The organism is Tsukamurella sp. II2bb, from assembly GCF_057815145.1.
The window spans coordinates 1-57,671 of the sequence record NZ_JBYPZI010000008.1; the positions used below are offsets into that span (position 1 = coordinate 1).

The window sequence follows — 57,671 nt, forward strand, 5'->3', positions numbered from 1 at the left end:
GCCGAGGTGCTCAAGAACTACGGTTACTCCACGGCCGCCTGGGGCAAGTGGCACAACACGCCTGCCGAGGAGACCACCGCTGCCGGTCCGTTCGAGAACTGGCCCACCGGCTACGGTTTCGAGTACTTCTACGGCTTCCTCGCGGGCGAGGCCTCGCAGTACGAGCCCAACCTGGTGCGCAACACCACCACGGTGCTGCCCCCGAAGACGCCGGAGGAGGGCTACCACCTCAGCGAGGACATCGCCGACGACGCGATGGGCTGGCTGCGGAACCACAAGGCGAACAGCCCGGACAAGCCCTTCTTCATGTACTGGGCCACCGGCGCCATCCACGGGCCGCACCACATCATGAAGGAGTGGGCGGACAAGTACAAGGGCAAGTTCGACGACGGCTGGGACGTCTACCGCGAGCGCGCGTTCGAGGCCGCGAAGGCCGCCGGCTGGATCCCCGAGTCCGCGGAACTGACCCCGCGCCCGGAGAGCCTGGCCGCCTGGGACGACATCCCCGAGCACCAGCGGCCCTTCCAGCGCCGCCTGATGGAGGTGTGCGCCGGCTTCGGCGAGCACGCGGACGTGCAGGCCGGCCGCCTGATCGACGAGGTCGAGCGCCTCGGCTACCTCGACAACACCATCGTCGTCTACATCTGGGGCGACAACGGCTCGTCGGGCGAGGGCCAGAACGGCACCATCTCCGAGCTGCTGGCGCAGAACGCGATCCCCACCACGGTGGACCAGCACATCGCCGCGCTGGAGGAGCTGGGCGGTCTCGACGTCCTGGGCTCGTCGGCGACCGACAACCAGTACCACGCAGCCTGGGCGTGGGCCGGCTCGTCGCCGTACCAGGGTATGAAGCTGTTGGCCTCGCACCTGGGCGGCACCCGCAACCCGATGTTCATCCAGTGGCCCGCGAAGATCTCCCACGACCCGGTGCCGCGCACCCACTTCACGCACGTCAACGACGTGGTGCCGACCATCTACGAGATGGTCGGGATCACGCCGCCGGACTCCGTCAACGGGATCCAACAGGATCGGATCGACGGCACCAGCTTCGCCTACTCGATCGACGATGCCTCGGCGGAGGAGCGGCACAAGGTCCAGTACTTCGAGGTGATGGGCAGCCGGTCGATCTACGAGGACGGCTGGATGGCGTCGGCGCTCGGCCCGCGGCTGCCGTGGGTGCCGGGTGCGCCCCCCGGCCTCGCCACCTGGACCCCGGACGCCGACGTCTGGGAGCTGTACAACCTGAACGAGGACTGGAGCCAGGCCCACAACCTGGCGGATCAGTACCCGGAGAAGGTCGCGCAGCTCAAGGAGGTCTTCGCGATCGAGGCGGCGAAGAACGACGTGCTCCCGGTGGGCGGCGGGCTCTGGGTCGCGGCGTACCACCCGGAGCTGCGGCTCGGCCCGAAGTACACCGAGTGGAACCTGTCCGGCGACACCGTGCGCATCCCCGAGTTCTGCGCGCCCGCGCTGGGCAACAAGCCGAACGTGGTCCGCATGCAGCTCACGCTGCCCGAGAAGGCCAACGGCGTGCTCTACAAGCTCGGCGGCTCGGGCGGCGGCCTGACCGCCTACTTCGAGGACGGCGTGCTGCACTACGAGTACAACCTGTTCCTGGTGCAGCGCACGAAGATCGCCTCCCCGGAGCCGATCCCCGCCGGTGAGGTGACCCTCGAGGTCGAGACCGCCTACGTGGGCGAGCCGCGCCCCGGCGGCCCGCTGTCGGTCTCGCTGCGGATCGACGGCACCGAGGTGGCGTCCGGCGAGGTGCCGGTCACCGCCGCGCTGCTGTTCTCGGCGAACGACTGCCTCGACATCGGCCGGGCGTACGGCGGCGCGGTCTCGCGGGCGTACCACGACAAGATGCCGTTCGCGTTCAACGGCACCATCGGCGACGTGAACATCGCCTACAAGGTGCCGGCGCAGGCCTAGCGTCCGGCCGGGGGCCCGGGGTTGCGGTTCGTCCGCACCCCGGGCCCTCGCCGTCGACGGGGCCCGCTCGGGACGGGGCCCGCTCGGGGGAGCCGAGCGACGCCGCTCGGGCGCTCCGATCAGTGATACCTCTCGCACCACTGGTCACCGGCCCGCGCGGCAACCGGAGTCGGGGGCGGCACCGTCATACCCTGACGGACGTGAAGAAGCTCGCCCCCCGCGCCGCCACCGCCCTCGTCGCGGTGTTGCTGGCACTGGCCGGCACCGCCTGCGCGCCCACCGGCGCCGACGGCCCCGGTTCCACGGCGCAGAAGTTCGCCGCCGCCCTCGGCGGCCGCGACCTGAGCGGCGCCGCGCACCTCACCACCGCGCCCGGCCAGGCCGAGCCCGCGCTGGCGGGCGCGTTCACCGGACTCCAGGCGACCGGGGTGCAGGTCAAGATCGGTCAGGTGCGCACGACGGGGGACACCTCGGCCGTCGACTACGAGTACCGCTGGGAGCTGCCCAAGGACGCCACCGGCGCCGACCGCGAGTGGAGCTACACGGGAACGTTCTCGGTGCTCAAGAGCTCCGGCAGCTGGCGGATCCGCTGGGTCCCCACCGCGCTCAACCCCCGGTTGGGGTTGAACCAGCAGATGGTGCTGCGTTCCCTGCCGGCGCCGCGCGCACCGGTGAACTCGGCGTCGGGCGGCACCCTGCTCGCGGACGGCATCATCACCCGCATCCAGTTGGACGCGGCGAAGGTCACCGCGCCGACCACGGTGCTGCAGGTCGCCACCCAGGTGGCGCAGGCCCTCGCGCCCGTCGTGCCGAACCTGGACCCGGTGAAGATCACGGAGCAGGCGACCAGCATGACCGGCCCGTACGTCGTGGCCACGCTGAACAAGACCGACCTCGACCGGGTGTCGGGCTCCATCGGCGCGCTGCCCGGCGTCCGCCTGAGCGAGCAGTCCGACCTGATCCCCACCGATCCCACCTTCGCGCCGACCCTGCTGTCGGCGATCAAGAAGGAGGTCAGCGGCTCGCTGGACGGCCGCAACGGGTGGGAGGTGATCGCGCAGGCCGATACCGGTGCGCGGGTCACGACGCTGTGGTCCACCGCGCCCCGGACGGCGCCCGCGGTATCGGTGAGCATCTCGCCGAACGCGCAGGCCGCGGCGCAGGCCGCCGTGAACACGCGGCGCGACCGGCAGTCGATGATGGTCGTCATCCAGCCCTCCACCGGCAACGTGCTGGCGGTCGCACAGAATCCCGAGGCGGACAAGCTGGGCTCGCTGGCCACCTCCGGCCTGTACCCGCCGGGGTCGACCGGCAAGATCGTCACCGCGACCGCGGCGATCACCGCGGGTATCGCCGCGCCGGAGACGATCGTGCCCTGCCCCGGCACGCTGACCATCGGCCAGCGCGAGGTGCCGAACTACAACCGCTTCTCGCTGGGCGACGTCACCATGCAGCGCGCCTTCGCCCGCTCCTGCAACACCAGCTTCGCCTTCCTCGGCGCCAAGCTGAAGCCCGAGGCGCTGCCCACGGCTGCCGCGGAGCTCGGGATCGGCCCCGACTACACCATCGCGGGCCTGCCGGTCGCCTCCGGCCGGTACCCGCTGCCCAAGGCCATGGTCAACCAGGTCGAGGACAGCTTCGGCCAGGGCGAGGTCCTCGTCAGCCCGTTCGCCATGGCCCTCGCCGTCGCCTCCGTCGCGCACGGCGGTGCGGTCACGCCGCAACTGCTTCTCGGCAAGCCCACCACGGTGGACGGGGATCGTCCCCCGCTCGACCCGAAGGCCGTCGACGGGGTGCGCGCGATGATGCGCGAGGTGGTCACCTCCGGTACGGCCGAGCTGATCCGCGGCGCGGGTGATGTCCTCGGCAAGACCGGTGAGGCGGAGGTCGACGGTGGCTCGCACGCCTGGTTCGTCGGCTACCGCGGGGACCTCGCCTTCGCGACCCTCGTGGTCCTCGGCGGCAGCTCCGACAACGCCGTCGCCGTGACCAAGGAGTTCTTCGACCGCTTCGACGCGCCGGTCGCGGCGGCACCGAACTGACGCCCGCTGACGGACGGATCCGTCTGGCATCGGATCAAGAGTTCAAGATTGCACCCAACCTCGGTAAAGTGATGGTGTGGATTACGTCAACGCCGACGATGCCGATCTCGAGAGTGCGCCGATCGATCCGTCGTGGATCACGGACGGTGACCCGCTGGCCCGCTCCCGCAAGTGGCTGGTCAGCGGGGACGGCACGGCCGAGTACTACATCTGGGACTGCACCGGCGGAACCTTCCTGTGGACCTTCGACGCCGATGAGACGGTGACCATCGTCGAGGGCGAGGTGCGCGTCACCGCGCCGGATGCGGAACCGGTCTGGCTGCGCCGCGGAGACTCCGCGCACTTCCGCGCCGGGACCCGGGCCGAGTGGCACGTGCCCGAATACGTGCGCAAACACGCGACCCTGCGGAGCCCCCTGCCCGGGCCCGCGGCGCGGGGGATCAGGACCGTCCGCGCGATCAAGCGGGCAGCGAACCGATCTCGGCGCGAGGCGCTGCCCACCCGCCGATAGGCTGAGGCAATGACTCGCGCTGCGCTGACTCCCGGCACCGTCTCACCCCGTCTGGCCGTCCCGGCGAAGATCGTGCGGCCCGAATACGTCGACAAGGCGTCGGCGAAGGAGGGCAACGAGCCGTGGGTGCAGACACCGGAGACGATCGAGAAGATGCGGCTCGCCTCGCGGATCGCCGCCGACGCGCTGCAGGCGGCCGGCGCCGAGGTGCGGCCGGGCGTGACCACCGACCATCTCGACCGGGTGGCGCACGAGTACATGATCGACCACGGGGCGTACCCGTCCACGCTCGGCTACCGCGGCTTCCCCAAGAGCTGCTGCACGTCCCTCAATGAGGTGATCTGCCACGGCATCCCGGACTCGACGGTGATCGAGGACGGCGACATCGTCAACATCGACGTGACCGCTTACATCGACGGCGTGCACGGCGACACCAACGCCACCTTCCTCGCCGGCGACGTCTCCGAGGAGCACCGCCTGCTGGTGGAGCGCACGAAGACGGCCACGGAGCGCGCCATCAAGGCGGTCAAGCCCGGCCGTGAGCTCAACGTGGTCGGCCGCGTCATCGAGTCCTACGCGAACCGGTTCGGCTACACCGTGGTCCGCGATTTCACCGGCCACGGCATCGGCGAGACCTTCCACAACGGCCTCGTGGTGCTGCACTACGACGAGCCGAACGTCGAGACCGTGCTCGAGCCCGGCATGGTCTTCACGATCGAGCCGATGATCAATCTCGGCGGCCTCGACTACGAGATCTGGCCCGACGGCTGGACCGTGGCGACCACGGACAAGAAGTGGACCGCGCAGTTCGAGCACACCCTCGTCGTCACCGACGACGGTGCCGAGATCCTCACCCTGCCGAGCACCCCCGCCGAATAGGTGCGCGGCGCACTGCTGGTCGCCGGCGCCACCTCCGACGCCGGTAAGTCCACCGTCACGGCGGGACTGTGCCGCCTGCTGACTCGGCGGGGTATCAGGACCGCGCCGTTCAAGGCGCAGAACATGTCCAACAACTCCGTCGCCACCGTCGAAGCCGACGGCACCAGCGGGGAGATCGGGCGCGCCCAGGCGACTCAGGCGCTGGCGTGCGGCCTGGCACCGTCGACCCGGTTCAATCCCGTCCTGCTCAAGCCCGGCAGCGACCGCCGCAGCCAGCTGGTCCTGCACGGCAGGCCGGTGGGCGATGTGGGCGCGCGGGACTACGTCACTCGTCGGCAGTGGCTGCTCGACGAGGTCACCGCCACGCTGCGGGGCCTGCGCGAGGACTTCGACGTGGTGCTCTGCGAGGGCGCCGGCAGCCCCGCCGAGATCAACCTGCGCGCCACCGACATCGCCAACATGGGTCTCGCGCGCGCCGCGGACCTGCCGACCCTGATCGTCGGCGACATCGACCGCGGGGGTGTGCTCGCGCACCTCGCGGGCACCGTCGCGGTGATGCCGCCGGACGACCAGCGGCTGGTGTACGGCTTCCTGGTCAACCGATTCCGCGGCGACGTCTCCCTGCTCACGCCCGGTCTCGAGCAGCTCGAGGAGATCACGGGGCGGCCCACGCTCGGTGTGCTGCCGTACCTGACGGACCTCTGGCTCGACGCCGAGGACTCCCTCGCCGCCCTCGGCGACGACCTCGTCGGCCGCGGGTCGAGCGCCCCGGATCCGATCACCGTCGCCGCCATCGCCCTCCCGCGCGTCTCCAACACCACCGACGTCGAGGCCCTCGCCTGCGAACCGGGCCTGACGGTGCGCTGGACCGTCCGGCCCGCCGACGTCGCCGCCGCGGACCTCGTGGTGCTGCCCGGCACGAAGAGCACCGTCGGCGACCTCGCCTGGCTCCGCGACCGCGGTCTCGCCGACGCGCTCGTCCGGCGCGCGCGGGCCGGTGGTGCGATCGCCGGGATCTGCGGCGGGTACCAGATGCTTGGCCGCAGCATCGCCGACCCGGACGGTGTCGAGGCGGCGGCCGGGACGCGGGTGGACGGCCTGGGGATCCTCGACGTCGATATCGCGTTCGCGCGCACCAAGTGCGTCCGGAACGTCGCCGGAACCGGACTGGGCGTGGACGCGACGGGCTACGAGATCCACCACGGCACCGTCGTGCGCACCGCGGAGGAGCCGGCGCTGACCGGACCGGATGGGCCGGAGGGGGCCCTGCGGGGGCGGGTGCTCGGCACGCACTGGCACGGCCTGTTCGGGGCCGACGGCTTCCGCCGGGCGTACCTGCGGCGCCTGTTTCCCGGGCGGGAGCTCGGGCCCGGCGTGAGCTACGACGGTGCCCGGCTCGCCCAGCTCGACGCGGTCGCCGACGCGATCGAGGAGCACTGCGACGTGGACGCGATCCTGCGTCCTTTGCACTCACCGGCCGCGTATTCCGCGATCCTGCCGACCATTCGGATCATCAGTGACTACCGTTGACGACCATGCCGATCGATTCAGCTGACATGGTGCAGGTGCCTGTGGGCTCGTGGACCTTCGACGTCTCGGTCGGAGGGCCCGAACACGGCGTCCCGGTACTCCTGCTGCACGGGTTCCCGCAGACCGAGGAGTGCTTCGCCCTCGTCCGCGAGCGCCTGCACGAAGCCGGCCTGCGCACGATCGCGCCGCGGCAGCGCGGATACAGCGCCGGGGCCCGCCCCGTGGGCGCCGACCAGTACACGATGAAGCACCTCGCCGAGGACGCCGCGCGCATCCTCGACGGACTCGAGGTGCCGTACGCGCACGTCGTCGGGCACGGGCTCGGCGCCACGGTGGCATGGCACTTCGCCGCCGTGTATCCGCTGCGGGCCATGAGCCTGACCGCGGTCTCCTTCGGGCACCCGTCGGCCTTCGGTGCGGCGATGGCGACCGACCAGGACCAGCGCCAGCGGTCCCGCTACCTCGAACTGTTCCTGCAGGCGGGGGCGGCGGAGAAGGCGCTGCTCGCGAACGACGCGCGGACGCTGCTCGCCACCGCGCCCGGCGGCGGCATCGAGGCGATCGCGAACGAGCCCACGCTGACGGGGGCGCTGAACTGGTACCGGGCCAACCTGGTACCCGGCGGGGAGGGGCTGGACTGTCCCGTCATCGAGGTCCCCACCACGCTCGTCTGGGGCGCCCGGGACGCCATCGCCGGCGTCGCCCAGGCCAAGGGCACCGCGCACTACCTCCGCGCCGATTACCGGCTCAGCGAGGTGCCCGACGGGGACCACTGGCTCCCGCTGCGCGCCCCCGCGGCGCTGGCCTCCGAGATCGCGCTGCGCACACTCCGGAACTGACCGCGCTCCTGCGCGGCCGTTCCGGAGTGGTTCGGACTACTTGTCGCTGCCGCAGGTACAGCTGTCGCCGCACGAGCAGTTCTCGCACGTGCAGTTTGGGTTGGAGCAGCCGGGGGCGTAAGAATCATGCTGAATCATGCATGTGACTGTACCCCGCGGTCCCGTGATCACGCGTCCTTCGCGAGGCCCAGCAGCGCGTTCTCGACCAGCTCGGGCAGTGCCGGGTGGATCCAGTACTGCCCGCGCGCGAACTCCTGCGCGGGGATGGAGAAGGACATCGCGGTGATCGCGGACTGGATCAGCGCCGACGCCTGGTGCCCCACGATGTGCGCGCCCACGAGCAGCCCCGTCGACCGGTCCGCGACGAGCTTGCAGACGCCCTCCGCGTCCGCCATCGCCCAGCCGTAGGCGATGTCGGCGTAGCGCTGCTCCGCCACGGCCACGTCGATGCCGCGCGAGCGAGCCTCCGCCTCGGTCAGCCCGACGGAGGCGACCTGCGGCCGGGAGAAGACCGCGCCCGGCACGAAGCGATGATCCGAGGTCGCCGCCGGGGTGTCCCAGCCGGACAGCAGGTTCGCCGCGACGACCCGCGCCTCGTGGTTCGCCACGTGCCGCAGCGGGAACCGGGTGCTCACGTCGCCGAGGGCCCACACGCCCCGGACGGGTGTGCGCTGGTGCTCGTCGACGGGGACGCGCCCAGCATCGTCGAGCTCGATTCCGATGGCCGAAAGCGCGAGCGTGTCGCCGTTCGGGATCCGCCCGGTCGCGACGAGCAGGACGTCGCCCGCCACCGTCGAACCGTCCGTGAGGTCCACCTCGACACCGTCGCCGACGGCGCGCGTGGCCGTGACCTCGGTGCCCAGGCGCACGTCCCACCGTCGCGCGACCTCCGCGGTGAAGACCTCGGAGATCGTCTCGTCCTGCGCGCGGAGCAGGCGCTCGCCCCGCGCCACGACGGTGACCTCGGACCCGAGACCGGCGAAGACGTGCCCGAACTCGGCCGCGATGTACCCGCCGCCGACGATGATCACGCGCCCCGGCAGGGCGTCGAGCCGCATGATCGTGTCGTTGGTGTGGAAGGGGGCCGCGCCGTCGGCGGTGAAGACCGGCGGGATCGCGGGGCGCGAGCCGGCCGCGAGCACGATCTCGCGTCCGGCGACGACCGTCCCGTCGGCGAGTTCCAGGCGGTGCGCGCCGTCCCCCGCGTCCGGCAGGAACCGCGCCTGCTGCTGGAAGACGGTGATGTTCGGGCAGTCCTCGACCCGGTACCGCAGGCCGCCCGCGGCGTACCGGTCGATGCGGCCGAAGACCCGGTCGCGGATGTCGGCCCACCGGGTCCCGGTGATCTCCGCGTCCACGCCGACGGCGCCGCCGTCGCGGGCCTCGTCGGCGACGTCGGCGGGGTAGACGAACATCTTGGTCGGGATGCAGCCCACGTTCAGGCAGGTGCCGCCGAAGGCACCGTCGAACTGCCCCTTGTCGACGATCGCGATGCTGCGATCGTCGAACCGCTCGTCGGGGATGGTGTTGCCCGCGCCGGACCCGACGATGACGATGTCGAAGACGCGCTCGGCCATGTCAGGCCTCGATCTCGCGGGCCAGCCAGGCCCCCAGCTCGGCGTACGCGGTCTCGCGGGCGTCCTTCTCGGACAGGAAGACGTCGTGCTTGGCGTTCTCGATCGGGACCACCGAGAGCCGGCCGCCCAGCGCGCCGGACCACTTGGCGATCTGTCGGGTGTCGAGCACGACGTCCGCGCGGCCGGCCTCCTCGCTCCAGCCCTTGGGCGCGAAGCTCCGCGTCGAGCGGAGCACGAGCGACGGGACGCCGACGTCCAGTCCGCGGTGCAGCAGGCTGTGGGCGACGCGCACGGCCCGCAGCCAGCCGAACCGGACGGGGAAGCCCTCGATCGGCTTGATCGTCACGTCGAAGTCGAACTCGCCGTGCTCGTCGACGTGGATGGTCTGGCCGTAGACGCCGACCGCCTCGACGGGCACGATGCGGGTGCCCGCGGCCTTGCCGATGAGCTTGACGACGGGCGTCGCGATCTCCCGGAGCACCGCGGAGCCCTGCAGGTCGAACCACGGGCTGTCGAGGACCAGGCCCACGATCGGCGCCGTCCGGCCGGCCTTGCGCCGGCGGTCCAGCCACAGCGGGGTGATCAGGCCGCCCGTGGAGTGCGCCGCCACCACGACGCCCAGGCCTGGGTGCTCCTGTTCGATCGCCTGCACCGCCATATCCAGCTCGGTGTCGTAGACGGTGAAATCGGTGGCGTAGTGCGCCGACTGGCCCTCCCGCAGCGAGCGGCCGCACTTGCGCAGGTCCAGCGCGTAGAAGGCGTAGCCGCGCTCGGCGAAGAACTCCGCGAGGGCGGTCTGGAAGAAGTAGTCCGAGAAGCCGTGCACCCACAGCACCGCGTGGTGGGGCGCGTCGGCCGGCCCCGCTGTGTTCTTCGGGAGGTGCTTGACCAGGGTGGCCACGACATCGCCGCCCGGCTCGCCGTCCGGGTCGGGGCCCAGCTCGAAGGTGTGCGCGACGAAGTCGTCGCCGAGGACATCGGGGGAGTAGGTCAGCTCTATGGTCGCCACGGGTTCACTGTAATGAGGCCGTCGGCGGCTGCGCCCCGGCGATCCGGTTCGTCGCCCTCCGGGCCGCCCGGGCGTACGTCGAGGTGTGCCGCGCGACACCGGCAGGCCCCGGAGTAAGGTTCTGGCGCAGAAGGGGGCCGCCGGGCGCGGCCCCGCGCCCCACGTCGAGGAGTGAACTACCAGATGGCCCGTAACGTGATCAGCACGGACGTCGCGCTCGTCGGCGCGGGAATCATGAGCGCCACGCTCGGCACCCTGCTCCGCAAGCTGGAGCCCAGCTGGTCGATCAACGTCTTCGAGGCGCTCGACGCTGCGGCCGCCGAGTCCTCCGATCCGTGGAACAACGCGGGTACCGGGCACTCGGCGCTGTGTGAGTTGAACTACACCCCGCAGGCGGCCGACGGCTCGGTGGACATCACCAAGGCCATCACGATCAACGAGCAGTTCCAGGTCTCGCGCCAGTTCTGGGCGTACGCGGTGGACGCGGGCGTGCTCGATCAGCCCTCCGACTTCATCAACCCCATCCCGCACGCCAGCTTCGTGCACGGCGCCGACAACGTCGAGTACCTGCGCAAGCGCTACGACGCGCTGGCGCAGCAGACGCTGTTCGAGGGCATGGAGTTCTTCACCGACCCCGCCACCTTCACCGAGCGGCTGCCGATCATGGCCGCGGGCCGCAACTTCGGCGATCCGGTCGCCGTGAACTGGTACGAGGGCGGCACCGACGTCGACTTCGGCTCGCTGACCAAGAAGCTCATCAACTTCGTGGGTAAGGGCGGCGCCGTCCATTTCGGCACCAAGGTGACGAACCTCAAGCGCACCGCGAACGGCTGGCGCCTGACGGTCAAGAACCTGCGCACCCACGAGGTCTCCTACGTGGACGCGCGCTTCGTCTTCGTCGGCGCGGGCGGCGGCGCGCTGCCGCTGCTGCAGAAGTCGGGCATCAAGGAGGCCAAGGGCTTCGGCGGCTTCCCCGTCTCGGGCCAGTTCTTCCGCTGCTCCAACCCCGAACTCATCGACCACCACGCCGCCAAGGTCTACGGCAAGGCCGCCGTCGGCGCTCCGCCGATGTCGGTGCCGCACCTGGACACCCGCGTCATCGAGGGCAGCAAGGGCCTGCTCTTCGGCCCGTACGCCGGCTTCTCGCCGAAGTTCCTCAAGGCCGGCCAGTACACGGACCTGCCGCTGTCGGTGAAGCCGAACAACCTGCTCCCGATGCTCGCCGTCGGCGCCAAGGAGATGGGCCTGACGAAGTACCTCATCGGCGAGCTGCTGCAGTCGCCCGCCGACCGCGTCAAGACCCTGTCCGAGTTCGTGCCCCGTGCCGACGGCCACGATTGGGAGCTCATCACCGCGGGCCAGCGCGTCCAGGTGATCCGCAAGGGTCCCGGCGGCGGCAACCTCGAGTTCGGCACCGCGGTCATCGCGGCCGACGACGAGTCGATCGCCGGCCTGCTCGGCGCCTCGCCCGGCGCGTCCACGGCCGTGCCCGCCATGCTCGACGTGCTCGGCAAGTGCTTCCCCAAGCACATGCAGGCGTGGAAGCCGCTGCTGCAGGAGATGATCCCCTCCTACGGCACCACCCTCAACGACAACAAGCAGCTCTTCGACCAGGTCTGGGACTGGACCAACCGCACGCTGCGGCTGTCCCCGGGCGTCGAGGCCGACACCCAGGCCTAGCGCCGTGCGCCGCGCCACCGGTGACGAGCTCGACGCGAGAACGCTCTACGCGCTGCTGAAGCTGCGCGCCGAGGTCTTCATCGCCGAGCAGCAGAGCCCCTGGCTCGACGTCGACGGCCGCGACCTCGACCGCACGACGGTCCACCTCTGGCTGCCCGACGGTGACCGTGCCGCCGCCACCGTGCGAGTCACCGCCGAGGGCGACGGGCTGGCCCGGATCGGCCGGGTGTGCGCGGCACCGTCGCACCGCGGACGGGGCCTGATCGGCGTGCTGATGACGGCGGCGCTCGCCGAACTCGGCGGCCGCGCCTGCCTGCTCGAGGCGCAGTCGCACCTGGAGGACATGTACGCGAAATACGGATTCGTCCGCGACGGGGACGAGTTCATCGAGGACGGCATCCCGCACGTCCCCATGAGGAGGCCCGCCGGTGTCTGACCGCTACCCGTTCAGCGCCGTCGTCGGGCACGACGAGCTGCGGCTCGCCCTGACCCTGTGCGCCATCGCGCCGGCGGTCGGCGGCGTCCTGGTGCGCGGTGAGAAGGGCACGGCGAAGTCGACCGCCGCGCGGGCGCTGGCCCCGCTGCTGCCACCCCGCGCCGACGGTGCGGCCGCGCGCCTGGTCGAACTGCCCATCGGTGCCACCGAGGACCGGGTCGTCGGCTCGCTCGACCTGCACCGGGCGCTCGGCGAGGGCGCCGTGGACTTCACGCCCGGCCTGCTGGCCGACGCCGACGGGGGCATCCTCTACGTCGACGAGGTCAACCTGCTCTCCGACCACCTCGTCGACGTGCTGCTCGACGCCGCGGCGATGGGCCGGGTCACGGTCGAACGCGACGGGATCTCGCGTGCGTACCCGGCGCGGTTCGTGCTGGTCGGCACCATGAACCCGGAGGAGGGGGAGCTGCGGCCGCAGCTGCTCGACCGGTTCGGGCTCGCCGTCGACGTGCGGGCCAGCCGCGATGTGGACGACCGCGTCGAGGTGATGCGCCGCCGGCTCGCCTTCGAGGCCGACCCCGCCGGCTTCGCCGCCGAGTACGCCGGCGCCGACGCCGAGCAGGCCCGGCGCATCGCCGCGGCGCGCGACCGGCTGCCCGCCGTGGCGCTGCCCGACGCGGAGCTGCGCCGCATCGCCGCCGTCTGCGCGGCCTTCGACGTCGACGGCATGCGCGCCGACCTGGTGATCGCCCGCGCCGCCCGCGCGCACGCCGCCTGGCGCGGCGCCGCCGAGGTGACCGAGGACGACGTCCGCGTCGCCGCGGCGCTGGCGCTGCCGCACCGCAAGCGCCGCGATCCCTTCGACGAGCCGGGGCTCGACGAATCCGAGCTCGAGCGCGCACTGGACGAGGCCCGCCAGGACGGCGAGCCCGAGCCTGAGCCGGACCCTGACCCGGACGGTCCCGGCGGCGGCGAGGCCGCCGACCCGCCACCGTCTCCGCAGGACGATTCCGGCGCTCCCGAACCCGAGCCGCAGGGCGCGCCGCTGCCGACCGCGCGGCACCGCACTGTCGGCAGGCTCAGCGTTCCCGGCACCGGGACCGGGGGAGCGACGGGGCGGCGGTCCAAGACCCGCTCCGACCGCGGCAGCGTGGTCCGCGCCGCGCCGGCGGGAACGGGCGCGGGCCTGCACCTGGCCGCCACCCTGCGCGCCGCGGCGCCGGCCCAGGCCGGACGCGGCCGGGTCGACGGTCCGTTGCGCCTGGCACCGTCGGACCTGCGGGCCCCGATCCGCGAGGCCACCGAGGGCAACCTCGTGGTCTTCGTCGTCGACCTGTCCGGTTCGATGGCCGCACGGGAGCGGATCGCCCTGGTCGGCGAGGCGGCGGTCTCGCTGCTGCGCGACGCCTATCAGCGCCGCGACAAGGTCGCGGTGATCGGCTTCCGCGGTGCCGAGGCCACGCTGCTCGTCCCGCCGACGAGGTCCGTCGACGTGGCGGTCGCGCGGCTCGCGCGGGCCCGGACCGGCGGCCGGACCCCGCTGGCCGAGGGCCTGATCGAGGCGCGGAAGCTGCTGCGCCGGGAGGAGCTGCGGCCCGACGCCCGCCGGCCGCTGGTCGTGGTGCTCACCGACGGCCGGGCCACCGCGGGCCGCGACCCGCTGCCCCGCGCCCTCGCCGCGGCGGCCGGCCTGCACGCCGACGGCCGCGCGTGCGTGGTGGTCGACTGCGAGACCTCGATGGTCCGGCTGGGGCTCGCGGCGAAGGTCGCCGCCGCCCTCGGGGCGCCGATGATCCCGCTCGGCGGCTTGACGGCGGCCGACCTGGCCCGGGTGGCCTGAGAATCTCGACCCCGAGGAGGACGTGATGCCGCAAGGCAAGGTGCAGACGGTGCCGCAGGACGGGCTCACCACCCGGCAGCGCCGCAATCAGCCCGTGCTGGCCGTGCACACCGGCGCGGGCAAGGGGAAGTCGACGGCCGCCTTCGGCATGGCCATGCGGGCCTGGAACCAGGGCTTTCCCATCGGCGTCTTCCAGTTCGTCAAGAGCGCGAAGTGGAAGGTCGGCGAGGAGGCGACGATGCTCGCGCTGAACGAGCTGCACGAGCGCACCGGCGCGGGCGGGCCCGTCGAGTGGCACAAGATGGGGCAGGGCTGGTCCTGGCTGCGCAGGTCCGAGGACGCCGAGCAGGATCACGCCGAGGCCGCCCGCGACGGCTGGCGGGAGATCGCGCGACGGCTCAGCGTCGAGCAGCACCGGTTCTACGTGCTCGACGAGTTCACCTACCCGCTCAAGTGGGGCTGGATCGACGTCGATGAGGTGGTCGAGGTGCTCCGCGCGCGCCCCGGCAACCAGCACGTCGTGATCACCGGCCGCGACGCCCCGCAGGCCCTCATCGACGCCGCGGACCTGGTCACCGAGATGACCAAGATCAAGCACCCGATGGATGCCGGTCGGAAGGGGCAGAGGGGGATCGAGTGGTGAGGCACGGCTGCGGGGGTCCCGGGAGGCGCGGTGGTCGTGGGGAGTGGGGCGTGGAGTGGTGAGGGCGTGGTAGCGCCCGCCGTCGTCGTCGCGGCACCGTCGTCGGGGAGTGGGAAGACGACGATCGCGACGGGGCTGATGGGCGCGCTCGCGCGGACCGGGACGGTGGCGCCGTTCAAGGTGGGCCCCGACTACATCGACCCCGGCTACCACGCCCTCGCGACCGGCCGGCCCGGCCGCAATCTCGACGCGGTGCTCTGCGGCGAGCAGCGGATCGCCCCGCTGTACCGGTACGGCGCGCGGGACGCGGACATCGGGGTCATCGAGGGCGTGATGGGCCTGTTCGACGGGCGCATTCTCGACGGTCCCGCCGGCGTCGCGACCGAGGGCATCGGCTCCACCGCCGACGTCGCCGGCATCCTCGGCGCCCCGGTGCTGCTGGTGATTGACGTGCGCGGGCACTCGCAGTCGCTGGCCGCGCTGCTGGCCGGGTTCGCGACGTACCGGCCGGGGATCGCCATCGCGGGCGTCATCCTCAACCGGGTGTCCAGCGCGCGTCACGAGAGGGTGCTGCGGGATGCGTGCGCCCACGCCGGCCTGGAGGCGGTGGGCGCGGTCCCCGGCGATGCGGCGCTCGAGGTGCCCGCTCGGCACCTCGGCCTGATCCCCGCCGCCGAGCGCGGCGACGACGCCGTGGCCGCCGTGGCCGCGATGACGGAGCTGGTGGCCCGGCACGTGGACGTCGAGCGGGTGCGTGCCCTCGCGCGCCCCGTGGCGGGCGGTGCGGTCTGGTCACCGTCGGAGGAGGTGGACCGGGTGGCGGGCGCGCCGACGGTGGCCCTGGCCGGCGGCCCGGCGTTCAGCTTCGGCTACGCGGAGCACGAGGAACTGCTGGCCGCCGCGGGCGCGACGGTGCGCAGGTTCGATCCGCTCACCGACCCCCTGCCCGACGGCGCCTCGGCCGCGGTGCTCCCCGGTGGATTCCCGGAGGTCTACGCCGAGAAGCTGTCCGGGAACGTCGAGTTGCGGCGGCAGGTGCGCGAACTCGTCGACGGCGGGGGCGTGGTGCAGGCGGAGTGCGCCGGGCTGCTCTACCTCGCCGAGTCGCTCGACGGGGCGCCGATGTGCGGGGTGGTGCCCGGTGCCGCCGAGTTCACGCCGCGCCTGACGCTCGGCTACCGCGACGCCGTGGCGCTCGAGTCGAGTGCCCTCTTCGAGGCGGGCGAGCGGGTGACCGGCCACGAGTTCCACCGCACCCGGCTGGCGCCGACGGGCCGCCCCGCGTGGGGCTGGCGCGATCCCGACGGCGCGCCCGTCACCGACGGCTACGTCGCCGACGGCGTGCACGCGTCGTACCTGCACACCCATCCCGTCGGCGTGCCCGGGGCGGTGCACCGGCTGGTCAGCCGCGCGGCACGGTGACGGTCTCGCCCGGCGGCAGCACGACGCGCCGCCCGGCGACGGTGATCGTCTCCGGCTCCGCGTCGTCGGGGGACGCGCCGTCGAGCCGGAAGACGCAGTCGGCGTGCCCGAGGTCCGCGGCCACGGCGCGGCCGCGCCACTGGATCGTGAACCGCAGCCGCTCCCAGCCCCGCGGCAGGTCGGGAGTGAAGTGCAGGCCGTCGGCGCTCGCCAGGAAGCCGCCGAAGCCGACGACCGCGATCTGCCAGGTGCCGCCGGCCGACGCGATGTGCATCCCGTCCTCGGTGTTGCCCTGGTTGTCGTCGAGGTCGACGAACGCGGACCGCCCGAAGTAGCGTTCCGCCATCGTCGGATCGCCCACCTGCAGGCCGACGATCGCGTGGATCGAGGGGCTCAGCGAGGACTTGTGGAGCGTGCGCTTCTCGTAGTACTCGAAGTTCTCCCGGCGGGTGGCGAGCGAGTAGTCGTCGGGCAGCTGGAACATCAGCTGCACCACGTCGGGCTGCTTGAGCAGCGTGGTGTCCTCGCAGTTGAAGTGGTTGTAGCCGGCGGGGTAGCGGGGCATGTCGTTGGCGTCCCACTCCGTGACCGGTACCTCCGTGCGCTCGAAGTAGCCGTCGAACTGCTCGATCAGGCCGCAGTCCGGGTCGTTGGGGGAGACGATGCGGCGCGCTGCGTCCGCCCATGCGTCGCGGTCCGCGCGGCCGATTCCGAGCGCCCTCTCGAGTTCGGCGAGGCGCTCGGGATGCTCGGCGGCCAGTTCGTCGTACACCGCGACGGCGTACTCCCAGTGCCACCGGACCATCCGGTTGGTGAAGGCGTTGTTGTCGACGTGCGAGTGGAACTCGTCGGGCCCCATCACCTGCTTGAGTACCAGCCGGTCGCCCTCGTCCTCGCAGCGGTCCAGCCAGAACCGGGCGGTGTCGAAGAGGATCTCGGCGCCCTCCGAGAAGAGTTGCTCGGTGTCACCCGTGACCTCGCGGTAGCGGCCGATCGCGTAGGCGACGTCGGCGGTGACGTGCAGCTCCTCGTCGCGGGTGTAGAAGCGGTTCTGCCCGTCCGGCGTGGCGATCGGGCACTCCTCGAGCCCGGTGTCGGCGGACTCCCAGGGGTACCGGGCGCCGATGTTGCCGCCGTCCTTCGCGACCTGCCGCGCGCCGCCCAGCGTGTGGTACCGGTAGCCGAGCAGCGCGCGGGCCGTTTTCGGCTGGGTGAACAGGAAGAAGGGCAGCATCATGATCTCGGTGTCCCAGAAGACGTGCCCGCGGTAACCCTCGCCCGAGAGGGATTTCGCGCCGATGTTCACCGTGGGGTCGTCGGGGTTCGCCGCGATCAGCAGGTGGTACACCGAGAAGCGCAGGGCGAGGGCGGCCCGGTCGTCGCCGAGTACCCGGCAATCGGAGCGTTCCCACAGCTCGGCCCACGCGGCGGCCGAATCGCCTTCCGCGGTGTCGAATCCGGCGCGGACGGCGGTCGCGAGGGCGCGCTCGCGCGGCTCGCCCGCCGCCCGGTAGTCGCGGGAGGTGGCGATGCCGACGGTCTTGTCGATGCCCACCGCGGTCCCGGCGTCGGCGGTGAAGGTGAACTCCTCGGTGACCCGTTCCGCACTCGCGCGCCGCCGGCGTTCGGGCTCCCCGGTCGGCGCGACGGACATCGCGTAGGCGATCTCGACGTTCGAGTCGATCGTCCCGGTGACCAGCCACGCGGCGTCGCCGGTGAAGCCGCGGTCGCGGGCCCGCAGGTGCGTCGAGCGGGACCACTTCTCCCACTTGCGGTCGTACCCGAACGTGGTGCCGTCGGCGTACACCGGCAGCATCTCCATGTTCCGGCGGTGCGCATCGATCCCCGTGCCGATGGTGACCGTCGCGGGACCGTCGAGCGGGGTCACGGTGAGGCGCAGGTGGCACGCGTCGCGGTCGGCCATCGACGCGAACCGGCGCTCGGTGAGCCGGACGCGCGCGCCGGTGTCGAGGGCGAAGACGGTGACCCGGTCGAGCGCGCCGGTCCGCAGGTCCAGGGTGCGACGGTGCTCGACGACGGTCGCGGAGTCGGGGTCCAGGCGGCGTCCGTCGACGAAGACCTCCGTGTCGAGCCAGTCCGGCGCGTTGACCAGGTCGATCACCTGGGAGTCGTGGGCGTCGTAGACGCCGGCGAGGTAGGTGCCCGAGACCGCGCCGATATGCCCCTCGGCGAGGCTGCCGCGGGTGCCGAGGCGGCCGTTGCCGACGGTGAAGACGGTCTCGAAGTAGTTGGCGCGGGCGGGGTCCCACTCCGTCTCGGTGATGCTCCACGGTCCGGGGGAGGCCGTGCCGACGGGGGTGAGGACGGGGGCGACGGTGTTGGTCATCGTGGTCACTCGCTTCCGGCGGTGGCGTACACGGCGGCGATCTGGGCCTTGGTCTCGGCCAGCGGGAGGTAGACATCGATCCTCCGCCCGGCGCACCGCTGCGCGCCCATGGCGTTGCCGTAGCGCGCGGCCTCCACGTAGTCGCCGCCGCTCTCGAGGTAGCCGAAACCCATTCCGGCGGCGAAGGAGTCGCCGCAGCCGGTGGTGTCGACCACGTCGGCGACGGGGATCCGGGGCACCGTCTCCGAGCGCAGCGAGTCCGTCTCGTCGAGCCAGTAGACGCGGCAGCCCTCCTCGTCGAGGGTCACGCACACCGCCTTGACGCCCCGGCGCAGGCAGTGCTCGGCGAACACCGGCAGCTCCTCCATCGACAGCTCGCGGCCCAGCAGATCCGGGTCGGCCCCCGGTGGCGGGAACCAACTGCAGCCCGCCTCTTCGAGATTCATCTTGAGGATGTCGATGTTGGGCAGCCACGCGTCGCGGTCGATCCACATCCGGGGCACGCGGTGTCCGGCGGCCGTGAGGGAGACGGTGGGGCCGTGGCCGTCGAGCAGGATCACGCCGTCGCTGTGCTCGCGGATGTACGCCAGGGTCGGCTGCGCCACTTCGTAATCGGTCACCGGCACGCACACGAAGGCGTCCGAGTCGAGGGCGAATTCCACGTCCTTCGGCGAGATCGGGTGCATGAACCCGACCTGCCGCTCGTCGCGGCGGTTCTGGTCGCGGAAGGTCAGCTCGATCACGTCGCCGCGGTCGGAATCGTCGCGCAGGCCGGTGTAGTCGATGTTGTCGAAGCGCGACAGGATCTCCCTGATGGGAGCCATGTCCTGCTTGCGCACGTGCACGATCGGCCGCACCACGTCGTCGGGGCCGAGGAGCGAGGCGAGGGCCGCGACGGTGTAGAGGACGCAGCCGTACTTGTCGATGACCTCGCCGCGGTGGGTGACCACGTGGTCGCGGGGGATGGGGCCGAGCACCGCGACCTTGCGCGGGCGACGGGGCTCGCCGGCTCCGGCGGAGGTGTTGTCGGGCAGGGGGTGGCCGGGAAGGGACATGGGAACTCCGGAAGGGTGGGAGGTGATGGAGGGCGACGGTGCGCCGGGCCTTCAGTCCGGCGCACCGTCGCCGGGTCAGGCCTGGGCCTTGGGGTGGACGATGCCGTTGGCGGCGTCCATGTCCTCGAGGGACATCCCCTTCGTCTCCTTGACGAACCTGAGGACGAAGATCCCGGACAGGACCGCGAAGGTCGCGTACATCGCGTAGGCGAAGGTCAGCGAGAGGTCGGCGAGTTCGGGGAAGGAGACGGTGATGATCCAGTTCGCGGTCCATTGGCCGGCCGCGGCCAGGGACAGCGCCGCGCCGCGGATACGGTTCGGGAACATCTCGCCGAGGAGCACCCAGACCACCGGGCCCCAGCTCATTCCGAAGAACACGACGAACAGGTTCGCGGCGACGAGGGCGATCGGCCCCCAGGCACCGTCGAGGTGCGGAACCATCTCCCCGTGCGCGTTCGGGGCCAGGGTGGCGGTGCTGAAGCACAGGGCCATCGTGGCCAGGGTGACGGCCATGCCCGCGGAGCCGACCAGCAGGAGCGGCTTACGGCCGACCTTGTCGACCAGCAGGATCGCGACGATCGTGGTCGCGATGTTCACCACGGACGTGAAGACGCTGATCTGGAACGACTGCGACTCCTCGAAGCCCACCGCCTGCCACAGCATGTTGGAGTAGTAGAAGATGACGTTGATGCCCACGAACTGCTGGAACGCGGAGAGCAGCAGGCCGGCCCAGACGATGGGGTAGATGCGGCCGGCCGGGCTCTTGAGGTCCTTCCAGGACGGCTTGCTGTCGCCCTCCAGGCTCTCCTGGATGCGGGTTATCGTGATCTCCAGGTTCTTCTCCCCGAAGAGCAGGGTGAGGACCTTCCGCGCTTCGGAGATCCGCTGGGACGCGACGAGGTAGCGGGGCGACTCGGGGATCGTCATGGCGAGCACGCCGTAGACGACCGCGGGCACCGCCATGGAGAGGAACATCCAGCGCCAGGCGTCCATGCCGAGCCAGAGCTCCTTGTTCGCGCCGCCCGCGAGGTCCGCGAGGACGTAGTCGATGAGCAACGAGAGGAAGATGCCGAGCACGATGGCGAGCTGCTGGAGCGATCCCAGGCGGCCGCGGATGCGGGCCGGTGACGTCTCCGCGATGTAGGCGGGGGCGATCACGGACGCGATGCCCACGCCGAGGCCGCCTATGATACGGCCGATCACCAGCGTGACGATCTCGGGCGCGAGGCCCGTGACCAGCGCGCTGACGAAGAACAGGACCGCGGCGATCTGCATGACGCGGAGCCGGCCGATCCGGTCGGCGATGCGGCCCGCCGTCATGGCGCCCGCCGCCGCGCCGAGGAGGGCCGAGGCGACCGCGAACCCGAGGACGGCGCCCTTGACCTCGAAGTCCTCTTCGATGGCCTTGACCGCGCCGTTGATGACGGCACTGTCGTAGCCGAACAGCAGGCCGCCCATCGCGGCGACCGCCGCGATCAAGATGATGCGCTTACTGGATGACTGCTCGTCATCGCCGAACACCGACGGGGCGTTCGAGACTCCGCCACTTTCCATGTCGACCCTTCCTGGATGGTTCAGACCGGGCGACGGGAGGATGCCCGGGGTTGTGAGCTGCCTCACATTGAACCGAGGCCGGGCGGGCACTCTCGAAGGATTCGTATGAACTCGCGTAAATCTCTGGCGGTTTCGTTCAACTCTTGAACACGCTGGGCCTGTCGACGTCGGCGAGCGCCAGGGCGATCGCGCCGAGGACGTGGGTGCGCGCCCCCAGCTTCGCGGGCACGATCCGCACGGACTCGGCGGCGGACGGCACGCCGCACCGGTCCACCACCTGCCGGATCGCGGGGATCAGGATCGCCGAGGCCTGGGCCAGCTCGCCGCCGACCACGATCAGCTCGGGATTGAAGACGCTGCACAGATCGGCGAGCGAGCGGCCGACCTGCCGGCCCACGTCCTCGAGCACCCGGTGGTAGGCGCGGTGGCCGAGCCGCGCCCGGTCCACGATCTCGGCGATGGTGAGCTCACCGCCCGCGGTGTCGGCCAGCAGGGCCGCGACCCGTCGCGCCGACACCAGCGTCTCGAGGCAGCCGCGGTTGCCGCACCGGCACACCGCTCCGAACTCGTCGACCGTGGTGTGGCCGATCTCCCCGGCCGTGCCCGAGATGCCGGAGTAGGGGAGCCCGCCGACGATGAGGCCGGCTCCCACGCCCTCCGACAGCTTCAGGTACACCAGGTCGGACATCCCCGTGCCCGCGCCCCAGCGGCGTTCGGCGAGCGCGCCCAGGTTGGCGTCGTTGTCCACCGAGACCTCCACGGGGAGATCGAGCGCCTCGGTCGCCAGTGCGCCGGCATCGACGCCGACCCACCCGGGCAGGATCGACGGTGACCCGACCTTGCGGCTGCGCCGCTCGATCGGCGCGGGCAGGCCGAGCGCGGCTCCGACCACGTCCGACCGGTCGATGCCCGCGACGGAGAGCGCGCTCGCCGTCAGGCGCGCGGCGGCGTCCATGCCCTCCTCGGCCGTGGCGGAGCCGGTGAGGGCGACCCGTTGCTCGGCGAGGATCTCGTGCGCCAGATCGCTCACGGCGACCGTGATGTGCCGGTGGCCGTAGTCGATCCCCACGACGTAGCCGGTCTTGCGGGTGAGCCGGACGGTCCGCCTCCGCCCGCGGTCCGCCGTCACCACCACATCGCCCGCGGCGTCCAGTTCGTGGACGATGTTCGACACCGTCGCCGTGGCGAGGCCGGTCTCGCGGGCCAGGTCGGCCTGCGTGAGGGCGCCGTGCACGCGGAGCGTGGCGATGACGCGGGCGCGGTTCTGGTCGCGGAGGGCCCGCGGCGAGCCCGGTCGCGCCGATGGTGTGGTCATCTCGGCGATCATGCCACCGGAGCGCCGCCGCCACGGACGGTCGCGCTATGCCGGATGTGTACTGATGCGTGTCCGACCTGTACCGTCACGCATGGTCCTGACCGAAGAGCCGCAGGTCACGACGGTCGTGTGAGGAATTCGTCTCACCCTGAGCCCGGCCCTCGCGCGGGCTGAGAGGTTCCTGTACAAAAGCTTCATGCACTCCTCGATCAAGCTCCTTTCCGTGACCTTCGCCGCCGCTGCCGTGGTCGCCACCGCCGGCTGCGCCGCGGGCTCGTACGCCGCGCCCGGCTCGCCCTCCTCCTCCGCCAAGGCCAGCGCCTCGGCCAAGCCCTCCGCCGCCGCCGCGAGCGCCTCCGCCAAGGCCGCGGCCCCGAAGCCCACCCCGGTCAAGGCCGGCACCCCGGCCGCGATCCTCGCGTCGACCGCGTGGGAGACCACCGGTGCCACCGATGCCAAGGGCGCCACGGTCGCGCTGACCGACAAGAACGTCAAGAACTACGTCGGCTGGGCCTACTTCAAGAAGGACGGCACCTTCACCCTCTACAACCTGGACGACTCGGCCAAGGGCCACGGCGTCTGGACCGTCTCGCCCAACGGCAAGACCCGCACCATCACCGCGCTCAACGCCGACGGCAGCGTGCAGTACAAGCGCACCGTCGACATCGTGACGCTGACGGAGAAGGAGTTCACGTACCGCGTGTACCCCGAGGCCTCGAACAAGGCCGTCTACTTCGACATCGTCCACACCCCCACCAAGCACGCCGAGCCGAGCGCGTAAGGACGAAGGCCGCTCACTAAGCTGAGCGGAATGAACAACCACGGCGCCCCGCACGATCCCTACCTCGTCGGTCTGGATCTGCGAGGGCGCCGTGTCGTCGTCGTGGGGGCCGGCACCGTCGTCCAGCGGCGCCTGCCGGTGCTGCTCGCCGCCGGGGCCGACGTGCACGTCGTCGCGCCCGAGGCGACCCCCGCCGTGGAGGCGACGCCCGGCATCGTCTGGCACCGTCGCGAGTACGCCACCGGCGACCTGCGGGGGGCCTGGTACGCCCTGGCCGCCACGAACGACCCGGCGGTGAACGCCGCCGTCGTCGCCGAGGCGGAGACGGCGCGCACCTTCTGCGTGCGCGCCGATCTCGCCCGCGAGGGAACAGCCGTGACCCCCGCGACGGTGGCCACGGACGGACTCCAGGTGGGTGTCCTCGCGTCCGGCGATCACCGACGGTCCGCGGCCGTGCGGGACGCGCTCCGCGCCGTTCTGACGGGCGACGAGGCCGCCCGGCCCGCCCGCAAGCCCGAGGGCGTGGCACTCGTCGGCGGGGGACCGGGGGATCCCGACCTGATCACCGTGCGCGGCCGGGCGCTGCTCGGCCTCGCCGACGTGGTCGTCGCGGACCGTCTGGCCCCGCCCCGGCTGCTGGCCGAGCTCGCGCCGCACGTCGAGGTGATCGACGCCGCGAAGGTGCCCTACGGCCGGGCGATGGCGCAGCAGGCCATCAACCAGGTGCTCATCGACCGGGCGCGGGAGGGCAAGTTCGTCGTCCGGCTCAAGGGCGGCGACCCGTACGTTTTCGGCCGCGGTTTCGAGGAGCTCGAGGCGCTGGCCGCCGAGGGCATTCCCGTGACGGTGGTGCCGGGCATCACGTCGTCGATCGCCGCGCCGGCGGCTGCGGGCATCCCCGTGACCCACCGCGGCGTCACGCACGAGTTCGTCGTGGTCTCGGGGCACGTCGCGCCCGGCCATCCGGACAGCCTCGTCGATTGGGACGCGCTCGGGCGGCTGCGCGGCACCGTCGTGGTGCTCATGGCCGTGGAGCGCCTCGCGGCGATCGCCGACGCGCTGATCGCGGGCGGCCGGCCGGCCGAGACCCCCGCCGCGGTCGTGGAGAACGCGACGACGGGCGGCCAGCGGACGGTCCGCGGCACGCTCGCCTCGATCGCGGCCGACGCGGCGGCCGCGGGGGTCGTGCCGCCGGCGGTGCTCGTGGTGGGTGCGACAGCCGGTTTCACCGCCGCGCTCGGCGTCTGATCCGCACCCGGGGTGTGGTTTTCGCGCGTGTCGGCCGAATGTGACGTCGCGCTGCGGCGGTCGCCGCGGGACGCGAGGATCACCGCTCTACGCTGCACGAATCGTCCGTTTCGGGAGTTCTTCGTGGGGGCCGGTGTCGCCACATCCGTAACTTCCGCCACAATTGTTACCGTTCACGACTTCCGGATCCGGTGGGGTAGTCGGTAGCCTCGGGCATCATGACCTCAACGATGGCCCCCAGCGGCCCGGCGCAGACCTACCGCGTCAAGGGCAGCGCCGTCGGCATCCCGATCCTCGTGCTGTGCGGGATGATCTTCCTCTCGGTGCTCGACGGCACCGTCGTCTTCGTGGCCATGCCCGAGATCCAGGACGCGCTCGGCCTGTCGGACGCCACCAAGGTGTGGGTCTTCGGCGCGTACGCGCTCACCTTCGGCGGCTTCCTCCTGCTGGGCGGGCGGCTCGGCGACACCTTCGGCCGGAAGAAGATGTTCCTGCTCGGGGTCGTCGGCTTCACCGTCGCCTCCGCGGCCGCGGGTTTCGCGACCAACGAGGCGTTGCTGCTCGCCGCGCGCGTCGGCCAGGGCTTCTTCGCCGCGATCGCCGGACCCACCGCGCTGGCGCTGATCGCGACCACCTTCGCGCCGGGTAGGGCCCGCAACCAGGCTTTCGCCGTCTTCGGTGCGATGGCGGGCCTCGGCTCCATCGCCGGACTGGTGGCCGGTGGCCTGCTCGCCACGATCGACTGGCGGCTCATCTTCTGGATCAACGTCCCCGTCGGCATCGCCTGCGCGATCGGCGGGTGGTTCACCCTCGACGAGGCCATGGCCGAGCGGCGGCACGCCCTCGACGTCAAGGGCGCCGCCCTCGCGGTCGCCGGCTGCGTCACCGGCGTCTACGCGCTCACCGCGGGCCCGGAGGCGCACTGGCAGAGCGCATCGGTCTACGCCGCGGCCGTGGTCAGTGCGATCTGTCTCGGGCTGTTCCTCTGGGTGGAGCGGACCGCGAAGAACCCGATCCTGCCGTTCTCGCTGTTCAACAACCGCAATCGGGTCGCGGCGATGCTCGCGATCCTGGTCTGCGGCGCCCTGATCCCGACGCTCGGCTTCTACGTCGCGCTGACCTTCCAGCTGGTCCTCGGCTACACGCCCTTCCAGTCGGGCCTGGCGCTGCTGCCCTTCGCCGTCGGCTTCGGCATCTCCGTCGCCGTCAGCGCGTCGCTGGTGCGCCGGTTCCAGGCGCGCTGGCTCGTCGCGGTCGGCGGTGTGATCGTCTTCCTGCCGTGCGTCTACGTCCCCACCCTGGTGGGGCAGGACCCGGCCACGATCTCCTACTTCCCCCAGATCGCGATCCCGGTGTTCTTCATCGGCATCGGCGTCGGCATGGCCGTCGTGCCGCTGCCGCTCGGCGCGGTGGCCGGGGTCCGGCCGTCGGAGATCGGCCCGCTGACCGCCCTGATCGAGGTCGCGCAGAACCTCGGCGGCATCATCGGGCTCGCATCGGTCCAGGTCGTGGTCACCTCGCGGATCATGGCCGAGGGCGGCCCCACCACCGGACACCTGCGACACGACAACCTCAGCGGCGACCAGATCGGAGCCCTGGCCTCCGGCTACGGCCTGGCCTTCATCGCCTGCGCCGCGATCCTGATCATCGCGGGCCTCGTCGTGGTGCCCTTCATGCGCTTCACCCCCGAGGAGATCGCCGAGGGCCAGGCCGCCAAGGAGTCCAGCGAGTCCGGCGGTGCGATCCCGTCGACCTCCTTCCCGGCGCAGGCCTTCGAGGACGATGAAGACGACGTCGACGACGACTGGGAGCCGCTCGAGGGCGACGTCACGTCCGGCTCCTTCGCCGCGATCCGCCGCGAGGACTTCGACCGGGCCTACAACGAGCAGCCCGGCGATCCGGAGCCGGTGTACTTCACCGACCGCTTCCGCGCCATCAAGCGGGCCGACGTGCAGGACCGGGCGCCGCAGAACCCGGCGCCCGCGCAGCCCTCGACGCGGCAGGTGCCGATCGTGCCGCCGCGCCGCCCGGCACCGTCGGCCCCGCAGCAGGCCTACTCGCACCCCAGCGACCCGCTGCCCCGTCCGGGCCACCGCCCGGGCGACGGGCTCGCGGGTATCGCCCGGCCGTCCGGCCCGATCCAGCGGGAGAGCGTCGACCTGCCGCGGCCGCCCGTGCCGCCGGCGCCACGCGCCTCCGTCCCCGACTACCGGCCGCCCCGGCCCGCGCCGCAGCAGTACCGGACCGAGCAGCAGGCCCCGCGTCCCTCCGGGCCTCGACCCGGAGCGCCGACGGCGAGGCCTCCGCAGTACCAGGGCGCACCGGCGCCGCGCACCGGACGGCACGCCGCGCCGGAGCCGGACGGCATGCGTCACCCCGAGTCGACGCGGCAGGCCGGGCGCGCCCGTAGGCACCGTCTCGAGGACTGATCGTCCCGCTCCGGGCGTGTCGCCCGAATTTTCTGGCGGGCCCGGCCGGCGTCGCGGAGCGGCCGGCGAATACCCGGCGTGGTCTGGGCAAACGCCCCCGGGCGATGGATGCGGAGTGCACGCACCACGGTTGCCCAGCGACGCTCCGGTCCCGGAAACCTGCGTGAACGATTTCTTAGGGACTTCTATCAGCCGGTAGCCTCGGTCTCCATGACCGCAACGATGGCCCCCGGGGCGCCGGCGCAGACCTATCGCGTCAAGGGCAGCGCCCTCGGCCTCGCCATCGTCGTCCTGTCCGGGATGATGTTCCTCGCCGTCCTCGACGGGACCGTCGTCTTCGTCGCGCTGCCGCGGATCCAGGACGCCATGCACCTCTCGGACGCCGCGAAGATCTGGGTCTTCGGCGCGTACGCGGTGACCTTCGGCGGCTTCATGCTGCTCGGCGGGAGACTGGGCGACACCTTCGGCCGAAAACGGATGTTCATCCTCGGCGTCGCGGGATTCTCGATCGCCTCGCTGCTCACGGGTTTCGCCACCAACGAGGCCTGGCTGCTCATCGCCCGGGCCGGCCAGGGCCTGTTCGCCGCGATCGCCTGCCCGACGGCGCTGGCGCTGATCGCCACGACCTTCGCGCCGGGCAAGGCGCGCAACCAGGCCTTCGCCATCTTCGGCGCGATGGCGGGCCTCGGCTCCGTCGCGGGCCTCGTCGCGGGTGGCCTGCTCGCCACTCTGGACTGGCGGTTCGTCTTCTGGATCAACGTCCCGGTGGGCATCGTCTGCGTCATCGGCGCGGTCGTCGCGCTCGAGGAGTCGACCTCGGAACGCCGGCACGCCCTGGACGTCAAGGGCGCCTTCCTCGCCGTGGCGGGCTGCGTGGGCGGCGTCTACACGCTCACCATGGGCCCCGAGGTCCACTGGAAGGGCGTGAGCATCTACGTCGCCGGTGCCATCAGTGTGGTCTGCCTGGTCGCCTTCCTCCTGGTGGAGCGCACCGCGAAGAACCCGATCCTGCCCTTCTCCCTGTTCCGCAACCGCAATCGGGTGGCGGCGATGCTCGCGATCCTGGTCTGCGGCGCCCTGATCCCGACGCTCGGCTTCTACGTCGCGCTCACCTTCCAGCAGGTGCTGGGCTACTCGCCGCTGCAGTCCGGCGTCGCACTGATCCCGTTCGCGGTCGGCATGGGCATCGCCGCCCCGATCTCGTCCAAGCTCGCGCTGAAGATCCAGGCCCGCTGGCTGGTCGCGATCGGCGGCGTGATCGTCTTCCTGCCCTGCATCTACGTCCCGACGCTGATGACCAAGGACCCGTCGGCCGTCAGCTACTTCCCGTACATCGGCGTGCCCGTCTTCCTCATCGGCCTGGGCGTGGGCTTCGCGATGATCCCGCTGCCGATCTGCGCACTGGCCGGCGTCCGCCCGTCCGAGACCGGCCCGATGTCGGCGCTGGTCGAGGTGTGCCAGAACATCGGCGGCATCGTCGGCCTCGCGTCCGTCCAGGTCGTGGTCACCTCCCGGATCATGAAGGAGGGTGGACCCACCAAGGGCGACATCACCCACGAGATGCTCACGAGCGCGCAGCGCTCCGCGCTGGCTTCGGGGTACGGCCTCGCGTTCATCGCGTGCGCCGCGATCCTCATCCTCGCGGGCCTGGTCGTCGTGCCCTTCATGCGGTTCACCCCGGAGGAGGTCGCCGAGGGGCAGGCCGCGCAGGAGTCGAGCAAGTCCGGCGGCTCGATCCCGTCGACCTCCTTCCCGGCGCAGGCCTTCGAACGCGACGACGACGTCGACGACGACTGGGAGCCCATCGAGGGCGACGTCACCTCCGGTTCGTTCCCCGCGGTCCGCCGCGAGGACTTCGACCGGGCGTACAACGAGCAGCCCGGCGATCCGGAGCCGGTGTACTTCACCGACCGCTTCCGGGCGATCAAGCGCCCGCAGGCACCGCAGCAGCGGCCGCTGCAGCACCGGCCGGCCACACAGCCGCCTCGGCCGCCCCAGGTGGCACCGCAGCAGGCGTACTCGCATCCGAGCGACCCGCTGCCGCGGCACACCGGCCGCCCCGGCGACGATCTCGCCGGCGTCGCCCGCCCGTCCGGCCCGATCCAGCGCGAGAGCGCCGACCTCCAGCGCCCGCCGCAGCAGATGGCACCGCAGCCGGTGCAGCCGGCGCAGCGGCCCCCGGCGGACCCGCAGTACCGGGGCCAGGGTGCGCCGGTGCCGCCCCCGCACCAGCAGCAGTACCGCCCCAGCGCCCCGCTGCACCGGCCGAGCGCGCCCCTGCACCGGCCCGGCGCGCCGCAGCACGATCCGAGCGGACAGCACCGGCCGAGCGCCCCGATGCAGCGCCCGAGCACGCCGATCCAGCGTCCGAGCGCCCCGATCCAGCGCCCCAGCGGACAGTTCCAGCGCCCGCCCGCCGCGCCCGCGCAGCAGGCGGACGCAGCGCCCCGCACCGGCGGCCGGCACGCGCTCCCGGAGCCGGACGGCATGCACCACCCCGAGCACTCGGCGCAGGCCGACCGCGTCAGCCGCGCCCGCCGGCACCGTCTGGACGAGGACTAGCCGATCACCCCTCGGTGACGATCGTCACCTCGGTCGGTGTCGACAGCTCGGCGCGCAGTCCGGCCTTCTCCGCCACCTTCACCACGGCGCGGGCGTCGCCGGGCTCGGCGCGGGTGACCACCAGCGCGCGGGCGAGCAGGCCCTTGTGGTGCTTGTTGAAGTGCGAGACCACGGAGCGTGAACCGTCCGCCTTCTCGGTGACGACGGTGGCCGTGACCGCGCCCGGCACCCGTCCCAGCGCGGCGTAGCCGCCGGAGCGCAGGTCGACGACGAGGCCGCGGTCGGCGGCGGCGAGGGCATCGGCCAGTGCCGGCTTCCACTCCGCGGCCAGCGTGCCGAGTCCGGGCAGTTTCGAGCCCGACGAGAGCCGGTAGGCGGGGATCGCGTCGACGGCCCCGACGACGCCGAACAGCGCCGAACCGACGGCCAGGCGCGCGTCCGCCTTCGCGCGCTGCGCCTTCGTCATGCCCCGGACGTCCAGCGCGTCGTAGAGCACGCCCGTGTACTGCTCGATCGCGGGCCGGGTGGGCGCGGTGCGCAGCGCGCGGTTGCGCTCCAACTCGTCCGTCTGGCCGGCGGACAGTCCCAGCGCGGCGCGGGCGGCACCGTCGTCCCGGGAGACCGCGACGAGGGCCTCGAGCACGCGCTCGCGGGTCGCGGTGAGCGACGGGAAGGTGAGCGTCGCCAGGTCGAGGGGCGCGCCCGCGCCGTCGCCGGCCTTGGTTTCGGACGGGGGAAGCAGGATCAGCACACCGGACACACTAAGCTGTGGCGTCGTGATCACCCGATTCTCCCAGCTGTTCCTGCGCACGCTCCGCGACGACCCGGCGGACGCCGAGGTACCCAGCCACAAGCTGCTCGTCCGCGCCGGGTACGTGCGGCGCATCGCGCCCGGTGTGTACTCCTGGTTGCCGCTCGGGCTGCGGGTGCTGCGCAACATCGAGCAGGTCGTGCGCGAGGAGATGAACGCCATCGGCGGCCAGGAGATCCTGCTGCCCGCGCTGCTGCCGCGCGAGCCCTACGAGGCCACCAACCGCTGGTCCGAGTACGGCCCGAACCTGTTCCGCCTGCAGGACCGCAAGGGCACCGACATGCTGCTCGGCCCCACCCATGAGGAGATCTTCGCCCTCACGGTCAAGGGCGAGTACAACTCGTACAAGGACCTGCCGGTCATCCTGTACCAGATCCAGATCAAGTACCGCGACGAGGAGCGGCCGCGCGCCGGCATCCTCCGTGGCCGCGAGTTCGTGATGAAGGACAGCTACAGCTTCGACACCACCGACGAGGGGCTCGCCGAGGCGTACGCCAAGCATCGCGCCGCCTACCAGCGGATCTTCGCGCGCCTGGACGTCGAGCACGTCATCGTCTCGGCCACGTCCGGCGCCATGGGCGGCAGCGCGTCCGAGGAGTTCCTCGCCGTGAGCGAGGTCGGCGAGGACACCTACGTGCACTCGACCGAGTCGGACTACGCCGCGAACGTCGAGGCCGTGGTCACGCCCGCGCCGCCGGCGATCGACCTCGACGGCCTGCCCGCCGCGCAGGTCTACGACACCCCGGACACGCCCACCATCGACACGCTCGTGGCCTGGGCGAACGACGGCGCCGACGGTGCCTCCGTCCTCGGCCGCGAGGTCACCGCCGGCGACACCCTCAAGAACATCCTGGTCAAGACCCGCGCTCCGGGCGGCGACTGGGAGCTGCTCGGCGTCGGTGTGCCCGGCGACCGCGAGGTCGACTTCAAGCGTCTCGAGGCCTCGCTCGAGCCCGCCGAGGTCGCGCTGCTCGAGGCCGAGGACTTCGCCAAGTACCCGTTCCTGGTCAAGGGCTACATCGGCCCGAAGGCGCTGCTCGAGAACGAGGTCCGCTACCTCGTCGACCCGCGCGTGGTGACCGGGACCGCCTGGATCACCGGTGCCGACGCGCCGGGCCGGCACGTCGTGAACCTCACCGCGGGCCGCGACTTCACGCCCGACGGCACCATCGAGGCCGCCGAGGTCCGCGACGGCGACGCCTCGCCCGACGGCAAGGGCGTGCTGCGCTCGGCCCGCGGTATCGAGATCGGCCACATCTTCCAGCTGGGCCGCAAGTACACCGACGCCTTCGAGGTGGACGTTCTCGGCGAGAACGGCAAGCCGGTGCGCCTGACCCAGGGCTCCTACGGCGTCGGCGTCTCGCGGCTGGTCGCGGTGATCGCCGAGCAGCAGCACGACGACAAGGGCCTGCGCTGGCCGAAGGGCATCGCCCCGTTCGACGTGCACGTCGTCATCGCGAACAAGGACGAGGGTGCCTGGACCGGTGCCGAGTCCTTGGCCGCAGAGCTGGACGCGGCGGGCCTGCAGGTGCTGCTGGACGACCGCAAGGCCTCGCCCGGCATCAAGTTCAAGGACTCCGAGCTGATCGGGGTGCCGACCGTCGTCGTGGTCGGGCGGGGCTGGGCCGACGGTGTCGTCGAGCTCCGTGACCGCCTCACCGGCGAGGCCCGGGAGATCCCCGTCGCCGACGCCGCCGGGGAGATCGTCGCCGCAGCACGCTAGTCACCTCAACACTGAGGGGCCGCACCGGATCCGGTGCGGCCCCTCAGTGTTCACCGGATCAGGCGAGTAGGGCGAGCAGCAGGCTCGCGCCCTGGCCGAAGCCGTCGCTGGCCACCCAGGCGATGCCGAAGATGACCAGGATGGCGAACAGCACGAGGAAGACGGCGCCGAGGACGACGCCGGCGATCGCCAAGCCGCGGCCCTGCTGTCCGCTCTGCTTGGTCTGCTTCATCGCGATGGCACCCATGACGATCGCGGCGATCGCGAGGAGCACGGCGGCGTACCCCAGGAACGGGATGCACACGAACGGGAACGCGATGATGCCCGTCGCGAGGGAAGCGATGGCGAGGCCGTTGGTGCCCGGGGGCACCTGCTGGCCGGGGTAGCCCGGGTACCCGGCGCCCTGGCCCGGGTAGGCGGGGAAGCCCGGCTGCTGACCGGGGACACCGGGCTGCCCGTACGCCTGCTGGCCGTACGGCGCCTGACCGTAGGGGGCCTGGCCGTAGGGCTGCTGGCCGTACTGCGGTTGTCCGTACTGCTGCTCGCCGCCGAACTGCTGGCCCGGGTACTGGGGCGGGGCCGCGTACGGGTTCGCGTAGGGATCGGCCGGTGCGGCGTAGGGATCCGACGGTGCCGCGTACGGGTTCGGCTGCGCGTACGGGTCCGCCGGCGCGGTGTACGGGTCGGCGGGCGGGGTGTACGGCGTGCCCGACGGCTGCGCGGTGTTGTGCACGGTGGTCGCCGCGTTCGGATCGCCGCCCACTCCCGGATCCGACGGGGCCTGACCTGCGTCGTCCTTGGCGAGGTCGGGAGTCGACGGTGTCGACTCGGCCGGACGGATCATCGTCGCGTCGTAGTTCTCGTCGCCGGGGTGCTTCGGATCGCTGGACGTCATCCCACGAGTGTAGGTGTTCGCGCCCCGAACGCATTCGGCCTCCCATGCGTCGTACGCATGCCCTTCACCGCTGAGAATGGTCTCTACCTGCGCGTTTCTAGCCATGCGTGGCACGCATGGCTTTTCCGAGCAGTCGCGGCGCCGAATCCAGAGCGGTCAGCGGAGCCGGTCCGCGGGGTGGTGCGTCACACGCATACCCCCAGCGACTCTCGCCGCAGTGGCCTCAACCTGCATGTTCACCGGCGCGGCCACCAGTCCCGGCCCCGGCTCAGGTGCGGATGCCGGGGAAGGGCGCGGTCACGGGGGAGACCCCCAGGGCGACGCGCCAGCGCGCGCCCCGCACCGCGGAGCCGCCGAGTCCGGTGACTCCGAGATGCCGGACCCCGTCACCGTCGGCCTGGGACAGCACGTTCCGGTGCGCGGCGGCGGTGTCGTCCTCCACCGCTGCCGCCACCTTCGCCGCGCTGACGGGATCCGTGACGGGTTCGGGCGGCGTGTAGGAGGGCGCGGCCGCGGGAACCTCGGCGCCGGCGGCGCTGAGCACCCGGGCGAGGGCGTCGCGCTGCGCGCGGTGCTCGGCGGCGTAGGTCGCGACGTCGGTCTTGCGGGCGGGCGAGGCGTAGGCCTCGATGAGTCCGTACAGGTAGACGGCGGCGTGTTCGGCCCGCACGGCGGCCGTCACGGCGTCCTGGGTGGGGGTCACGGGAGCACCACCTCGGCGTGCACCCGCGTGGCGGCGGCGACGGACCCGAGCAGCGCGGCCTGGTAGCCGGAGGCCGCGACGGCGGCGTCGCCCGCCGCCTTCGCGGAGCGGGCGAGCTGGGCGTGCAGTGACTGGCGGGTCAGCGGTGAGGGCGGCACCGGGGTCGACGACGGTGCGGCGGTCACCGAGGTGGGCCGCTGCACGTACCGGGAGAGCTCGTCGGTGAGCGCCGCGGCGTGCTGGCCGCGCTGATCCGCGATGGTCCGCAACTGCGGGGCGGCGGCACCGTCGAGCACGGCGAGCCCCCGCGCGGCGTCGGCGTCGGCCTGGGCCTGCGCGGCCGCCGACTGCAGGCGGACCGCCTGCGGATCGTCGGCGCGCTCCTCGGGCGTCGTGCACGCGGCGAGCGCGCCCGCACCCACCAGCGCGCCCCCGGCGACGAGGGCGGAGGTGAGGACGGTGCGGCGGTCGACGCCGGAACGCGACGGCGGGTCGTCGCCGCGGCGCGGTGGTGGGGCGATCACGGGGCGAGTCTAGCGGCGCACCCGGGTACACTGACTGCAGCGTTCGACACCGGGCACGTCCGGTGACAATTTCACAGGGAGGCGCGTATGGCTTACGACGAAGCGAAGGTGTTGGCCGTCCTCGCGCCCCACCTGGACGCGGCGGGTCTCGATCTCGAGCAGCTGAAGATCAACAATGCGGGCAGCAAGTCCTCCATCGCGGTGGTCGTGGACAGCGACGCCGGGCCCACCCTCGACGATCTGGCGGAGGTGACGCGCACGCTGTCGGCCGCGGTCGACGACGCCGACGAGGTCTTCGGCGGCCAGGCGTTCACCCTCGAGGTCACCACGCCCGGTGCGGAGCGCCCGCTCGCCGAACCCCGCCACTGGCGACGCGCCCGCGGCCGGCAGGCGGCGATCGAGCTGCGGGACGGGACGAACCTGCTGGCCCGGATCGGGCCGCTCTCGGACGACGGGGCCGGGGTCACCGTCGTACTGCCCGGGGCGAAGGGCGCCGCCCCGACGACCCGCGAGCTCGCCCTCGACGACGTGGCCGCTGCCGCCGTCCGGGTGGAGTTCCGCAGGCCGAACCCCCAGGAGATGAAGCTCTCGGGCATTACGCCCGGGCGCGTGGAGTCGGGTGCCGAACCGGTGGACCCGACGGGCGAGGGCGCCGGTGCGGCGCCCGGGAACGAGGATGAGGACTAGATGAACATCGACATGGCGACCCTGCGGGCGATCGAGGCGGAGAAGGACATCTCGGTCGACACCGTCATCGAGGCGATCCAGGTGGCGCTCCTCACCGCGTACAAGCACACCGATGGGCATCAGCCGCACGCGCGGATCGACGTCGACCGGCGCACCGGGTCGGTGAAGGTGCTGGCGCAGGAGCTCGACGCCGACGGCAACGTCATCACCGAATGGGACGACACGCCCGAGGGCTTCGGCCGGATCGCCGCCGACTCGGCCCGCCAGCTGATCACCCAGCGGCTGCGGGACGCGGAGAACGACCGCACCTTCGGCGAGTTCGCCGTCTACGAGGGCGAGGTCGTCTCGGGCGTGGTGCAGGCCGACGCCCGGGCCGCCGCGCGCGGCTTCGTCGTGGTGCGGATCGGCAGCGAGCGCGAGGGCCACGAGGGCCTGCTGCCGCCCGCCGAGCAGGTGCCGGGGGAGACCTACCGCCACGGCGACCGGATGAAGTTCTACGTCGTCGGCGTCAGCCGGGGGCAGCGCGGCACGCAGATCACCCTCTCGCGCACCCATCCGAACCTGGTCAAGAAGCTCTTCGCGCTCGAGGTCCCGGAGATCGCCGACGGCAGCGTCGAGATCACCTCGGTGGCGCGCGAGGCCGGCCACCGGTCCAAGATCGCCGTGCGCACCTCGGTGGCGGGTCTCAACGCCAAGGGCGCGTGCATCGGCCCGATGGGCCAGCGCGTCCGCAACGTCATGAGCGACCTCGAGGGCGAGAAGATCGACATCATCTCCTACGACGACGATCCCGCGGTCTTCGTCGGCAACGCCCTCTCGCCCTCGTCGGTGGTCTCCGTGACCATCGTCGACGCCAAGGAGAAGGCCGCCCGCGTGGTCGTCCCCGATTTCAAGCTCTCCCTCGCCATCGGCAAGGAGGGGCAGAACGCCCGCCTCGCCGCCCGCCTGACCGGCTGGCGCATCGACATCCGCTCGGACGCGGAGAGCACCGACTCCCAGTGAGCGAGCCGGTCCGGACCTGCATCGGCTGCCGGCGCAGGGCACCGGCGCGGGAGCTGAGTCGGTACGTCGCGGCACCGTCACCCGACGGTGCCGCGCGCCTCGTCCACGACGCGCGGCACCGCGAGCCCGGACGGGGCGCCTGGCTGCACGACGACGAGGCGTGCCTCGCCGCGGCGCGGAAGAGGAACGCCTTCCGCCGGGCGCTGCGCGTTCCCGGGCGCCTGGTGGAGCCCGAGGAGTGGAGGGATTAGGTGAGCCTAAGCGGCTCTGTGCTAGGGTAGCCTCTCTTGTTCGCTGCGCGCCGGCCTCGGTGTGCCGGTCCCGGAAAAGGTTGCCCGACATGCATGTTCCCTCCCGGAGGCGTTCGATCGCCCTCGCCGTTCCGGTGGCTCTGACCGCCGCGCTCCTGTCGGGCTGTGGGGCTTCGGAGAAGGTGGATGCCGCTGCCGCGCCGTCGGCGGCCGAGGGCAAGACCTCGTACCCGCTGACCGTCGACAACTGCGGCACCTCCCAGACCTTCTCGGCGGCACCGTCGAAGGTGGTCTCGCTGGACCAGGGCTCGACGGAGATCCTCCTGTCGCTCGGCCTTGCGGACAAGATGGTGGGCACCGCCTCGTGGACGGACCCGGTCCTGCCGAACCTCGCCGACGCGAACTCCAAGGTCCGGCGGCTCGCCGACAACGCACCGTCGTACGAGGTGGTGATGGGTACCGACCCGACCTTCGTGACGGCTTCCTTCGGCCGGCACTTCAAGAAGGAGGGCGGGGTCGCCACCCGCGACCGGTTCGCCGAGACGCGCACCAACACCTACCTCTCGCCGGGCGACTGCGAGGACGGCCGGTCGATCAACGCCGGCGGCAAGCGGACCCGCCCCGTCGAGATCGGCGCGCTGTATCAGGAGATCACCGAGCTCGCCGCGATCTTCGACGTGCCCGACCGCGGCGCCGCGCTGGTCGCGGACCTGAAGAAGCGCACCGCGGAGGCCAAGGCCAAGGTCGACGCCTCGGGCAGGTCGATCGGGTTCTGGTTCGCGGACACCAAGAGCCCGTACTTCGCGGGCGGCCTCGGCTCGGGGAACCTGCTCGCCACCACGATCGGGGCGCGGAACGTCTTCGCCGACGTGCGCGACGACTGGCCCGCCACCACGTGGGAGGCCGTCGTCGCGGCGAACCCGGACGTGATCGTCCTGGGCGACCTCACCCGCAATCGGTTCCCGGGCGACCGGCTCGCCGACAAGGAGACCTTCCTCGCCTCGGACCCGGTCACGCGCACCATGGCCGCCGTGCAGGGCAAGCGGTACGTCGCGCTGCACGGCGCCGAACTGAACCTGTCGATCCGGACCGCGGACGCCATCGAGAAGCTCGCCGCCGGGCTGAACTCCTTCCCGCCGCGATGACCGCGACGACCCTGCCGCGCAACAGCGCCGCCCGCGCCGGTGCGCGCGGCGGCCGGGCCTTCGTCCCCGCGGTGCTGCTGCTGGGCGTCGCGGGCCTCGTCCTCTCGGTGATGGTCGCGATGACCCTGGGGGCCGCGGACATCTCGCTGGTCAACGTCCGGGACATCCTCACCAACCACCTCTCGCTCACCGACATCCCGGTACGGGTGACCGAGGACGCGATCGTCTGGGAGGACCGGCTGCCGCGGTCGCTCGTCGCCGCGGCGTGCGGCGCCGGGCTCGCGGTCTGCGGCGTGGTCCTGCAGTCGCTGCTGCGCAACCCGCTCGCCGATCCCTATCTGCTGGGCATCTCGTCCGGCGCGTCCACCGGCGCGGTCGTGATCGGCGTCCTCGGACTCGGCGCGGCGTCGCTGGGCATGTCCGGCGGCGCCTTCGTCGGCGCGCTGATCGCCTTCGGGCTGGTCGTCCTGCTGGCCCGCGCGTCGGGCGGCAGCAACGATCGGGTGATCCTCGCCGGCGTCGCGATGACCCAGCTCTTCTCCGCCCTCACCTCCTTCGTGATCTTCGCCTTCGCCGACGCCGACGAGACCCGCGGCGTGATGTTCTGGCTCCTCGGCTCGCTGGAGGGCGTGCGGTGGAGCGACGTGCGGCTCACCGGGGTCGTGGTGATCGTCGGGGTCGCGGTGTGCTGCGCGCTCGCCTTCGTCTTTGACGCCTTCACCTTCGGCGACGACGTCGCCTCGTCCCTCGGCATCCCCGTGCCCTGGGTGCGCGGCGGACTGCTCGTGCTGGCCGCGCTGATGACGGCCACCCTGGTCAGCGTCGCGGGCGCGATCGGCTTCGTCGGGCTGGTGCTGCCGCACGCCGCCCGGTTCCTGGTCGGGCCGGGCCACACCCGGCTCGTCCCCGTGGCCGCGGTCCTCGGCGCGGTCTTCCTGGTCTGGGTCGACGCCGCCTCGCGGGTCGTCTTCTCGCCGACGCCGCTGCCCATCGGGGTGGGCACCGCGCTGATCGGCGTCCCGGTGTTCACCGTCATCATGTTCCGCAGGAGGTCCGCGGTATGACCCTCAACGCCTCGTCGGTCACCTGGAACCGCGGCGGAGCCATCGTCGTCGACGCGGTGACGGTGCGCCCCGAGCCGGGGGAGACGGTGGGCCTGCTCGGGCCGAACGGCTCCGGGAAGTCCTCTCTGCTCCGCCTGTTGGCGGGCCTCGCCGCGCCGACCTCCGGCACCGTCGACCTCGACGGCCGCGACCTGCGGTCGGTGGGCAGGCGGGAGATGGCCCGGGCCGTGGCGGTGGTCTCGCAGCACGCGGACACCGACGTCGACGTCACCGTCGAGGAGGTCGTGCGCCTGGGCCGGATCCCGTACCGCGGGATGTTCGGGGCCGACCGCGCCGCCGACGACCTCGCGGTCGCCGCCGCGCTCGAGCACACCGGCCTCACCGACAAGAAGGACCGGCTCTGGCACCGGCTCTCCGGCGGCGAGCGCCAGCGCGTGCACATCGCGCGGGCGCTGGCCCAGGAGCCGCGCGAGCTCCTGCTCGACGAGCCCACCAACCACCTCGACATCCGGCACCAGCTCGACCTGTTGGCGCTGGTCTCCCGGCTGCCGGTGACCTCGATCGTGGCGCTGCACGACCTGAACCTGGCGGCGATGTACTGCGACCACCTCGTCGTGCTCCGAGCAGGCGCGGTCGTCGCCGCCGGCCCGGTCCGGGAGGTCCTGACGGCCGAACTCATCGCCGACGTCTACGGCGTCGACGCCGAGGTCACGGAGGCCGACGGTGACGGCCTGACCGTGCGCTTCCTCCGCCCGGGTTCCCGGGTCCTCTCGTCGTGACGGCGCCGGCCCGCGGCGGGCTCACGGTCGTCGGAGGATTCCGGCGCGCCGGACCGGTGGTCCGCCTGCTCGTCCTCACCCAGTTGGCGTTCAACGTCGGCTTCTTCATGGTGCTGCCGTACCTCGCCGTGCACCTGAGCACGGACCTGGGCCAGTCGGTCGCCGTGGTGGGCGCGGTCCTCGGCGTGCGGACGCTGTCCCAGCAGGGACTGTTCGTGGTGGGCGGCGCGCTCGCCGACCGCTGGGGCACGCGTCCGGTGATCCTGGCGGGCATCGCCTGCCGGGTGGTGGGCTTCCTCGCCCTCGGACTGTCCGGGACCCTGCTCGGCGCGCTCGCCGGCGCGGTCCTGACGGGGTTCGCGGGCGCGTTGTTCTCGCCCGCGGTGGAGGCCGCGCTCGCCCGCGCCGCGATCGGCCCGCCGTCGCCCGAGGACGACGGTGCCGGCGCCGATCCCGGAGTCCGCCGGCTCGACCGGCTGGACGCCTTCGCACTGCTCAACTCGTACGGCCAACTGGGGACCTTCGTCGGCCCACTCGTGGGTGCAGCGCTCCTGGCGGTCGACTTCAGCGCCACCTGTTTCGTCGCCGCCGCCCTGTTCGCCGTCATCGGAGCCGCGCACCTGCGCTGGTTGCCCGCCGACGGTCCGCACGCCGACGGCGCCGCCCCGGCCCGCGGGGCATGGCGCGAGGTCGCGCGCGACCGACCGTTCCTCGTCTTCGCCGCGCTGGTGGGCATGCAGCTGGTGGCGTACAACCAGCTGTATCTGTTGCTGCCGCGGGCCGTCGACCGCGCGTGGGGCTCGCAGGCGCCGGTGGGGGTGCTGTTCGCGGTGGCGTCGGTCCTCGTGGTGCTCGGCCAACTGCCGCTGGCCGCGCGGCTCGCCGACGTCCGGCCGCGGCGCGCCATCGCCGGGGGACTGGCGGTGATGGCGTCGTCCTTCGCGATCGCCGGGGCCGGCGTCCACGCCGACCTGGCGGGGGTTCCCGCGATCGCCGTGCTCGCCGCCTTCGTCGCGGTGTTCACGATCGGGCAGATGGCGGTGATGCCGTCCGCGCGGGCGATGATCCCGTCCTTCGCTCGGGAGCGCTCCCTGGGGACGTACTACGGCGCCTTCGCCTCGATCGGCGGCGCGGCGGTCCTCCCGGCGGCGATGCTCACCGGCCTCCTGATCGATCACACTCCCGCCGCGGGCCCGGGGGCCGCCGTACCGTGGTGGGCGATGACGGTGCTGCTGCTGGCCGTCGCGGCCGCCGTCCGGGAGGCGGGGTAACCGATTTGCCTCGACGCGCTATGATGATGAGCGGTCTGAAGACGGTAGGTCTTTCCCAAGGCCGACCTACTCGGAAATGAAGGAATCGAGCTGAAGACATGAGCACACCGTGAAGCACCAGCGATGAACGGCAATCGGAGTAACTAACCGAGGTCGACGGGACCAGTGATGCCCTCGACCTCACATTTGAGGAGAAGAGTGGCAGGCAAGGCCCGTGTGCACGAGTTGGCTAAAGAGCTCGGTGTCACCAGCAAGGAAGTTCTCGCACGGCTCAGTGAGCAGGGCGAGTTCGTGAAGTCCGCGTCGTCGACGGTGGAAGCACCCGTCGCGCGACGCCTGCGCGAGTCGTACGGATCCAAGTCCGAGACCGCGAAGCCGGGCCCCGCCCCGGCCCGTAAGCCCGGCCCCACGGCATCGAGCGCCCCCGCGCCCGCTGCTCCGGCGGCACCGGCACCCCGTGCCACCTCGGCCCGTCCCGGCCCGCGCCCCGCGGCGCCCGCCGCGCCGGAGCCGGCCCCGGCCCCCGCACCCCCCGCTGCTCCGGCGGCGCCCGCCGCGAGCGCCGCACCGTCGGCGCCGGAGGCCAAGCCCGCGGCTCCGGCCGCACGCCCGGCACCGCGGCCGGCCGGCCCCAAGCCCGGCCCGCGCACGCCGAAGGTCGGCAACAACCCGTTCTCCTCGCAGGCTCCCGTCGAGCGTGCGCCGCGTCCGCAGCCGGGCCCCGGTGGCCCGCGCCCGCAGGGCGGCGCCCGTCCGGCGCCCGGCCAGGGCGGTCCCCGTCCGCAGGGCGGCGCCCGTCCGGCGCCCGGCCAGGGCGGACCTCGTCCGCAGGGCGGTCGCCCGGCGGCCGGTCCCGGTGGGCCGCGTCCGACTCCCGGCAGCATGCCCCCGCGCCCGAACCCGGGTGCGATGCCCGCTCGCGCGGCGCGTCCGGCCGCCCAGGGCCGCCCCGGTCCCGGTGGCCGTGGCGGGCCCGGTGGGCGTCCCGGCGGCGGTGGCGGCGGCTACCGCGGTGGGCCCGGCGGCGGTACCGGCACCGGTGCTCCCGCGGGCGGTTTCCGCGGTCGTCCCGGCGGCGGTGGCGGTCGTGGCCGTCCCGGCGGTACCGCGGGTGCCTTCGGTCGTCCCGGTGGCGCCCCGCGTCGTGGCCGCAAGTCGAAGCGGGCGAAACGCGCCGAGTACGAGAACATGCAGGCGCCGATCGCCGGTGGCGTCCGGTTGCCGCGCGGCCAGGGCGAGACGATCCGTCTGGCCCGGGGCGCGTCGCTGAGCGACTTCGCCGAGAAGATCGACGCCAACCCGGCGTCGCTGGTCCAGGCGCTGTTCAACCTGGGCGAGATGGTCACCGCGACCCAGTCGGTGAACGAGGAGACCCTCGTGCTGCTGGGCGAGGAGATGAACTACGTCGTCCAGGTCGTCAGCCCGGAGGACGAGGACCGCGAGCTGCTCGACAGCTTCGACCTCACCTACGGCGAGGACGAGGGCGGCGAGGAGGACCTCGAGTACCGTCCGCCGGTGGTCACCGTCATGGGCCACGTCGATCACGGTAAGACCCGACTGCTCGACACGATCCGCAAGGCCAACGTCCGCGAGGGCGAGGCCGGCGGCATCACGCAGCACATCGGCGCCTACCAGGTGCTCACGGAGCTCGACGGCAACGAGCGCCTGATCACCTTCATCGACACCCCGGGTCACGAGGCGTTCACCGCCATGCGTGCCCGCGGTGCGAAGGCCACCGACCTCGCGATCCTCGTGGTCGCGGCCGACGACGGCGTCATGCCGCAGACGGTGGAGGCCATCAACCACGCACAGGCGGCCGACGTGCCGATCGTGGTGGCGGTGAACAAGATCGACAAGGAGGGCGCGCAGCCGGAGAAGATCCGCGGCCAGCTCACCGAGTACGGCCTGATCCCCGAGGAGTACGGCGGCGACACCATGTTCGTCGACATCTCCGCCAAGCAGGGCACGAACGTCGAGGCGCTGCTCGAAGCGGTGCTGCTGACGGCCGACGCCTCGCTGGACCTGCGGGCGAACCCCGACATGGACGCGCAGGGCGTGGCCATCGAGGCGCACCTCGACCGCGGCCGTGGCCCCGTGGCCACCGTGCTCATCCAGCGCGGCACCCTCCGGGTCGGCGATTCGATCGTGGCGGGCGACGCCTACGGTCGCGTCCGGCGCATGGTCGACGAGAACGGCGACGACATCACGGAGGCGACCCCGTCGCGTCCGGCGCAGGTCATCGGCTTCACGTCGGTCCCCGGTGCAGGCGACAACCTGCTCGTGGTCGACGAGGACCGCATCGCCCGGCAGATCGCCGACCGGCGCGCGGCGCGCAAGCGCAACGCCCTGGCGGCCCGCTCGCGCAAGCGCGTCTCGCTCGAGGACCTGGATGCCGCGCTCAAGGAGACCAGCCAGCTCAACCTCATCCTCAAGGGCGACAACTCGGGCACCGTCGAGGCGCTCGAGGAGGCCCTCCTCGGCATCGAGATCGACGACGAGGTGCAGCTGCGGGTCATCGACCGCGGTGTCGGTGGCGTCACCGAGACCAACGTCAACCTGGCGTCGGCGTCGAACGCGATCATCATCGCCTTCAACGTCCGCGCCGAGGGCAAGGCCACCGAGCTCGCCAACCGTGAGGGCGTGGAGATCCGGTACTACTCGGTGATCTACCAGGCGATCGACGAGGTCGAGGCCGCGCTCAAGGGCATGCTCAAGCCGGTCTTCGAGGAGAAGGAGCTCGGCCAGGCCGAGATCCGCGCGATCTTCAAGTCCTCCAAGGTGGGCAACATCGCGGGTTGCATGGTCCAGTCGGGCATCATGCGGCGCAACGCGAAGGCGCGCCTGCTGCGCGACTCGGCGGTCGTGGCGGAGAACCTCACGATCACCTCGCTCAAGCGGGAGAAGGACGACGCGACCGAGGTCCGCGAGGGCTACGAATGCGGTCTGACGCTCTCGTACTCCGACATCAAGATCGGCGACGTGATCGAGACCTACGAGCTGGTCGAGAAGCCGCGCGACTAGATGTTCCCGGGTCGCGGCGGCCGGTGTGATCGAAGCACCGGCCGCCGTGGCCCGCCTATCCCCGGGGCCGGGTGGCCCGACTGAATGTTCACTGGTGTGATCGAGATAGACCTGCTCCTGGGCGATGTGCATTCGCTCAAGCACAAGCGTTCCGTCGTCCGGCCGATCCTGGCCGAGCTGCGCCGCTTCTCCGTCAGTGCCGCCGAGGTGGGGCACCAGGACCTGCACCGCCGCGCGCTTCTGGGCGTCGGCGTGGTCGGTCCGGACGCGGGCCACGTGATCGACGTCCTCGATCACTGCGAACGCGCCGCCGTGGGCCATCCCGAGGTGGAGGTGTTGTCCGTGCGGCGGCGCCTCTGGGGGCCGGAGGACTGACCGTCGCGGCGCTCCGGGATATGCTCGCTGTTCCACGTTTTCGATGTCTAAGGGAGGGACTGACCATGGCTGACCCGGCACGGGCCGCGCGGCTCGCCAAGCGGATCGGAACCATCGTCGCGACTGCGATCGAGCACGACATCAAGGATCCGCGGCTCGACTACGTGACCGTCACGGACACCCGCGTGACGAACGACCTGCACGACGCGACGGTCTTCTACACTGTCATGGGCCCGACGCTCGACGTCGAGCCCGACTACGAGGCCGCTGCCGCCGGCCTGGAGAAGGCCCGCGGCCAACTCCGGAGCAGGGTCGGCGCCGGCACGGGCGTGCGCTTCACGCCGACGCTGCGCTTCGAGCTCGACGGGGTGCCCGCGGCGGTCGCGAACATGGAGGCGCTGCTCGCCCGGGCCCGCGAGCAGGACGAGCGGGTCGCCGCCGTCGCCGCGACCGCGAAGCCCGCGGGCGAGAAGGATCCGTACAAGCACGACGACGATGATCCGGACGACGAATCGGCCGGGGATCCGCGGTGACCGACGCCGCCGCCGTCGCTGCGGTGCTCGGCGGCGCGCGCAGGGTGGCGATCTACTGCCACGTCCGGCCCGACGCGGACACCCTGGGCTCGGGCCTCGGGCTCGCCCGGGGGCTCCGGGCCCGCGGCGCGGAGGTCAGTGTGAGTCACCCCGGGCCCGACCTCCCGTCGGGCATCGGCAGGCTTCCGGGTGTCGACGGCTTCACGGCGCCCCTCGCCGATGCCGAGGTGGCGGTGGCCGTGGACTGCGCGAGTCCGGGGCGGCTCGCCGGGCTGGAGGACGACTTCCTGGCCGCTGACGTCCGCGTGGTCATCGACCACCACGCGACGAACGAGGGCTTCGGCACCGTCGACCTGATCGATCCGGCGGCGAACTGCACGACGGAGCTGGTGCTCGCCGTCCTCGACGAGCTCGGCGTGGACCTGGACGCCGGCACTGCCGACTGCCTGTACGCGGGACTGGTCACCGACACCGGATCCTTCCGCTGGTCCTCGCCCACGGGCCACACGATGGCCGGGCGGCTGCTGGCCGCGGGCGCGCAGGGCCGCGCGCTGTCGCGCGATCTGCTCGACAGTCATCCCCGCGGCTGGTTCTCGATGGTCGCGGCGGTGCTGAGCGGCGCGACCGCGGTGCCGGAGGCCTTCGGCGGGCGCGGCGTCGTCTACGCGCTGTGCCGCGCGGCCGATCGCGGCGCCCTCGGCTGGGATGCCGCGGAGTCGCTCATCGACCTGCTGCGCACCGCGGAGGACAGCGAGGTCGCGGCGCTGTTCAAGGAGAGCGAGAGCGGAGAGTGGTCCGTCTCGCTGCGCGCCCGGACCGATCTCGACGTCGCCGCTGTGGCCCGCACCTTCGGGGGCGGTGGGCACCGTCTCGCCGCGGGCTACTCCGCGATCGGCACCGGCGAGGACGTGGTCTCCGCCTTCCTCGCCCGGGTCTGACCGCCCGACGATGACGAGCTCGCAGACGACCGAGACCGCCGTGCCCGCCGGGCTCGGTCGGCGCATCGTCGGCCAGGCGCTGCCGGCCCTCGGGGTACTCGCCGCCGAGCCCCTGTACCTGCTGTGGGACACCGCCGTCATCGGCCGGCTCGGGGCCCTGGCACTGGCGGGTCTGGCCGTCGGCGGGCTGATCCTCGCCACGGTCTCCACCCAGCTCACCTTCCTCTCCTACGGGACCACGTCCCGGTCCGCGCGCCGGTACGGCGCGGGCGATCCGGGCGGAGCGGTCGTCGAGGGCGTGCAGGCGACGTGGATCGCGCTCGCGGTCGGCGGCGTCCTGCTGGCCCTGGTGCAGGGCTTCGCGGGGCCGGTCACCCGGGCGATCGCCGGCCGTGAGGAGATCGCCGCGGCCGCCGAGTCCTGGCTGCGGGTGGCCGCCTTCGGCATCCCGCTGATCCTGGTCACGATGGCGGGCAACGGCTGGCTCCGCGGCGTGCAGCGGCCCCGGGCGCCGCTCGTCTTCGTCCTGGTCGGCCTGGGATCGTCGACGGTCCTGTGCCCGGTCCTCGTCTTCGGCTGGGGCGGCGCCCCCGAGCTGGGGCTCGTCGGTTCGGCGTGGGCGAATCTGGCGGGGCAGATCCTGAGCGGTCTGCTCTTCCTCGGCGCCGTCGTCCGGTCGGCCACGGCCGGCCGGGAGGGCGCCGCGGCGCTGCGCCCGCGGCCCGCCCTGGTGCGGGCGCAGCTGGTGCTCGGGCGCGACCTGATCGTCCGCAGTCTGTCGTTCCAGGTGTGCTTCGTCTCGGCCGGTGCGGTGGCCGCACGGGCGGGCGCGCAGTACGTCGGCGCGCACCAGATCGCGATGCAGCTGTGGAACTTCGTGGCGCTGGTCCTCGACTCGCTGGCGATCGCCGCACAGACCCTGGTGGGCGCCGCGCTCGGGGCCGGGAACAGCTCCGCGGCGCGGTCGCTGGGCCACCGGGTCACCGCCTGGTCGACGGGCTTCGCCGTGGCGATCGCGGCCGTGCTCGCCGCGCTCGGCGGCGCGTTGCCGCGCCTGTTCACCTCGGACCCGGGCGTCCTGGACGCGCTGACGGTGCCGTGGTGGTTCCTGGTGGGGATGATCCCGCTCGCGGGGGTGGTCTTCGCGCTCGACGGTGTGCTGCTCGGCGCGTCCGACGCCGCCTATCTGCGGAGCGCCACGATGGCCGCCGCGCTCGTCGGATTCCTGCCCCTGATCTGGCTGTCGTACGCCTCGGCTGGGGCCTGGCGGGGATCTGGTCGGGCCTGGCGGCGTTCATGGTGCTGCGTGCGCTCGCGGTGGTCGTGCGCTTCCGGGGGAGCCGGTGGGAGCGGGTGGGCGCCGCACCGGCGTGACGGCTTGCAATGCGGGCCCGAATGCGGTCCTATGTTGCATATGCCGTTCACTGTGATTACGAACACGACCGTGCTGCGCAGGACTCTCGCCGTCGCCGCGGTCGTCGCGGCGTGCGGCGGGGCGGTCGCGTGCTCCCCGTCGGCTCCCGAATCGGTGCCCTCGTTCACCGTGAATCCGTCGGCGGGCCTGGGCGGTCCGTCGTCCTCGGCCTCCTCGCGCCCCTCGTCCGCCGCATCGAGCAAGCCGGTCACGACCACGCCGGCGGCGCCGCAGCAGGTGGTCCCGGAACAGCCCTACACGCCGTATCCGACCACCACCTACCCGACCACGACCTACCCGGCGACCGGGACGACGGCGCAGACCACCACCCCGCCGTACCCGACCACCATCGTCATTCCGCCAGCCATCCAGCTGCCGCCGGGCGCGCCCCGCACCATCACCATCCCGCCGGACCTGCCCATCCCGCGGTGATCAGCGCGCGGCGCGCGGCGCCCCCTGGCCCGGATCGATCCGCACCGGACCGTCCTTGCCCGGCGTGACGTCGAAATCGAAGATCGACGTCGGGATGTACACCGTGGCACAGGAGTTCGGGATGTCCACGACGCCGGACAGGCGGCCCTCGATCGGCGCCGCACCCAGCAGCAGATAGGCCTGTTCCGGGCTGTAGCCGAACTTCGTGAGGTAGTCGATCGCGTGCAGGCACGCCCGCTGGTAGGCGAGGTGGCTGTCCAGGTAGCGCTGTTCGTCGTCGAGGGTCACCGACGTGCCCGAGAAGGCGAGGAACTGCTCGTACCGCGGGCCCACGTCGCCACCGGGCAGGAAGATCGCGTTCTCGCTGACGCCGTAGGTCTCCATGCCGCCGGCGATGACGTCGACGTGCAGGTCGATGAAGCCGCCCATCTCGATCGCGCCGCAGAAGGTGATCTCGCCGTCGCCCTGGCTGAAGTGCAGGTCGCCGACGGACAGGTTCGCCCCGTCCACGAAGACCGGGTAGAAGACGCGGGTGCCGCGGGTGAGGTTCTTGATGTCCTGGTTGCCGCCGTTCTCGCGCGGCGGAGCAGTGCGGGCGGCCTCGGCGGCGGCTGCGGTGAAGGCGTCACCGGTGAGTGAGCCGAGGATCGCGTCGTTCGGTTCGGGAGGCAGCGCGAGCGGCGGCACCCGGTCCGGATCTGTTGCGATCAGCGCCGCCTCGCGGGCGTTCCATCGCGCCAGCAGATCCTTCGACGGTGCCGTGCCCATCAGTCCGGGGTGGACGATGCCGGTGAAGCTCACGTGCGGGATGTGGCGCGAGGTGGCGGTGTGCCCGGTGAAGTCCCAGATCGCCTTGTAGGCGTCGGGGAACTGCTCGGTGAGGAAGCCGCCGCCGTTCTCCTTGGCGAAGATGCCGGTGTAGCCCCAGCCCTGGCCGGCCAGCGGCCCGCTGTCCTCCTGCGGGATCGGACCCACGTCCACGATGTCGACGATGAGCAGGTCGCCGGGCTTGGCCCCCTCGACGGCGATCGGGCCCGACAGCGTGTGCACCGTGGTCAGTGGCGCGTTCAGGATGTCCTCGGCCGAGTCGTCGTTGTGGATGGCACCGTCGAACCACTCCCGGCAATGCACGCGGAAGGTGTCGCCCGGCTTGACGGTGACCGCGGGCGGGATGGCGTAGTGCCACCGGTTGTGCCCGACTTTCTCCTGGTTGGTGAACTTCCTACTGGAATCGAGCGGAAAGACGACTTCGGGCATGGAGCGGGCCTTTCTTCGGTGGGTGGTCCTCGGTGGTCTAGGGCCGCGGCAGGCGTGCGTGTCGCGGGTCCGACGGTGCCGCGGCGCCGGTCCGGCCGGGCGGGGCGGTGACGACGGCGGGCCGCTCCGCGGTGGCCCCGGTCGCGTCGAGCAGGCGCATGGCACTGGACGTGCCGGCGCCGAGCCGGGGCGCCGTGATGCCGCGACGCGCCGGAGCGCCGCAGCGACACGCCGTTGCGGCCGGGACCTCGCGCATGCTGAAGACCGCGTCGAAGGGTCCGCAACTGCTGCAGCGGAATTCATAGGTGGGCATGAGTCGACGGTATTCCTTTCGTCCGGTTCCCGAGGGGGAACCGCGAATCGGTGGCGGGGGAGGCGTGAGTACCGTGGGTCCGTGCCCCCGAAGCCGACACCGCCGCGTGCGCGGACCCGCAAGGCCAGGATCGCCCGGCGTCGCGCGCGCCGGGTGGCCGCCGCCGACAACGACCTGACCGGCGCTCAGTGGGACGAGCTCCTCGGGCTGTGGGGCGCGTGCGCGTACTGCGGGGGAGAGGGCCCGTTCCAGAAGGACTGCGTGCTGCCGATCTCCCGCGGCGGCCGCTACACGCAGCAGAACGTGGTACCGGCGTGCCGGTCCTGCAATGCGAGCAAGTGCAACGCCGAGGTCACGGGGTGGATGCGCCGCAAGAAACTCGACGAGCGGGCCTTCCTGCAGGGCCACGCCGAGATCCTGATGCACCTGCGCGAGCGGAACGCCGACGACGGGGAATGAGCCGGGTTCCTACCGCATCGGCGGATCCGCGGGCAGGACGTGCTCGCCCGACTTGTCGGTCGAGAGGGCCAGCGAGCTGATGTACTGCTTCTCGCCGTTCGGGCCGGGCACCGCGGAGGCCAGCATGTCGGGGCGCTCGAACTCGATCCCGGTCACGCAGCACAGCAGCTTCTCGCCCGACGGGTTGCCGTCCGCGTCGAACATCGGCAGGTCGATGCCGTCGTCGCCGCGCCGCAGGTAGTACTTGCCGCGGGTGGCCAGGGCCAGCACCGGCGGCAGGACCAGCGCGAGCACCAGCGCCACGAGCGGCGAGTAGGGCTGCAGCCCCGAGCCGAGGAGCCCGAAGAAGGCGGCGATGGACAGCCCGCCCGCGACGATCACGGAGACGAAGCCCACCGGGTTGACGTTGTAGAGCATGCCGCGGCGGAACTCGGGGTCCTTGGGCGAGATCTTCAGCAGGTACTTGTTGATCGCGATGTCGCTGGCGACGGCCACGATCCAGGCGATGCCGCAGTTGGCGTAGAAGCCGAGGATCCCGTTGAGGAAGCTGAACATGGCGGCCTCCATCAGCGCGAGCGCGATCGCCACGTTGAGCACCACGAAGACCAGGCGACCGGGGTAGGTCTTGGTGACGCGGGTGAAGCTGTTGGTCCAGGCGAGCGAGCCCGAGTAGGCGTTGGTCACGTTGATCTTGATCTGGCTGATCACGACCAGGATCACGGCCAGGGTGATGGCGAGCCAGCCGGGGAGGAAGTCGGAGTAGATCTCCACGAACTGGTGCACGGGCTCGTTGGCGACGCCGACGTTGTCGAGGGTCTGCCCGATCAGGTAGACGGCGAGGAACAGGCCAACGACCTGCTTGAGCGCGCCGAAGACGACCCAGCCCGGTCCGGCGGTGAGCATGGCGGTCCACCAGGCCCGACGGTTCTCGGCGGTCTTGGGCGGCATGAAGCGCAGGTAGTCGATCTGCTCGGCGATCTGCGCGATGAGCGACAGGCACACGCCGGCGGCGAGCATGGTGCCGGCGAGGCTCACGCCGTGCCCGGCGGGCGTGGCGGAGACGACGGTGCCCGCACCGTCGCGCACGATGTCGGTGCCCGAGTAGGCGAAGAAGTCACCGATCGCGCTCGGGTGGCTGATCAGCAGGTAGGCGAAGGGCAGGACCATCATCACCAGCCAGATGGGCGTGGTCCAGACCTGCAGCTTGGCGAGCGTGTTCATGCCGTAGATCACCAGCGGGATCACCATCACCGAACTGACGAAGTAGCCCACGGGCAGGGGGATGCCGAGGCCGAGCTTGAGACCCTGCGCCATGATCGCGCCTTCGAGGGCGAAGAAGATGAAGGTGAACGACGCGAAGATCACGTTGGTCAGCACCGAGCCGTAGTAGCCGAACCCGCTGCCGCGGGTGATCAGGTCGAGGTCGATGTTGTACCGCGCGGCGTAGTACGCGAGCGGCAGGCCCGTCGCCATGATGACGACGGCGAAGAAGGCGATGCCGAGCAGTGCGTTGCCGGTGCCACCGGCGATGCCGATGTTGGCGCCGATAGCGAAGTCGGCGAGGTAGGCGATGCCGCCGAGCGCCGAGGTGGCGACCACGGCGGGGCCCCACTTGCGGTAACTGCGTGGCGCGAAGCGCAGCGTGTAGTCCTCGAGCGTCTCGCGGGAGGCGCTGTCGCGGAGCGGGGTCGACGGTGCGGTCCCGGTCTCCGTAGGTTGCAGTGCGGTCACGTCGATGTCCTTCCGGCCCCGGCCGTCCGGCTCGGGGATGAGGAAATCGTGCTGCGGACGCGTTCACCGGGGGTGACCGAGCGGTAACGCGTGGGTTACGGCGTCGGGCCCCGTGTCACGGCCGCGTTGCCCGGTGCGGTCCGCGTGACCGCTTCCTCCTTGCGGCGCACGGAGTCCCGGATCTGGTCGATGTTCTCGCGCAGCATGTCGGAGACCAGCTCGTCGGTGCGCTGGTCGGCGAGCACCTGCAGCACCATCCGGAAGGAGGTGTCCACGATGAGCGCGATGATCTCGTCGTGGAAGGGGATGTACTTGACCGCCTTGGTCTGCGGGTCGTTCTTCACCATCTCCTGGATCATCCCGCTCATCTCGGGGCGGTTCTCCTCGAGCGCGGCGGCGATGTTCTTCGTGTAGTGGCCGGACTTGAGCACCTCGGCCACCTCGTCCAGGACGGCGACGGTGATCGGCCGCTTCACCGCGTCGACCACGGTGTCGGTGGCGCGGGCGACCACCACGGCGGTGATCCGGTCGCCGTAGGCACGGTCGATCGCGCTCGCGAGCCGCGCGATCACGAGAACGATGCGCAGGAACTTGAAGGCGTGCGGCAGCGCCATCGTCACGACGAAGGCGGGCACCATCCCGAGCAACTGGTACCAGTTGAGCAGGAGGAACCGCCGCGACCAGTGCTCGGCGCGCCAGCGCGCGAGGAACTCCAGGAAGAAGATCAGGCAGATCGCGCCGTCGATCCACAGCACCGTGATGTACAGCCCGCGCGGTAGGCGCACGAAGGTCATCCACGTGATCAGTACCAGGGAGACGATCGCGAGCGCGATCATCGCCCAGTCGGTCCAGTGGACGGGCCGGCGTCGGCTGGGGGCCTCGATGGCGGTGCGGTCGGTCATCTCCTCCGAGACTACTGAGCGCGCGCGGCGGACACGCCGACATGGCGCACCCGGTAGCGTGGAGGGGTGGCGAAGCTCTGGGCGATCAGTGACCTGCACGTGGGTCATCGGGGGAACGAGGGCATCGTCGATCTCGTGCGGCCCTCGTCGCCGGAGGACTGGCTGATCCTCGCGGGCGACGTCTGCGAGCGCACCGACCAGCTCGACGAGGTGCTCACCGCGCTCGCGCCGCGGTTCGCGAAGGTGATCTGGGTGCCGGGCAATCACGAGCTGTACACCACGTCGAAGGACCCGATGCAGGTCTTCGGCGAGGCGCGGTACGACCATCTGGTGGAGATCTGCCGGCACCACGGCGTGCTCACGCCCGAGGATCCCTTCCCGGTCTTCGACGATCCCGGCGCGGGGCCGGTCACGATCGTCCCGATGTTCCTGCTCTACGACTACAGCTTCCGCGACGAGGGGCTCACCACGCTGCAGGCGCTGGCCCGCGCGAAGGAGAAGAGCGTCGTCGCCACCGACGAGTTCCTGCTCTCCCCGGAGCCCTACGCCACCCGGGACGCCTGGTGCCGCGCGCGGCTGGAGTACACGCGCCGCCGCCTCGCGGCCCTGCCGGCGGGCACGCGGACGGTGCTGGTGAACCACTGGCCGCTGCGGCGCGAGCCCACCGAGGTGCTGTTCTACCCGGATTTCGCGCTGTGGTGCGGCACCACGGCCACCCACGACTGGCACCGGACCTACAACGCCGAAGCCGCCGTCTACGGGCACCTGCACATCCCGCGCACCACCTGGTACGACGGCGTGCGCTTCGAGGAGGTCTCGGTCGGCTATCCGCGGGAGTGGCAGCAGCGCGGCCTGCCCGAGCCGCTGCTGCGCCGGATCCTGCCGGCGCCCGAGTACACCGAGGAGTCGTTGGGTCACTACGGAGTCCACTTCGAGGTGGATCCGAAGTACCGGGACGATCCGGAGCGGTTCGCCGCGGAACGCGCTGCGGCGCAGGAGCGCCTGAGCGATCGCCGTGTCGCCGCGCGGGAGCGGATCGCCGAGCGCCGCGCGGCGCGGGAGTCCGGTGCCGGGCCCGGTCGGCTCGGTGGTCCCGGGGAGCCCGGCCGCGCGGCGCGGGCGAAGGAGGGGGAGCAGTGATCCTGCAGTCCATGCTGCCGCGCGGCGTGGTCGCGCGGGAGGCGCGCGGCGACGTCGAGGCGCCGCTGCCCCCGCGGGAGGCCGCGCAGATCGCCAGGGCAGTGCCCAAGCGGCAGGCCGAGTACGCGACGGTGCGTCACCTCGCGCGGGAGGCGCTGGGCGAGTTGGGGATCGGCGAGGCCGTGCTCGTCAAGGGCGAGGGCGGCGGCGTGGACTGGCCGCGCAACGTGGTCGGCGCGCTGACCCACTGCGACGGCTACCGCGGCGCCGTCGTCGGCTACCGGATGGGGGTGCGCACCGTCGGGATCGATGCGGAGCCGCACCTGGCCCTGCCGGACAAGGTGCTCCCCACGGTCTCGGTCGAGTCCGAGCGGGAGGTGCTCGCGGCGCGCCCGGACGACGGCCTGCACTGGGACCGGCTCCTGTTCTGCGCCAAGGAGGCCACGTACAAGGCGTGGAATCCGATCACGGGCCGGTGGCTGGGTTTCGAGGACGCGGAGATCACCTTCGACCTCGCCGCCCGCACCGACGACTCCGCCGAGGGGAGCTTCCACTCGCGGATCCTCATCGACGGGCGGGCCACGGACGGCGGCGCCCCCGTCGCGTCCTTCGACGGCCGGTGGCGGATCACCGACGGCCTCATCGTGACCTCGATCGCGATGGTGTGAGATGACCTCCATGCGAAGCTTTCTCGAACCCGACGGCGCGGGCCTGATCATCGTCGACAAGCCCGCCGGGCTGACCAGCCACGACGTCGTCGCGCGGTGCCGCCGCGCGATGGGCACCCGCAAGGTTGGTCACGCCGGCACCCTCGACCCGACGGCCACGGGCGTCCTGGTGATCGGCATCGAGCGTGCCACCAAGCTGCTCGGCCACCTCGCCCTCACGACCAAGGCGTACACGGCCACCGTCCGGCTGGGCGCGTCCACCTCGACCGACGACGCCGAGGGCGAGGTCACGGGCGGTGCCTCCGCCGCAGGGCTTTCCGACGATGCCGTCCGCGCCGCGATGGTGCCGCTCACGGGCGAGATCGAGCAGGTCCCGTCGTCGGTGAGCGCCATCAAGGTCGACGGCAAGCGCGCCCACCAGCTGGTCCGCGAGGGCGCCGACGTGCAGCTGAAATCCCGCCCGGTCACCGTCGACGAGTTCGCGGCGCACGCCTTCCGGCGCGAGGGCGAATTCCTCGATGTGGACGTCACCGTCGAGTGCTCCTCCGGTACGTACGTCCGTGCCCTGGCCCGCGATCTCGGCGCGGCGCTCGGGACGGGCGGGCATCTGACGGCGTTGCGCCGCACCCGCGTCGGGCCGTACGGGCTCGACCACGCGATCACCCTCGACGACCTCTTCGAGACCCCGCGCTTGTCGTACGGCATCGACGAGGCGATCGCCACGGGCTTCGCCACCCGCGAGGTCACCGAGGAGCAGGCCGTGGACCTCGCGCTGGGCCGGTGGCTCGACCCGGTCGGCATCCCGGGCGTGTACGCCGCGGTCACCCCGGACGGTCGCGCCTTCGCCCTGCTGCAGGAGAGCGGCAAGCGCGCGAGCTCCGTCTTCGTGGTGCGCCCGTCCGCCTGAGCCGCTCAGCGCATTCTGCCGAATCTGTCGGCGATCAGCAATGTTTGCTGTACTCGGTACTTGGGGATTGCAATGAGGATAAGCTGGTTTCGCGGGGCTGATCGTCGGCTACTGTTCAAGTTTCTGACATGTCGAAACCGCGTTAGTAGATTGCAATCCGGGGAGAGTCTATGTCCAGTGAATCCGCCGAGTATGGCAACGAGGAAGATCCTTCGGGCTTTCGAATTGAGCTGGCGCGTTGCAATAATATTGATTTTGGGCAGGTATGGATTCAGGCAAACTCTCTAAACATAAAGTACGGTCCGAATGGTACCGGGAAGAGTACCCTCGTAGCTGCGCTGAGACTGTGTGCGGCATCGGAGGACCTGTCAGCACTGAAACCGTTCAGACTGATCGCGGAGGGCTCAGAGTTGGAACCCAGTGTAACTGGGGCTGACGGGATACACTCGGTCCTTGTCTTCAATGAAGACTATGTTTCTGGCTTCGCATTCAGGGAAGATGAAGTCTTACGTAACAGTTTCGAAGTGTTCATAAACACGCCTGAGTATCAAGCGGGATTGCTCGAGATAGAACGGCACCTAGAATCTCTGAAAGAGGCCTTCCTGAGCGATGAATCGCTCAGTCAAGTGATTGCGGCGCTTATTGAATTGCGCGATTCGTTTAGGGTAACGAAAGCTGGCGGAATTTCGCGTAGCGGTAAAGGCGCAAAGGGGATTGTAACAGGTCGCAAATTGCGAGATCTCCCTTCTGAACTGAAAGCGTATAGCGAGTACCTCGAAAGCTCCGAGTCTGCCGAGTGGGTCTATTGGCAGTCGAAGGGAAGAAAATTCTACGATCTATCGGATTGATGCCCCTTTTGTGCTGAACCTGGACTCAATCGTTTCGTAGTTGACGCCGTCTCTCGCGAGTTCGATTCGGCGTCAATCAAGAATTTCGAGTTGGTACGAGGCGTAATCGACCGGCTAGGTGTCTACCTCGAAGATACGGCTCGAGAAAGCGTGCTGGAAATAACGGCAACAATCGGTGAACTGACCGTAGAGCAGAGCCAGTACATGGCGGGTCTAAGCTCTCAGTGTGAGACGCTATTGGGGAAGCTTGTTGCAATTAGGGACGTGTCCTTCTTTACGATGCGAGACGGCGGTAATATTCGTGACAAGCTTGAGAGTCTACGAATTGACATGCAGTATATTCCTTTCTTTAGCTCTGAGGTAACGGTCAAGATTGTTGAGTCACTTAACATGAAGATCGACGCGGTTGCGGGTGCCGTCGCGGACATCGCGTCTGCAATTGGAAGGCAACGCAAAATGGTGGAAAGGCTGGTCGCCGAAAACCAAGAATCGATAAATAGCTTCTTGACTGCCGCTGGCTATAGATATCGCGTTCGAATTGTCCAGAACGGCGACTCTTACCGAATGATTGTAGAGCACTTGGATTCTGACGGCCACCTTGAGTCGGCGGCGCGCCATCTTAGTTATGGAGAGCGAAACGCCTTTGCGTTGATTCTGTTCATGCACCACGCTCTACAGGTGAAGCCGGATCTGGTGATTTTGGACGACCCGGTATCCAGCTTCGACAAAGCAAAGAAATTTGCGATACTAGATAAACTCTTTCGCGCCGAGTCGAGTATGCGATCCCTTACGACTCTGTTCTTGACTCATGATATTGAGCCGATTATCGATATCTTGGTAAGTGGGCCGCTTAAGCGGATACTGGGTGAAATGACCCGTGCATACTTCTTGCGTACCGCCCGCGGTGTACTCTCGGAACGAGAGATTGACGCTTCTGACATAACGAGTTTCGAGCAGGTGTGTGACGAGAATATACAGAACTCGAGCGATACGCTTCTGAAAACAATACATCTACGCAGGAAGCTGGAAATTAGAGGTGACTACGGTGCGCCATATCAGGTTCTGTCAAACATCTTGCATTTGCGCGAGGTGCCGATGAAGAAGGGGGCCGACGGAGATTTGGTTCTCATGACGCGCGAGGATTTTGCGCAGGGGATGAGGGAAGTCTGGAATGATATACCCGATCTAGACTACGACGGGCTGGTGGCGCTCCTTAGAACGGATGGGGAGTTGATCGCCAGGTTTGATGCCGCGGCGTCTAGTTATGACAAGATTCAAATATTCCGAGTCTTTTCGGATCTCGATGCGGTGAAAACGGACGGCCAGAATCCGTTCAAGAAGATTGTGAACGAAGCGTTCCATATCGAGAATGAACATGTGATGCAGTTGAACCCGACGCGTTTTGATATCGTTCCAGAATACATCGTTGATGAGTGTGAGCGTTTAATCGATGTCTACCGAACGTAGAAACGATTAGACAGTGGCTCGTCTGTCCGTGAGCTCTCTTGCGAGCCCGTGTTCGTGAGAGCACTCCTATCCTTCATCTGAATTTTGGGGTAGATCCCGTGTATCGCGCCGACGGGCGGATGATCTTGCCCTGTCGCACCTGTTCCAGCACGTTCGCCGTCCAGCCGACCACCCGCGCGACGCCGAAGGTGGGTGTGAACATCGCCGGCGGGAGGCCCACCTCCGTCATGAGCACGCCCGCGTAGTACTCGACGTTCGCGTACAGTCGCCGTCCCGGCTTGAGTTCGTTGATGGCAGTTTCGATCTCGGTCTCCACCTGCAGCGCCTGGCGGACCAGCGGGGAGTCGTACCGCCGTGCCACCTCCTTGAGCAGCTCCGACCGCGGGTCGTGCGTGCGGTACACCGCGTGCCCGAAGCCCATGATCTTCTCGTCGCGGGCGATCTTGCCGCGCACCCACTCCCGGGTGTTCGCGGGGTCGCCGATCTCGTCGAGCGCCGCCAGGGCCCGGCTCGGCGCGCCGCCGTGCAGCGGGCCGAGGAAGGCCCCGAGCGCGCCGAGCAGACAGGACGCCATGTCGGAGCCGGTGGAGGCGATCACCCGGCCCGCGAACGTGGAGGCGTTGAAGCCGTGGTCGATCGTCGCCACGAGATAGGTCTGCAGCGCGGCGGCGTCGCCGGGATCGACGCTGCCCGTGGCCATCCGGAGGTAGTCGGCGGCGTGGCCGGCGTCCGGGTCCGGCTCCACGGGCTCCTCGCCCCGGGCCAGACGGTGCGCCGCCG

General features: G+C 71.2%; 49 protein-coding genes and 1 pseudogene (1 of these 50 running past the window's edge). 35 read left to right on the forward strand and 15 right to left on the reverse strand.

The genetic code is table 11. From position 1 onward, the window contains the following. From AC21LY_RS17345 to AC21LY_RS17370, 6 genes are all read left to right on the forward strand, one after another. A partial coding sequence (locus AC21LY_RS17345; RefSeq protein ID WP_489047797.1) for a sulfatase-like hydrolase/transferase occupies positions 1-1,932 on the forward strand: 1,932 nt, incomplete at its 5' end. A gap of 200 nt (positions 1,933-2,132) precedes the next feature. After that, a complete protein-coding gene (locus AC21LY_RS17350; RefSeq protein ID WP_489047808.1) occupies positions 2,133-3,974 on the forward strand; it encodes a penicillin-binding transpeptidase domain-containing protein in 1,842 nt (613 codons plus the stop codon). A 76-nt stretch (positions 3,975-4,050) separates the two neighbouring features. After that, entirely contained in the window at positions 4,051-4,485 is a 435-nt protein-coding gene (locus tag AC21LY_RS17355) for a cupin domain-containing protein (protein WP_489047809.1), read from the forward strand. A gap of 9 nt (positions 4,486-4,494) precedes the next feature. Beyond that, positions 4,495-5,364 carry a type I methionyl aminopeptidase gene (map, locus tag AC21LY_RS17360; RefSeq protein ID WP_489047810.1) on the forward strand — a complete coding sequence of 290 codons (870 nt, stop codon included), beginning with the start codon at positions 4,495-4,497 and terminating at the stop codon, positions 5,362-5,364. Further along, a complete protein-coding gene (locus AC21LY_RS17365) occupies positions 5,365-6,894 on the forward strand; it encodes a cobyric acid synthase (RefSeq protein ID WP_489047811.1) in 1,530 nt (509 codons plus the stop codon). A gap of 5 nt (positions 6,895-6,899) precedes the next feature. After that, positions 6,900-7,733 (forward strand): alpha/beta fold hydrolase, encoded by an 834-nt coding sequence (locus AC21LY_RS17370; RefSeq protein ID WP_489047812.1) that lies wholly within the window; start codon positions 6,900-6,902, stop codon positions 7,731-7,733. Positions 7,734-7,900: 167 nt separating this feature from the next. Here the strand turns inward: AC21LY_RS17370 and AC21LY_RS17375 are convergent, their stop codons facing one another. Both AC21LY_RS17375 and AC21LY_RS17380 read right to left on the reverse strand, forming a co-directional pair. After that, entirely contained in the window at positions 7,901-9,310 is a 1,410-nt protein-coding gene (locus tag AC21LY_RS17375) for a mycothione reductase (RefSeq protein ID WP_489047813.1), read from the reverse strand. A 1-nt stretch (position 9,311) separates the two neighbouring features. After that, positions 9,312-10,319 (reverse strand): alpha/beta hydrolase, encoded by a 1,008-nt coding sequence (locus AC21LY_RS17380; RefSeq protein ID WP_489047814.1) that lies wholly within the window; start codon positions 10,317-10,319, stop codon positions 9,312-9,314. 183 nt (positions 10,320-10,502) lie between these two features. On the opposite strand from AC21LY_RS17380, the gene mqo reads away from it, so the two are divergent. The 5 genes from mqo to AC21LY_RS17405 all read left to right on the forward strand — a co-directional run bounded on the left by mqo (position 10,503) and on the right by AC21LY_RS17405 (position 16,340). Continuing rightward, a complete protein-coding gene (gene mqo / locus AC21LY_RS17385; RefSeq protein WP_489047815.1) occupies positions 10,503-11,999 on the forward strand; it encodes a malate dehydrogenase (quinone) in 1,497 nt (498 codons plus the stop codon). A gap of 4 nt (positions 12,000-12,003) precedes the next feature. Next, positions 12,004-12,435, forward strand: coding sequence for a GNAT family N-acetyltransferase (locus AC21LY_RS17390; protein WP_489047816.1), 432 nt, complete (start codon positions 12,004-12,006; stop codon positions 12,433-12,435). Continuing rightward, positions 12,428-14,275: a VWA domain-containing protein gene (locus AC21LY_RS17395; protein ID WP_489047817.1), complete on the forward strand. Its 1,848-nt coding sequence runs from the start codon at positions 12,428-12,430 to the stop codon at positions 14,273-14,275. Before AC21LY_RS17390 ends, AC21LY_RS17395 begins: the two co-directional genes overlap by 8 nt. A gap of 25 nt (positions 14,276-14,300) precedes the next feature. Beyond that, on the forward strand, positions 14,301-14,918 hold the full coding sequence (cobO, locus tag AC21LY_RS17400; RefSeq protein WP_489047818.1) for a cob(I)yrinic acid a,c-diamide adenosyltransferase: 618 nt from the start codon (positions 14,301-14,303) through the stop codon (positions 14,916-14,918). A gap of 66 nt (positions 14,919-14,984) precedes the next feature. Next, entirely contained in the window at positions 14,985-16,340 is a 1,356-nt protein-coding gene (locus AC21LY_RS17405; RefSeq protein WP_489047819.1) for a cobyrinic acid a,c-diamide synthase CobB, read from the forward strand. On the opposite strand, the gene AC21LY_RS17410 is transcribed toward AC21LY_RS17405, so the two are convergent. The 4 genes from AC21LY_RS17410 to AC21LY_RS17425 form a co-directional block, all read right to left on the reverse strand. Beyond that, complete coding sequence (locus AC21LY_RS17410; RefSeq protein WP_489047820.1) at positions 16,321-18,687, reverse strand: glycoside hydrolase family 65 protein; 2,367 nt, start codon at positions 18,685-18,687, stop codon at positions 16,321-16,323. The genes AC21LY_RS17405 and AC21LY_RS17410 overlap by 20 nt on opposite strands. Positions 18,688-18,692: 5 nt before the next feature. Next, the gene (locus AC21LY_RS17415) at positions 18,693-19,742 is read right to left on the reverse strand and encodes a carbohydrate kinase family protein (protein ID WP_489047821.1); all 1,050 of its coding nucleotides are present in this window, start codon (positions 19,740-19,742) and stop codon (positions 18,693-18,695) included. Between the two features lie 75 nt (positions 19,743-19,817). Continuing rightward, the gene (locus tag AC21LY_RS17420; RefSeq protein WP_489047822.1) at positions 19,818-21,296 is read right to left on the reverse strand and encodes a sugar porter family MFS transporter; all 1,479 of its coding nucleotides are present in this window, start codon (positions 21,294-21,296) and stop codon (positions 19,818-19,820) included. Between the two features lie 136 nt (positions 21,297-21,432). Next, positions 21,433-22,611, reverse strand: a complete 1,179-nt coding sequence (locus tag AC21LY_RS17425) for an ROK family transcriptional regulator (RefSeq protein WP_489047823.1) — start codon at positions 22,609-22,611, stop codon at positions 21,433-21,435. A gap of 196 nt (positions 22,612-22,807) precedes the next feature. Between AC21LY_RS17425 and AC21LY_RS17430 the strand changes: the two genes are divergently transcribed. The 4 genes from AC21LY_RS17430 (at position 22,808) to AC21LY_RS17445 (ending at position 29,631) form a co-directional block, all read left to right on the forward strand. Beyond that, positions 22,808-23,392 (forward strand): DUF4822 domain-containing protein, encoded by a 585-nt coding sequence (locus AC21LY_RS17430; RefSeq protein WP_489047824.1) that lies wholly within the window; start codon positions 22,808-22,810, stop codon positions 23,390-23,392. Between the two features lie 30 nt (positions 23,393-23,422). Continuing rightward, positions 23,423-24,640, forward strand: coding sequence for a uroporphyrinogen-III C-methyltransferase (gene cobA, locus AC21LY_RS17435; RefSeq protein ID WP_489047825.1), 1,218 nt, complete (start codon positions 23,423-23,425; stop codon positions 24,638-24,640). Positions 24,641-24,858: 218 nt separating this feature from the next. Then, positions 24,859-27,069 carry an MFS transporter gene (locus AC21LY_RS17440; protein ID WP_489047826.1) on the forward strand — a complete coding sequence of 737 codons (2,211 nt, stop codon included), beginning with the start codon at positions 24,859-24,861 and terminating at the stop codon, positions 27,067-27,069. A 210-nt stretch (positions 27,070-27,279) separates the two neighbouring features. Continuing rightward, complete coding sequence (locus AC21LY_RS17445; protein WP_489047827.1) at positions 27,280-29,631, forward strand: MFS transporter; 2,352 nt, start codon at positions 27,280-27,282, stop codon at positions 29,629-29,631. A 4-nt stretch (positions 29,632-29,635) separates the two neighbouring features. Here AC21LY_RS17445 and yaaA read toward each other — a convergent pair whose 3' ends face one another. Further along, on the reverse strand, positions 29,636-30,382 hold the full coding sequence (yaaA, locus tag AC21LY_RS17450; protein ID WP_489047828.1) for a peroxide stress protein YaaA: 747 nt from the start codon (positions 30,380-30,382) through the stop codon (positions 29,636-29,638). Positions 30,383-30,407: 25 nt separating this feature from the next. Between yaaA and AC21LY_RS17455 the strand changes: the two genes are divergently transcribed. Then, complete coding sequence (locus AC21LY_RS17455; RefSeq protein WP_489047829.1) at positions 30,408-32,165, forward strand: proline--tRNA ligase; 1,758 nt, start codon at positions 30,408-30,410, stop codon at positions 32,163-32,165. Between the two features lie 58 nt (positions 32,166-32,223). Here AC21LY_RS17455 and AC21LY_RS17460 read toward each other — a convergent pair whose 3' ends face one another. The 3 genes from AC21LY_RS17460 to AC21LY_RS17470 all read right to left on the reverse strand — a co-directional run bounded on the left by AC21LY_RS17460 (position 32,224) and on the right by AC21LY_RS17470 (position 34,287). Next, positions 32,224-33,060 (reverse strand): DUF4190 domain-containing protein, encoded by an 837-nt coding sequence (locus AC21LY_RS17460; protein WP_489047830.1) that lies wholly within the window; start codon positions 33,058-33,060, stop codon positions 32,224-32,226. Between the two features lie 268 nt (positions 33,061-33,328). Next, a complete protein-coding gene (locus AC21LY_RS17465; RefSeq protein ID WP_489047831.1) occupies positions 33,329-33,763 on the reverse strand; it encodes a ferritin-like domain-containing protein in 435 nt (144 codons plus the stop codon). Continuing rightward, entirely contained in the window at positions 33,760-34,287 is a 528-nt protein-coding gene (locus AC21LY_RS17470) for a hypothetical protein (RefSeq protein ID WP_489047832.1), read from the reverse strand. Before AC21LY_RS17470 ends, AC21LY_RS17465 begins: the two co-directional genes overlap by 4 nt. 87 nt (positions 34,288-34,374) lie before the next feature. On the opposite strand from AC21LY_RS17470, the gene rimP reads away from it, so the two are divergent. The 13 genes and pseudogenes from rimP (at position 34,375) to AC21LY_RS17535 (ending at position 47,199) form a co-directional block, all read left to right on the forward strand. Continuing rightward, positions 34,375-34,974 carry a ribosome maturation factor RimP gene (gene rimP, locus AC21LY_RS17475; protein ID WP_489047833.1) on the forward strand — a complete coding sequence of 200 codons (600 nt, stop codon included), beginning with the start codon at positions 34,375-34,377 and terminating at the stop codon, positions 34,972-34,974. Beyond that, positions 34,975-35,976: a transcription termination factor NusA gene (nusA, locus tag AC21LY_RS17480; protein ID WP_489047834.1), complete on the forward strand. Its 1,002-nt coding sequence runs from the start codon at positions 34,975-34,977 to the stop codon at positions 35,974-35,976. Further along, positions 35,973-36,227, forward strand: a complete 255-nt coding sequence (locus AC21LY_RS17485) for a YlxR family protein (RefSeq protein WP_489047835.1) — start codon at positions 35,973-35,975, stop codon at positions 36,225-36,227. The genes nusA and AC21LY_RS17485 overlap by 4 nt, the downstream gene beginning before the upstream one ends. An 89-nt stretch (positions 36,228-36,316) precedes the next feature. Beyond that, entirely contained in the window at positions 36,317-37,372 is a 1,056-nt protein-coding gene (locus AC21LY_RS17490; protein ID WP_489047836.1) for an ABC transporter substrate-binding protein, read from the forward strand. Then, positions 37,369-38,436, forward strand: coding sequence for a FecCD family ABC transporter permease (locus AC21LY_RS17495; protein WP_489047837.1), 1,068 nt, complete (start codon positions 37,369-37,371; stop codon positions 38,434-38,436). The genes AC21LY_RS17490 and AC21LY_RS17495 overlap by 4 nt, the downstream gene beginning before the upstream one ends. Next, positions 38,433-39,215, forward strand: a complete 783-nt coding sequence (locus tag AC21LY_RS17500) for an ABC transporter ATP-binding protein (protein WP_489047838.1) — start codon at positions 38,433-38,435, stop codon at positions 39,213-39,215. The genes AC21LY_RS17495 and AC21LY_RS17500 overlap by 4 nt, the downstream gene beginning before the upstream one ends. Beyond that, positions 39,212-40,486 (forward strand): MFS transporter, encoded by a 1,275-nt coding sequence (locus AC21LY_RS17505; protein ID WP_489047839.1) that lies wholly within the window; start codon positions 39,212-39,214, stop codon positions 40,484-40,486. The genes AC21LY_RS17500 and AC21LY_RS17505 overlap by 4 nt, the downstream gene beginning before the upstream one ends. Before the next feature lie 198 nt (positions 40,487-40,684). Further along, positions 40,685-43,507, forward strand: coding sequence for a translation initiation factor IF-2 (gene infB, locus AC21LY_RS17510; protein ID WP_489047840.1), 2,823 nt, complete (start codon positions 40,685-40,687; stop codon positions 43,505-43,507). An 84-nt stretch (positions 43,508-43,591) separates the two neighbouring features. Beyond that, a complete protein-coding gene (locus AC21LY_RS17515) occupies positions 43,592-43,882 on the forward strand; it encodes a DUF503 domain-containing protein (RefSeq protein ID WP_146560622.1) in 291 nt (96 codons plus the stop codon). Positions 43,883-43,947: 65 nt separating this feature from the next. Beyond that, entirely contained in the window at positions 43,948-44,415 is a 468-nt protein-coding gene (gene rbfA, locus AC21LY_RS17520) for a 30S ribosome-binding factor RbfA (protein ID WP_489047841.1), read from the forward strand. Next, positions 44,412-45,353, forward strand: a complete 942-nt coding sequence (locus tag AC21LY_RS17525) for a DHH family phosphoesterase (protein ID WP_489047842.1) — start codon at positions 44,412-44,414, stop codon at positions 45,351-45,353. Before rbfA ends, AC21LY_RS17525 begins: the two co-directional genes overlap by 4 nt. Positions 45,354-45,363: 10 nt before the next feature. Then, positions 45,364-46,727: pseudogene (locus tag AC21LY_RS17530) on the forward strand (MATE family efflux transporter). 70 nt (positions 46,728-46,797) lie between these two features. Beyond that, positions 46,798-47,199: a hypothetical protein gene (locus AC21LY_RS17535; protein ID WP_489047843.1), complete on the forward strand. Its 402-nt coding sequence runs from the start codon at positions 46,798-46,800 to the stop codon at positions 47,197-47,199. On the opposite strand, the gene fmdA is transcribed toward AC21LY_RS17535, so the two are convergent. Together fmdA and AC21LY_RS17545 are read right to left on the reverse strand one after the other, a co-directional pair. Beyond that, positions 47,200-48,456 carry a formamidase gene (gene fmdA / locus AC21LY_RS17540; protein ID WP_489047844.1) on the reverse strand — a complete coding sequence of 419 codons (1,257 nt, stop codon included), beginning with the start codon at positions 48,454-48,456 and terminating at the stop codon, positions 47,200-47,202. Positions 48,457-48,493: 37 nt separating this feature from the next. After that, positions 48,494-48,769, reverse strand: a complete 276-nt coding sequence (locus AC21LY_RS17545) for an FmdB family zinc ribbon protein (protein WP_489047845.1) — start codon at positions 48,767-48,769, stop codon at positions 48,494-48,496. Between the two features lie 81 nt (positions 48,770-48,850). On the opposite strand from AC21LY_RS17545, the gene AC21LY_RS17550 reads away from it, so the two are divergent. Continuing rightward, positions 48,851-49,228, forward strand: a complete 378-nt coding sequence (locus tag AC21LY_RS17550; RefSeq protein WP_489047846.1) for an HNH endonuclease — start codon at positions 48,851-48,853, stop codon at positions 49,226-49,228. 9 nt (positions 49,229-49,237) lie between these two features. Here the strand turns inward: AC21LY_RS17550 and AC21LY_RS17555 are convergent, their stop codons facing one another. Then, the gene (locus AC21LY_RS17555) at positions 49,238-50,959 is read right to left on the reverse strand and encodes a purine-cytosine permease family protein (RefSeq protein ID WP_489047847.1); all 1,722 of its coding nucleotides are present in this window, start codon (positions 50,957-50,959) and stop codon (positions 49,238-49,240) included. Positions 50,960-51,054: 95 nt separating this feature from the next. Further along, a complete protein-coding gene (locus tag AC21LY_RS17560) occupies positions 51,055-51,861 on the reverse strand; it encodes an ion transporter (RefSeq protein ID WP_489047848.1) in 807 nt (268 codons plus the stop codon). A gap of 66 nt (positions 51,862-51,927) precedes the next feature. Here AC21LY_RS17560 and AC21LY_RS17565 point away from each other — a divergent pair, with 66 nt between their 5' ends. The 5 genes from AC21LY_RS17565 (at position 51,928) to AC21LY_RS17585 (ending at position 56,891) form a co-directional block, all read left to right on the forward strand. Beyond that, positions 51,928-53,001, forward strand: a complete 1,074-nt coding sequence (locus AC21LY_RS17565; protein ID WP_489047849.1) for a metallophosphoesterase family protein — start codon at positions 51,928-51,930, stop codon at positions 52,999-53,001. Beyond that, positions 53,001-53,669 carry a 4'-phosphopantetheinyl transferase family protein gene (locus AC21LY_RS17570; protein ID WP_489048037.1) on the forward strand — a complete coding sequence of 223 codons (669 nt, stop codon included), beginning with the start codon at positions 53,001-53,003 and terminating at the stop codon, positions 53,667-53,669. The genes AC21LY_RS17565 and AC21LY_RS17570 overlap by 1 nt, the downstream gene beginning before the upstream one ends. A gap of 10 nt (positions 53,670-53,679) precedes the next feature. Continuing rightward, a complete protein-coding gene (gene truB, locus AC21LY_RS17575) occupies positions 53,680-54,576 on the forward strand; it encodes a tRNA pseudouridine(55) synthase TruB (RefSeq protein ID WP_489047850.1) in 897 nt (298 codons plus the stop codon). A 170-nt stretch (positions 54,577-54,746) separates the two neighbouring features. Continuing rightward, positions 54,747-55,424: a hypothetical protein gene (locus AC21LY_RS17580; protein WP_489047851.1), complete on the forward strand. Its 678-nt coding sequence runs from the start codon at positions 54,747-54,749 to the stop codon at positions 55,422-55,424. Positions 55,425-55,574: 150 nt separating this feature from the next. Then, the gene (locus AC21LY_RS17585) at positions 55,575-56,891 is read left to right on the forward strand and encodes an AAA family ATPase (RefSeq protein ID WP_489047852.1); all 1,317 of its coding nucleotides are present in this window, start codon (positions 55,575-55,577) and stop codon (positions 56,889-56,891) included. A 73-nt stretch (positions 56,892-56,964) separates the two neighbouring features. Here AC21LY_RS17585 and AC21LY_RS17590 read toward each other — a convergent pair whose 3' ends face one another. Beyond that, a protein-coding gene (locus tag AC21LY_RS17590; RefSeq protein WP_489047853.1) for a citrate/2-methylcitrate synthase crosses the window boundary here: on the reverse strand, positions 56,965-57,671 show its 3' portion. 406 nt of this gene lie beyond the right edge of the window; the window shows 707 of its 1,113 coding nt (coding positions 407-1,113); its start codon lies off the right edge, out of view — the gene reads right to left on this strand; its stop codon occupies positions 56,965-56,967.

Coding starts and splice junctions, on each gene's coding strand:
- map (WP_489047810.1), top strand. CDS start 4,495: ATGACTCGCGCTGCGCTGACTCCCGGCACCGTCTCACCCCGTCTGGCC.
- AC21LY_RS17370 (WP_489047812.1), top strand. CDS start 6,900: ATGCCGATCGATTCAGCTGACATGGTGCAGGTGCCTGTGGGCTCGTGG.
- AC21LY_RS17375 (WP_489047813.1), bottom strand. CDS start 9,310: ATGGCCGAGCGCGTCTTCGACATCGTCATCGTCGGGTCCGGCGCGGGC.
- mqo (WP_489047815.1), top strand. CDS start 10,503: ATGGCCCGTAACGTGATCAGCACGGACGTCGCGCTCGTCGGCGCGGGA.
- cobO (WP_489047818.1), top strand. CDS start 14,301: ATGCCGCAAGGCAAGGTGCAGACGGTGCCGCAGGACGGGCTCACCACC.
- AC21LY_RS17410 (WP_489047820.1), bottom strand. CDS start 18,687: ATGACCAACACCGTCGCCCCCGTCCTCACCCCCGTCGGCACGGCCTCC.
- AC21LY_RS17415 (WP_489047821.1), bottom strand. CDS start 19,742: ATGTCCCTTCCCGGCCACCCCCTGCCCGACAACACCTCCGCCGGAGCC.
- AC21LY_RS17420 (WP_489047822.1), bottom strand. CDS start 21,296: ATGGAAAGTGGCGGAGTCTCGAACGCCCCGTCGGTGTTCGGCGATGAC.
- AC21LY_RS17425 (WP_489047823.1), bottom strand. CDS start 22,611: ATGACCACACCATCGGCGCGACCGGGCTCGCCGCGGGCCCTCCGCGAC.
- AC21LY_RS17430 (WP_489047824.1), top strand. CDS start 22,808: ATGCACTCCTCGATCAAGCTCCTTTCCGTGACCTTCGCCGCCGCTGCC.
- cobA (WP_489047825.1), top strand. CDS start 23,423: ATGAACAACCACGGCGCCCCGCACGATCCCTACCTCGTCGGTCTGGAT.
- AC21LY_RS17440 (WP_489047826.1), top strand. CDS start 24,859: ATGACCTCAACGATGGCCCCCAGCGGCCCGGCGCAGACCTACCGCGTC.
- AC21LY_RS17445 (WP_489047827.1), top strand. CDS start 27,280: ATGACCGCAACGATGGCCCCCGGGGCGCCGGCGCAGACCTATCGCGTC.
- AC21LY_RS17460 (WP_489047830.1), bottom strand. CDS start 33,060: ATGACGTCCAGCGATCCGAAGCACCCCGGCGACGAGAACTACGACGCG.
- rimP (WP_489047833.1), top strand. CDS start 34,375: ATGGCTTACGACGAAGCGAAGGTGTTGGCCGTCCTCGCGCCCCACCTG.
- nusA (WP_489047834.1), top strand. CDS start 34,975: ATGAACATCGACATGGCGACCCTGCGGGCGATCGAGGCGGAGAAGGAC.
- AC21LY_RS17490 (WP_489047836.1), top strand. CDS start 36,317: ATGCATGTTCCCTCCCGGAGGCGTTCGATCGCCCTCGCCGTTCCGGTG.
- AC21LY_RS17495 (WP_489047837.1), top strand. CDS start 37,369: ATGACCGCGACGACCCTGCCGCGCAACAGCGCCGCCCGCGCCGGTGCG.
- AC21LY_RS17500 (WP_489047838.1), top strand. CDS start 38,433: ATGACCCTCAACGCCTCGTCGGTCACCTGGAACCGCGGCGGAGCCATC.
- AC21LY_RS17515 (WP_146560622.1), top strand. CDS start 43,592: ATGTTCACTGGTGTGATCGAGATAGACCTGCTCCTGGGCGATGTGCAT.
- rbfA (WP_489047841.1), top strand. CDS start 43,948: ATGGCTGACCCGGCACGGGCCGCGCGGCTCGCCAAGCGGATCGGAACC.
- fmdA (WP_489047844.1), bottom strand. CDS start 48,456: ATGCCCGAAGTCGTCTTTCCGCTCGATTCCAGTAGGAAGTTCACCAAC.
- AC21LY_RS17545 (WP_489047845.1), bottom strand. CDS start 48,769: ATGCCCACCTATGAATTCCGCTGCAGCAGTTGCGGACCCTTCGACGCG.
- AC21LY_RS17560 (WP_489047848.1), bottom strand. CDS start 51,861: ATGACCGACCGCACCGCCATCGAGGCCCCCAGCCGACGCCGGCCCGTC.
- truB (WP_489047850.1), top strand. CDS start 53,680: ATGCGAAGCTTTCTCGAACCCGACGGCGCGGGCCTGATCATCGTCGAC.
- AC21LY_RS17580 (WP_489047851.1), top strand. CDS start 54,747: ATGTCCAGTGAATCCGCCGAGTATGGCAACGAGGAAGATCCTTCGGGC.